49 protein-coding genes and 1 tRNA gene (2 of these 50 only partly in view) are annotated in these 56792 nt (G+C 70.1%); 24 read left to right on the forward strand and 26 right to left on the reverse strand.

Annotated elements, in window-relative coordinates; genetic code table 11:
* On the forward strand, nucleotides 1-456 hold the 3' portion of the coding sequence (locus AAFX79_10315) for an SDR family NAD(P)-dependent oxidoreductase (GenBank protein ID MEO1008953.1). 354 nt of this gene lie to the left of the window's left edge; 456 of the gene's 810 nt are visible here — the last part of the coding sequence; its start codon lies off the left edge, out of view; its stop codon occupies nucleotides 454-456.
* 6 nt (nucleotides 457-462) lie between these two features.
* On the opposite strand, the gene AAFX79_10320 is transcribed toward AAFX79_10315, so the two are convergent.
* Nucleotides 463-879 (reverse strand): lecithin retinol acyltransferase family protein, encoded by a 417-nt coding sequence (locus AAFX79_10320; GenBank protein MEO1008954.1) that lies wholly within the window; start codon nucleotides 877-879, stop codon nucleotides 463-465.
* Nucleotides 880-974: 95 nt separating this feature from the next.
* On the opposite strand from AAFX79_10320, the gene AAFX79_10325 reads away from it, so the two are divergent.
* The gene (locus AAFX79_10325) at nucleotides 975-1289 is read left to right on the forward strand and encodes a hypothetical protein (GenBank protein MEO1008955.1); all 315 of its coding nucleotides are present in this window, start codon (nucleotides 975-977) and stop codon (nucleotides 1287-1289) included.
* A 12-nt stretch (nucleotides 1290-1301) separates the two neighbouring features.
* On the opposite strand, the gene AAFX79_10330 is transcribed toward AAFX79_10325, so the two are convergent.
* Nucleotides 1302-2681 (reverse strand): Glu/Leu/Phe/Val dehydrogenase, encoded by a 1380-nt coding sequence (locus AAFX79_10330; protein ID MEO1008956.1) that lies wholly within the window; start codon nucleotides 2679-2681, stop codon nucleotides 1302-1304.
* Between the two features lie 617 nt (nucleotides 2682-3298).
* Here AAFX79_10330 and AAFX79_10335 point away from each other — a divergent pair.
* The 3 genes from AAFX79_10335 (at nucleotide 3299) to AAFX79_10345 (ending at nucleotide 7189) form a co-directional block, all read left to right on the forward strand.
* Complete coding sequence (locus tag AAFX79_10335) at nucleotides 3299-5047, forward strand: 30S ribosomal protein S1 (GenBank protein MEO1008957.1); 1749 nt, start codon at nucleotides 3299-3301, stop codon at nucleotides 5045-5047.
* Nucleotides 5048-5588: 541 nt separating this feature from the next.
* A complete protein-coding gene (locus AAFX79_10340; GenBank protein ID MEO1008958.1) occupies nucleotides 5589-6041 on the forward strand; it encodes a MarR family winged helix-turn-helix transcriptional regulator in 453 nt (150 codons plus the stop codon).
* Between the two features lie 119 nt (nucleotides 6042-6160).
* Nucleotides 6161-7189 (forward strand): alpha/beta hydrolase, encoded by a 1029-nt coding sequence (locus AAFX79_10345; GenBank protein ID MEO1008959.1) that lies wholly within the window; start codon nucleotides 6161-6163, stop codon nucleotides 7187-7189.
* 60 nt (nucleotides 7190-7249) lie between these two features.
* On the opposite strand, the gene AAFX79_10350 is transcribed toward AAFX79_10345, so the two are convergent.
* Nucleotides 7250-9319, reverse strand: a complete 2070-nt coding sequence (locus tag AAFX79_10350; protein ID MEO1008960.1) for a GC-type dockerin domain-anchored protein — start codon at nucleotides 9317-9319, stop codon at nucleotides 7250-7252.
* Nucleotides 9320-9598: 279 nt separating this feature from the next.
* On the opposite strand from AAFX79_10350, the gene AAFX79_10355 reads away from it, so the two are divergent.
* A complete protein-coding gene (locus AAFX79_10355; GenBank protein ID MEO1008961.1) occupies nucleotides 9599-11332 on the forward strand; it encodes a methylmalonyl-CoA mutase family protein in 1734 nt (577 codons plus the stop codon).
* A 1-nt stretch (nucleotide 11333) separates the two neighbouring features.
* Here AAFX79_10355 and AAFX79_10360 read toward each other — a convergent pair whose 3' ends face one another.
* Together AAFX79_10360 and AAFX79_10365 are read right to left on the reverse strand one after the other, a co-directional pair.
* On the reverse strand, nucleotides 11334-12182 hold the full coding sequence (locus AAFX79_10360; protein MEO1008962.1) for a hypothetical protein: 849 nt from the start codon (nucleotides 12180-12182) through the stop codon (nucleotides 11334-11336).
* 144 nt (nucleotides 12183-12326) lie between these two features.
* Nucleotides 12327-13940 (reverse strand): dicarboxylate/amino acid:cation symporter, encoded by a 1614-nt coding sequence (locus AAFX79_10365; GenBank protein MEO1008963.1) that lies wholly within the window; start codon nucleotides 13938-13940, stop codon nucleotides 12327-12329.
* Nucleotides 13941-14039: 99 nt separating this feature from the next.
* Here AAFX79_10365 and AAFX79_10370 point away from each other — a divergent pair, with 99 nt between their 5' ends.
* The gene (locus AAFX79_10370; GenBank protein MEO1008964.1) at nucleotides 14040-16055 is read left to right on the forward strand and encodes an ABC transporter ATP-binding protein; all 2016 of its coding nucleotides are present in this window, start codon (nucleotides 14040-14042) and stop codon (nucleotides 16053-16055) included.
* A 1-nt stretch (nucleotide 16056) separates the two neighbouring features.
* Here the strand turns inward: AAFX79_10370 and AAFX79_10375 are convergent, their stop codons facing one another.
* Entirely contained in the window at nucleotides 16057-17553 is a 1497-nt protein-coding gene (locus AAFX79_10375; protein MEO1008965.1) for an AAA family ATPase, read from the reverse strand.
* Between the two features lie 268 nt (nucleotides 17554-17821).
* Between AAFX79_10375 and AAFX79_10380 the strand changes: the two genes are divergently transcribed.
* The 4 genes from AAFX79_10380 to AAFX79_10395 all read left to right on the forward strand — a co-directional run bounded on the left by AAFX79_10380 (nucleotide 17822) and on the right by AAFX79_10395 (nucleotide 21855).
* Nucleotides 17822-19633: a M12 family metallo-peptidase gene (locus AAFX79_10380; protein MEO1008966.1), complete on the forward strand. Its 1812-nt coding sequence runs from the start codon at nucleotides 17822-17824 to the stop codon at nucleotides 19631-19633.
* Between the two features lie 146 nt (nucleotides 19634-19779).
* Nucleotides 19780-20724, forward strand: coding sequence for a 4-hydroxybenzoate octaprenyltransferase (locus tag AAFX79_10385; GenBank protein MEO1008967.1), 945 nt, complete (start codon nucleotides 19780-19782; stop codon nucleotides 20722-20724).
* A gap of 100 nt (nucleotides 20725-20824) precedes the next feature.
* Nucleotides 20825-21364: an ArsR family transcriptional regulator gene (locus AAFX79_10390; protein ID MEO1008968.1), complete on the forward strand. Its 540-nt coding sequence runs from the start codon at nucleotides 20825-20827 to the stop codon at nucleotides 21362-21364.
* The gene (locus AAFX79_10395) at nucleotides 21364-21855 is read left to right on the forward strand and encodes a hypothetical protein (GenBank protein MEO1008969.1); all 492 of its coding nucleotides are present in this window, start codon (nucleotides 21364-21366) and stop codon (nucleotides 21853-21855) included. The genes AAFX79_10390 and AAFX79_10395 overlap by 1 nt, the downstream gene beginning before the upstream one ends.
* Nucleotides 21856-21879: 24 nt before the next feature.
* Here the strand turns inward: AAFX79_10395 and AAFX79_10400 are convergent, their stop codons facing one another.
* Both AAFX79_10400 and atpA read right to left on the reverse strand, forming a co-directional pair.
* Complete coding sequence (locus AAFX79_10400) at nucleotides 21880-23073, reverse strand: GC-type dockerin domain-anchored protein (protein ID MEO1008970.1); 1194 nt, start codon at nucleotides 23071-23073, stop codon at nucleotides 21880-21882.
* Between the two features lie 147 nt (nucleotides 23074-23220).
* Complete coding sequence (gene atpA, locus AAFX79_10405; protein ID MEO1008971.1) at nucleotides 23221-24816, reverse strand: F0F1 ATP synthase subunit alpha; 1596 nt, start codon at nucleotides 24814-24816, stop codon at nucleotides 23221-23223.
* A gap of 317 nt (nucleotides 24817-25133) precedes the next feature.
* Between atpA and AAFX79_10410 the strand changes: the two genes are divergently transcribed.
* Nucleotides 25134-25973: a hypothetical protein gene (locus tag AAFX79_10410; protein MEO1008972.1), complete on the forward strand. Its 840-nt coding sequence runs from the start codon at nucleotides 25134-25136 to the stop codon at nucleotides 25971-25973.
* A gap of 28 nt (nucleotides 25974-26001) precedes the next feature.
* On the opposite strand, the gene AAFX79_10415 is transcribed toward AAFX79_10410, so the two are convergent.
* The gene (locus AAFX79_10415; GenBank protein ID MEO1008973.1) at nucleotides 26002-27057 is read right to left on the reverse strand and encodes a hypothetical protein; all 1056 of its coding nucleotides are present in this window, start codon (nucleotides 27055-27057) and stop codon (nucleotides 26002-26004) included.
* Nucleotides 27038-27931, reverse strand: a complete 894-nt coding sequence (locus AAFX79_10420; GenBank protein MEO1008974.1) for a diadenylate cyclase — start codon at nucleotides 27929-27931, stop codon at nucleotides 27038-27040. The genes AAFX79_10415 and AAFX79_10420 overlap by 20 nt, the downstream gene beginning before the upstream one ends.
* Nucleotides 27932-28054: 123 nt before the next feature.
* Between AAFX79_10420 and AAFX79_10425 the strand changes: the two genes are divergently transcribed.
* A complete protein-coding gene (locus AAFX79_10425; protein ID MEO1008975.1) occupies nucleotides 28055-28363 on the forward strand; it encodes a NifU N-terminal domain-containing protein in 309 nt (102 codons plus the stop codon).
* Nucleotides 28364-28427: 64 nt separating this feature from the next.
* A complete protein-coding gene (locus AAFX79_10430; protein MEO1008976.1) occupies nucleotides 28428-29492 on the forward strand; it encodes an NUDIX domain-containing protein in 1065 nt (354 codons plus the stop codon).
* A 125-nt stretch (nucleotides 29493-29617) separates the two neighbouring features.
* Here AAFX79_10430 and AAFX79_10435 read toward each other — a convergent pair.
* Nucleotides 29618-29688 (reverse strand) — tRNA-Gln (locus tag AAFX79_10435).
* Nucleotides 29689-29901: 213 nt separating this feature from the next.
* Between AAFX79_10435 and AAFX79_10440 the strand changes: the two genes are divergently transcribed.
* The gene (locus AAFX79_10440) at nucleotides 29902-30951 is read left to right on the forward strand and encodes a PEP-CTERM sorting domain-containing protein (protein ID MEO1008977.1); all 1050 of its coding nucleotides are present in this window, start codon (nucleotides 29902-29904) and stop codon (nucleotides 30949-30951) included.
* A gap of 97 nt (nucleotides 30952-31048) precedes the next feature.
* Nucleotides 31049-31261, forward strand: a complete 213-nt coding sequence (locus AAFX79_10445) for an NINE protein (GenBank protein MEO1008978.1) — start codon at nucleotides 31049-31051, stop codon at nucleotides 31259-31261.
* A gap of 2 nt (nucleotides 31262-31263) precedes the next feature.
* On the opposite strand, the gene AAFX79_10450 is transcribed toward AAFX79_10445, so the two are convergent.
* From AAFX79_10450 to bamA, 3 genes are all read right to left on the reverse strand, one after another.
* Nucleotides 31264-32355 (reverse strand): aldo/keto reductase, encoded by a 1092-nt coding sequence (locus AAFX79_10450; protein ID MEO1008979.1) that lies wholly within the window; start codon nucleotides 32353-32355, stop codon nucleotides 31264-31266.
* A gap of 76 nt (nucleotides 32356-32431) precedes the next feature.
* Complete coding sequence (locus AAFX79_10455) at nucleotides 32432-33316, reverse strand: hypothetical protein (GenBank protein ID MEO1008980.1); 885 nt, start codon at nucleotides 33314-33316, stop codon at nucleotides 32432-32434.
* 196 nt (nucleotides 33317-33512) lie between these two features.
* A complete protein-coding gene (bamA, locus tag AAFX79_10460; protein ID MEO1008981.1) occupies nucleotides 33513-36011 on the reverse strand; it encodes an outer membrane protein assembly factor BamA in 2499 nt (832 codons plus the stop codon).
* Nucleotides 36012-36207: 196 nt separating this feature from the next.
* On the opposite strand from bamA, the gene AAFX79_10465 reads away from it, so the two are divergent.
* A complete protein-coding gene (locus tag AAFX79_10465) occupies nucleotides 36208-36438 on the forward strand; it encodes a hypothetical protein (GenBank protein ID MEO1008982.1) in 231 nt (76 codons plus the stop codon).
* 53 nt (nucleotides 36439-36491) lie between these two features.
* Here the strand turns inward: AAFX79_10465 and AAFX79_10470 are convergent, their stop codons facing one another.
* Both AAFX79_10470 and AAFX79_10475 read right to left on the reverse strand, forming a co-directional pair.
* Nucleotides 36492-37040, reverse strand: a complete 549-nt coding sequence (locus tag AAFX79_10470; GenBank protein MEO1008983.1) for a carboxymuconolactone decarboxylase family protein — start codon at nucleotides 37038-37040, stop codon at nucleotides 36492-36494.
* A gap of 173 nt (nucleotides 37041-37213) precedes the next feature.
* Nucleotides 37214-38152, reverse strand: a complete 939-nt coding sequence (locus AAFX79_10475) for a hypothetical protein (GenBank protein MEO1008984.1) — start codon at nucleotides 38150-38152, stop codon at nucleotides 37214-37216.
* A gap of 233 nt (nucleotides 38153-38385) precedes the next feature.
* On the opposite strand from AAFX79_10475, the gene AAFX79_10480 reads away from it, so the two are divergent.
* Together AAFX79_10480 and AAFX79_10485 are read left to right on the forward strand one after the other, a co-directional pair.
* On the forward strand, nucleotides 38386-39795 hold the full coding sequence (locus AAFX79_10480) for a 3-deoxy-7-phosphoheptulonate synthase class II (GenBank protein MEO1008985.1): 1410 nt from the start codon (nucleotides 38386-38388) through the stop codon (nucleotides 39793-39795).
* A 24-nt stretch (nucleotides 39796-39819) separates the two neighbouring features.
* Nucleotides 39820-40119, forward strand: coding sequence for an FmdB family transcriptional regulator (locus AAFX79_10485; protein MEO1008986.1), 300 nt, complete (start codon nucleotides 39820-39822; stop codon nucleotides 40117-40119).
* Here the strand turns inward: AAFX79_10485 and AAFX79_10490 are convergent.
* A complete protein-coding gene (locus AAFX79_10490; GenBank protein ID MEO1008987.1) occupies nucleotides 40116-40856 on the reverse strand; it encodes a PIG-L family deacetylase in 741 nt (246 codons plus the stop codon). The genes AAFX79_10485 and AAFX79_10490 overlap by 4 nt on opposite strands.
* Before the next feature lie 86 nt (nucleotides 40857-40942).
* On the opposite strand from AAFX79_10490, the gene AAFX79_10495 reads away from it, so the two are divergent.
* Nucleotides 40943-41374, forward strand: coding sequence for a DM13 domain-containing protein (locus AAFX79_10495; protein ID MEO1008988.1), 432 nt, complete (start codon nucleotides 40943-40945; stop codon nucleotides 41372-41374).
* A 13-nt stretch (nucleotides 41375-41387) separates the two neighbouring features.
* Here AAFX79_10495 and AAFX79_10500 read toward each other — a convergent pair whose 3' ends face one another.
* Nucleotides 41388-41816, reverse strand: a complete 429-nt coding sequence (locus tag AAFX79_10500) for a hypothetical protein (GenBank protein ID MEO1008989.1) — start codon at nucleotides 41814-41816, stop codon at nucleotides 41388-41390.
* A 60-nt stretch (nucleotides 41817-41876) separates the two neighbouring features.
* Between AAFX79_10500 and AAFX79_10505 the strand changes: the two genes are divergently transcribed.
* Both AAFX79_10505 and AAFX79_10510 read left to right on the forward strand, forming a co-directional pair.
* Nucleotides 41877-43175 carry a tRNA-dihydrouridine synthase family protein gene (locus AAFX79_10505; GenBank protein ID MEO1008990.1) on the forward strand — a complete coding sequence of 433 codons (1299 nt, stop codon included), beginning with the start codon at nucleotides 41877-41879 and terminating at the stop codon, nucleotides 43173-43175.
* Nucleotides 43172-43756, forward strand: coding sequence for a DUF1572 family protein (locus tag AAFX79_10510; GenBank protein ID MEO1008991.1), 585 nt, complete (start codon nucleotides 43172-43174; stop codon nucleotides 43754-43756). Before AAFX79_10505 ends, AAFX79_10510 begins: the two co-directional genes overlap by 4 nt.
* On the opposite strand, the gene AAFX79_10515 is transcribed toward AAFX79_10510, so the two are convergent.
* The 3 genes from AAFX79_10515 to AAFX79_10525 all read right to left on the reverse strand — a co-directional run bounded on the left by AAFX79_10515 (nucleotide 43728) and on the right by AAFX79_10525 (nucleotide 48184).
* Complete coding sequence (locus AAFX79_10515) at nucleotides 43728-44582, reverse strand: DUF3800 domain-containing protein (GenBank protein ID MEO1008992.1); 855 nt, start codon at nucleotides 44580-44582, stop codon at nucleotides 43728-43730. The genes AAFX79_10510 and AAFX79_10515 overlap by 29 nt on opposite strands.
* A 192-nt stretch (nucleotides 44583-44774) precedes the next feature.
* The gene (locus AAFX79_10520; GenBank protein ID MEO1008993.1) at nucleotides 44775-47144 is read right to left on the reverse strand and encodes an HDIG domain-containing metalloprotein; all 2370 of its coding nucleotides are present in this window, start codon (nucleotides 47142-47144) and stop codon (nucleotides 44775-44777) included.
* Nucleotides 47141-48184 (reverse strand): PhoH family protein, encoded by a 1044-nt coding sequence (locus AAFX79_10525; GenBank protein MEO1008994.1) that lies wholly within the window; start codon nucleotides 48182-48184, stop codon nucleotides 47141-47143. The genes AAFX79_10520 and AAFX79_10525 overlap by 4 nt, the downstream gene beginning before the upstream one ends.
* Nucleotides 48185-48335: 151 nt before the next feature.
* On the opposite strand from AAFX79_10525, the gene AAFX79_10530 reads away from it, so the two are divergent.
* Entirely contained in the window at nucleotides 48336-48692 is a 357-nt protein-coding gene (locus AAFX79_10530; protein MEO1008995.1) for a hypothetical protein, read from the forward strand.
* Here AAFX79_10530 and AAFX79_10535 read toward each other — a convergent pair.
* Nucleotides 48665-50140 (reverse strand): ATP-binding protein, encoded by a 1476-nt coding sequence (locus tag AAFX79_10535; GenBank protein MEO1008996.1) that lies wholly within the window; start codon nucleotides 50138-50140, stop codon nucleotides 48665-48667. The genes AAFX79_10530 and AAFX79_10535 overlap by 28 nt on opposite strands.
* Before the next feature lie 57 nt (nucleotides 50141-50197).
* Nucleotides 50198-50920 (reverse strand): response regulator transcription factor, encoded by a 723-nt coding sequence (locus AAFX79_10540; protein ID MEO1008997.1) that lies wholly within the window; start codon nucleotides 50918-50920, stop codon nucleotides 50198-50200.
* A 632-nt stretch (nucleotides 50921-51552) separates the two neighbouring features.
* Between AAFX79_10540 and AAFX79_10545 the strand changes: the two genes are divergently transcribed.
* The gene (locus tag AAFX79_10545) at nucleotides 51553-52800 is read left to right on the forward strand and encodes a porin (GenBank protein MEO1008998.1); all 1248 of its coding nucleotides are present in this window, start codon (nucleotides 51553-51555) and stop codon (nucleotides 52798-52800) included.
* Nucleotides 52801-52905: 105 nt separating this feature from the next.
* Here the strand turns inward: AAFX79_10545 and argS are convergent, their stop codons facing one another.
* The 3 genes in view from argS to AAFX79_10560 are tightly spaced (at most 35 nt apart) and all read right to left on the reverse strand, a layout consistent with a single transcriptional unit that may run on beyond the window.
* Nucleotides 52906-54798: an arginine--tRNA ligase gene (argS, locus tag AAFX79_10550; protein ID MEO1008999.1), complete on the reverse strand. Its 1893-nt coding sequence runs from the start codon at nucleotides 54796-54798 to the stop codon at nucleotides 52906-52908.
* Nucleotides 54799-54833: 35 nt separating this feature from the next.
* Entirely contained in the window at nucleotides 54834-55757 is a 924-nt protein-coding gene (locus AAFX79_10555) for a hypothetical protein (protein MEO1009000.1), read from the reverse strand.
* A protein-coding gene (locus AAFX79_10560) for a hypothetical protein (protein ID MEO1009001.1) crosses the window boundary here: on the reverse strand, nucleotides 55757-56792 show its 3' portion. It continues 347 nt past the right edge of the window; 1036 of the gene's 1383 nt are visible here — the last part of the coding sequence; its start codon lies beyond the right edge, outside the window — the gene reads right to left on this strand; its stop codon occupies nucleotides 55757-55759. The genes AAFX79_10555 and AAFX79_10560 overlap by 1 nt, the downstream gene beginning before the upstream one ends.

Raw genomic sequence — 56792 nt, forward strand, 5'->3', positions numbered from 1 at the left:
TGGGACGAGGTCCTGGACATCAACACCACCGCTGCCGCGAGGCTGATGCGGGCCGCCGTCCGCCGCATGCTGGCCGACGTGGGCGAGCACAAGGGCCCGCCGGTGCGGCCGCGGGACGTCGTGCTGCTGGGCTCGAGCGTGGGGCGGAACCTGTCGCCGTTCAGCAGCTTCTACGGCGCCGCCAAGGCCGCCGCCCACATGATCGCCGAGGCCATCCGCCGCGAGGCCGGCCCCCGCGGCATCCGCGTCACGACCATCGAGCCCGGCGTGGTCGCCACCGAGTTCCAGGACGCCGCGGGCTACGACCGCGCCACCTTCGGCGAGTTCATGGACGAGATCGGCCCGGTGCTCACGCCCGAGGACGTGGCCCGCACCATCCTGTTCGTGTGCGCGCACCCCGCGGGCGTGCACGTCAACGAGGTCATGGTCCGTCCGACGCGGCAGTCGTATCCGTGACGCGGTCTAGCGAGCCGGTCGTCGATCCGCGAGGGCCGCGAGCCCTACGCATGCCGTGACCAGCGCGAGCGATGCGATGCCGCGTACCTGGTCGCTTCGGCCACGGCCCGTCGCGCATTCCGTGGCGAACGTCTCGCAATTCCAGAACAGCAGGTCGTACCCTCGCCGACCGATGGCCGCCAACGCACGCCGGGCGACACAATGTCCGGGCATCGCGTCGGGCGGAGTGACGACCGCAAACGAGCGGCCGCCGAGGAACTGCGTCCAGGCCACGCGCCGCACTCGGCCCCCTTCGCGGGGCTTGGCCAGCTCGACGACCCCCGGTGCAACGCCACCGAGCATCCCCACGAAGATGGCGTAGTGCCAGTACCAGCCCGTCCACACGCGGACCACGTCGCCTGTTTCGGGAAGCTGCCGTCCCATGCGCTCTCCTGCACGTCTGCCAGAAGCAGCCCGCGCCACCTGGCCGATGTCACAATTGTGACATCGGCAGAATGGCCAGTCAAGTCGAGGCAACGTTGAAGTTCAACGTCTCGGGGTCGCAGATCCGGGCTGTTCGTGGGGCACTCGGCCTGGATGGGGCGCAGTTCGCCGCGGTGCTAGCGGTGCACCCCGGCACGATCCGGCGATGGGAGGCCCATCACGACCAGCTGGTGGCGGTGGATGGGGTGGCCGCCGAGATCCTGGAACGCCTCATCGAGGAAGTGGAGTCAGCGAGCGAGCAGCGGGCACGCCGCGTGGGCGAAGAAATCGCCAGGGCTCTGCTGGTCGGGACCGCGGCGGCCGGGTTGTTCGTGCTGCTGAAGTGGTTGCTCGACGCGCCGGAGGATTGAGCCAGCACCCTTTTACGGGAAGATGCCCCGCGTCTTGTAGACCTTGCCCAGGTGCTCCAGGGCCGCCAGGTAGCTTGCGGTCCGCATGTCGCACTCGTACCGCTGGCGGGCCAGCAGCGTGCGGCGGGCGGCCATGCACATGACCTTGTTCAGCTCGCGGTCCACCGTCTCGATGTCCCAGATCTGGCAGGCCTTGTTCTGCACCCACTCGAAGTAGCTCACCGTTACGCCGCCCGAGTTGCACAGGATGGCCGGCAGCACCTCGATGCCCCGGCGGTTCAGCACGCGGTCGGCCGCGGGCGTACACGGGGCGTTGGCGCCCTCGGCCACCACGCGGCACTGGAGCATCTCGGCCTCCCGCGGGCCGATCATCTGCTCGAGGGCGGCGGGGATGAACGCGTCGACCGGGGTGCTGTAGAAGTCCTCCTTGGAGACCGCCTCGGCGCCCTTGCCGCCGCCGCTGCCGGTCGATTCGCCGAAGCCCGAGATGCCGCCGTGCTGGTAGCTGTACTCGGCCAGGGCGTGGGCGTCGATGCCCGCGTCGTTGCGCAGCGCCCCGGTATGGTCCATCGTCGCGACGAGCGTGCCGCCCATGTCCTGCAGGATGCGGGCGCACCACGAGCCCACGTTGCCGAAGCCCAGGATGCTGAACCGCAGCCCCTGGATGGGGATCTTGATCTGCGGCAGGATCTCGGCCATCACGTCGGCGATGCCCTGGCCGGTTGCCTTCTCGCGGCCCACCGACCCGCCGACCTCCACGGGCTTGCCCGTGACCACCCGCAGGCCCTCGTAGGCCGTCCGGCTGTTGGACATCTGGTACGTGTCGGCGATCCAGGCCATCGTCTGGGCGTTGGTGCCCACGTCGGGCGCCGGGATGTCGTAGTCCGGCCCGATGTCGTTCATGATCGCGCTGGTGAAGCGGCGGGTGACCCGCTCCATCTCCGCGGGCGTCAGCTTGCGGGGGTCGCACTTCACGCCGCCCTTGGCGCCGCCCAGGGGCAGCCGCGCCAGCGAGCACTTCATCGTCATGAGCAGCGCGAGCGCCTTGACGTCATCCAGGTGGACATCGGGGTGGAATCGCAGGCCGCCCTTGTAGGGGCCCAGCGCGTTGTTGTGCTGCACCCGATAGCCCTTGAAGAGGTGGTGGTGCCCATCCTCGAGGCGGACGGGGAAGTGCACCATCAGCTCGTTCTTGGGCTGGGCCAGGATGATCTTGACGCGGTGCTGCTGGTCGAGCATGTCGGCCGCGTGCAGCATGGTGCCCACGGTCTGGGTGTAGAGGTTGTTGGGGTCCTTGGGAAAGCCCAGTTCCTCGAACACCGGGTTGCGTGGCTCGTCCTCGCGGGCCGGATCGGCCGCGGTCCCCTCCGTCTGCGTCGCGATCGTCGTCATGGCCTGCGTTGCCTCGCTGTCGCTGGGCGGGCGTTGCCCGCCATGCTGCGTCCGTTGTCTGCGTCCGCTCGTGGACGGAGCCGGCCGGCGACGCTCGCGCGCCCGGCTGGCCCAGGTACGAGCCGGCGGCCCGTCCGTTCGCCGCCGCCTCCACGGCATGTCGGCGGAACGGCCGCCGATCTTGCGAACCGCTCGATCCGCGGCGGGTGCCGCGCGCCCGCACGCGCCGTGGTCGTCGGCGACCGCTTCGCCCTCCGGGCCGCCCTCCACGGCACCCAGAGCGGGAAGACAGCAAGGCTAGCCGGAGCATCCGCGATTAGCGAGGCCGCCGGGCGTCCGTATATCCCGGGCCGGGGGGGCGAAGCCGCACGTCCGGCCGCGATCCGACGCGGGGCGCCCGATTGGCTTGGTAAGCCGGGCAAGGCCTAGTATCTTCTTCGTATCCGCCGGGCCGGTCTGGGCGTGTGGTGGCGCCCCCGGACACCGAACATGAACCGCTGCCGCCGAGAGGCGGGCCGATCGCGTCAGGCGTTCGGCACGGCGGCGTGTCGCCCGACCGACGGGGAGCCGGCGGCCCCGATCGATCCCGCGAGCACGCCACGACGAGACGCACGCACATGGTGGACGAAACGCTGATCGCTTCCCTCGGTCTCGAAGACACCGACATGGACGCGATGATCCGAGACGCGCTCGGAGACGAGGTCGCCCAGGGCAACATGGACGGCCTGATCGACGACCAGATCGCCGATCTGGAACCCGGCAAGATCATCAAGGGCCGCATCATCGGCATCGCCGGCGACGACGCGGTCGTCGAGGTCGGCCTCAAGAGCGAGGGCCTGGTCCCGCTAGACGAGTTCGAGCAGGAGCCCAAGATCGGCGACTCCGTCGACGTTCTGCTCAAGAGCCTCGAGGGCCAGAACGGCGTCGTCGAGGTGTCCAAGCGGCAGGCCGACCGCCAGATCGCCTGGAACCGCATCGTCGACAGCACCAAGGAGGACGACATCGTCGAGGGCCGGGTGATGAAGCAGATCAAGGGTGGTCTGCTGGTCGACATCGGCGTGCCGGTGTTCCTGCCCGCCAGCCAGGTCGATGTCCGCCGCCCGCACGACGTGCGGGACTTCGTGGGCCGCTCGATCCGAGCGATGGTGCTCAAGATCGATACCGATCGCCGCAACATCGTCATCAGCCGCCGCAAGCTGATCGAGAAGGAGCGCGACGCCGCCAAGAAGCGGCTGCTGGAGACCCTCGAGGAGGGCCAGCTCATCAAGGGCGTGGTCAAGAACATTGCCGACTTCGGCGCCTTCATCGATCTGGGCGGCATCGACGGCCTGCTGCACATCACCGACATGTCCTGGAGCCGCGTCAACCACCCCAGCGAGATGGTCAAGGTCGACGACGAGGTCGAGGTCAAGGTGCTGTCGATCGATCTCCAGAAGGAGAAGATCGCGCTGGGCCTCAAGCAGAAGGACGCCAGCCCCTGGGAGGCCATCGAGGCCAAGTACCCCGTCAACTCCCGCGTCCGCGGCGAGGTCGTCAACATCATGTCCTACGGCGCCTTCGTCCGCCTCGAGGACGGCATCGAGGGCCTGGTGCACATCTCCGAGATGAGCTGGACCCGCCGCGTCAACCACCCCTCGGAGGTGGTCAACCCCGGCGACGAGGTCGACGTGGTCATCCTCGAGATCGACAAGAACAAGCAGGAGATCAGCCTCGGCATGAAGCAGACCGAGGTGAACCCCTGGGAGCTGGTGGCCGAGAAGTACCCCCCCGGCACCGTCATCGAGGGCACCGTCCGCAACCTGGCCAACTACGGCGCCTTCGTCGAGATCGAGCCGGGCATCGACGGCCTGCTGCACGTCAGCGACATGAGCTGGACCAAGAAGGTGACCCACCCCAACGAGGTGGTCGCCAAGGGCGACAACGTGCAATGCGTCGTGCTCGACGTCGACCAGGAGAAGCAGCGGATCAGCCTGGGCGTCAAGCAGCTCACCGAGGATCCCTGGCTCAGCGCCATCCCGGGCGCCTACCAGCCGGGCATGGTCGTCCGCGGCAAGGTCACCAAGATCACCAACTTCGGTGTCTTCGTCGAGCTCGAGGACGAGCTCGAGGGACTGCTGCACATCTCCGAACTGGCCGACCACAAGGTCGAGGACCCGCAGGAGGTCGTCAAGGCCGGCGACGAGGTGGACGTCAAGATCCTCCGCGTCGACATCAACGATCGCAAGATCGGCCTGAGCCTCAAGCGGGCCCAGTGGGGCGACGCCGGCGACGGGAGCTACTCCGCCGACGTCGACATGCCCACCCGCGGCGGCATGGACGACCACGACGCCATGGGGACCAACAAGATCAACCTCGGCGGCAGCTGACTCGGCGACGGCTGAGCGTCCTGCCCGCCCCGTCCGGCCGGACGAAGTCCATGCGAACCAACAGCAGCCCGGGCGCGTGCTCGGGCTGCTGTGCTATTGTGCGACGGCTTCTTTGGTCGCGGGCGAGCCGGATCGACTACGCCGCCGTGCGGTTCCGCATCGCGAGCGGGGTCGGGGCCTACATCAGGGCGATGAAGCTCAGCACGGTGAGGAAGGCGATCCGCTTGCCGTTCTCGGACACTCGGAGCATGTTCTTCACGGGGGACTCCTCTCTGTGGATGTGTTGCCGACGAGCGGCACCTCAACAGGTTCAACCCCGATGCCAAACCGGCCCGCCACGCCCCTGGGATGCCTCCGGCGGGCTGCCGAATCCGGCCCGGGGGTTATCGACCCCGTGAACGTTGGCTCCGGGCGACGCCCCCACGCAACACGTTGCGGTCGGGCAACGCATGGGCGAACGAATGCGCCGCGCCGGCGAATATGCATGCACATGCATGTGTTTGCCCCTCCGGACGAACCCGACTCAGCCATGGAGAGCAGGATGACCACGCAACCCACCACCGACGACCTGGCCCTCGCCGCCGAGTTCGATGGCTGCCTCGCCACGGCGGTGCGGCTGGTGGACCGGGTGATCGCCTCCACGTTCGACGAGGGCCTCCGCGATCTCGGCCTGCGGTCGACGCAGGTGACGCTCCTGGTGTACCTCGCGGCGCTCGGCTGGCCGACCCAATCCGAGCTCGCCGAGGCAACGATGACGGACCAGACCACGCTGTCCCGCAACCTGGAGCGGCTCGCCGATCGCGGGCTGGTCCGCCGCGAGGCCGACGCCGACGACCAGCGGGTCGTTCGCTACGCCCTGAGCGCCGGCGGCCGCACCGTGCTGGGCGATGCGCTCCCGCACTGGAGGCGGGCCCAGCGGACGATCGCCGCCCGCCTGGGCGAGGACCTGTCCGCGGCGCTGCGGTCCGCGGCCGGAGCACTGAACACGACCTGACCGCCCCCGGAGCAGCCCGTCTCGGCCGACACGCCGCCGCGGGCATTTAGATGTAGATACATGTTATTGAGCCCAACCGAGTGAGTGCTCCACGCACCACGCACGCAGGAGACCGAACGATGATCCGCAACGCACGCACACTGGCCCGCGCTCTTGCGCTTGCCGCCGCCCTCACGCTGGTTGCCGGCACGGCCCGGGCGGGCGATGCCGCTGCCTCGACGGGCACCGGCACCTCTGCCGATACGGCATCCGCCGCGACCACCGCCGCCGAGCCGCGCGTCTATCACCGCACGATGCAGATCAACGGGCTGGACATCTTCTACCGCGAGGCGGGCCCGGCCGACGCGCCCGTCGTGCTGCTGCTGCACGGCTTCCCGACGTCGAGCCACATGTACCGCGACCTGATCCCCAGGCTCGCGGGCGAATTCCGCGTGATCGCGCCCGACTACCCGGGCTACGGCGAGAGCGCCACGCCCGGCCGCGACGAGTACGACTACACGTTCGCGAACGCCGCGGCCATCGTCGAGAAGCTCCTCGAGCAACTCGGCGTCGAGCGATTCAGCGTATACCTCATGGACTACGGCGCGCCCGTGGGATACAGGCTCTTCGAGCGCAACCCCGAGGCCGTGCAGTCGTTCATCATCCAGAATGGCAACGCCTACGACGAGGGCCTCCGCGACTTCTGGGAGCCGATCAAGGCGTACTGGGCCGATCCGACCCAGGAGAACCGAGACGCCCTCCGCGGCCTGCTCACGCTCGAGGCCACCAAATGGCAGTTCTACACCGGCGCGCGCACGCCCGAGGTGATCAGCCCCGACAACTGGAACCACATCCAGCCCAAGCTCGATCGTCCGGGCAACGACGAGATCCAGCTCGACTACTTCTACGACTACCGCACCAACGTCGAGCGCTACCCCGAGTGGCAGCGTCTGTTCCGCGAGCACCAGCCGCCCGCGCTGATTACCTGGGGCGAGGGCGATTTCATCTTCCCCGCCGAGGGCGCGTACCCCTACCAGCGCGACCTCGAGGACGTCGAGCTGCACATCCTCGACACGGGCCACTTCGCCCTCGAGGAGGACGGCGACCTCATCGCCACGCTCATGATCGACTTCCTCCGAAGGAAGATCGTCGATGCCGACGACGAATGATCGCTCGCTCGGACGCAAGCACCGCCGCCGCCCCGCCGCTTGCGGCGGCACCTGCGTGCGCTAGCAGCCCGCGTCGAAGGCGTTCTGGAATGCGAGGAAGTCGAAGAAGGTCAGCAGGCCGTCGCCGTCGAAGTCGGCGATCGGGTCACCGGCATCGAACGCATTCTGGAAGGCCAGCAAATCGAACAGCGTGAGCTCGCCGTCGCCATCCAGATCGGCCGGGCAGCAGTCCGCCAGATTAAACGTCACGAGCTGGCCGTCCTGCGTCGTGATAACGCCGGAGTCGCCCAGGAAGCCCACGCTGCTCGTGCTCTGGATCGCGACGCGACCGACTGGCTTGGGCGCAAACGGATCGTGGATGTCGTACACGCTGGCGCCGTTGCCCGACGCGAGCAGCACCCCGACCTGGCGACTCAGGTCCAGGAAGCTGCCCGCGGGCTGGTCGATGGTGCCGGCGACGGCCAGCGATTCCACGTCGGTGGCGTCGATGATCGAGAAGTCGTCCCCCACCGTCGCGAGCACGCCCGGCCCGATGATCTCGAGGTCGTTCACGAAGCCGTTGACGGTCACCTCGCTCAGCACCGCTGGCGACGCCGGGTCGGACACGTCGACCGCCACGATGCGCGCGTCGTCGAACGAGCTGCCGACCTTCACGTATGCAACGCCGCTTCCGAGGGCGACGCGATTGGCCGGCCCAACGTCGAGCGTGGCGATCTCAACCAGGGCTCCGGGGTCGGTGGCGTCGTAGACGACCAGTCCCTCGCTGGTGCTCGGTGCGAACACGAGCCCATCGCGGGCCGCGACCTCCAGGACGGGATCGGCGAGCGGCGTCGTGCCGACCACCCGCGGGTCGGTCGGGTCTGCGACGGAGATCGCAACGATCGACGGTGCATCCGCACCAGAAGTGGCAAAGAGCATGGCGCCATCGAGGGCGACTCCGCCGAAGAGATCAGCCAGCGGAAGCGTCGCGATGGAGGCGGGCCGGGCCGGATCGGACAGATCGACGACGCGGATGCCGGTATCCTGGACGCCCCCGGTCCGGAACACCGTGTAGCCCGTGTCGCCATCGATGGCGATGTCGAACAGCGTGTCGTCGCCGAACCCGGCCGTGCCGAGCACCGGAGTGCCGGCCGGATCACGTGCATCAAGGAGCCGCAGGTCGTTCGCCGAGTCGGCGATCGTTACGATGCCATCGTCGACGTCGATGGCTCCGATGCCCGACGGCGTGCCGTACCGGCCGACGGTCCGCGGCGCCGCGGGGTCGGCTATGTCGACCACGTCCACCCGACCCGGTTGCGCGGCGACGTAGAGCGTGCTGCCCTCTATGCGCACATCGATCGCGGTTGCATCCGGGGCGTACGACGCCACGAGTCCCGGCGCCGACGGATCGCGGACATCGAAGATCTGGACGCCCCCGCCACTCTCGAAGGGCTCGCGGCCATCCGCCACGAATGCGAAGTCCCCGCTCATGGCGATCCCTCGGGCGAGCCCAGGCGTGTCCACGGTGGCAAGGAGCTCGGGGCTTGCTGGCTCGCGGACGTCGACCACGCTCAGGCCGGCCGCGCCATCCGCGATGAACGCGAAGCCATCGCGCACGATCACGTCGCGAGCCTCGCCCGGCGTGTTCGCAAGGCCGACGCGGAATGGCCGCGGCAGGTCGAGCTCGACGATCTGCAGCCCCGCATTGCCGGCAGCGATGTACGCGAGATCGTCGACCACGTCGACCGCGAAGCCGAAGCCGGCATCGGAGAACGAGCCGATCTCGACGACGCTGCGCGGATCCTCGATGTCGTAGATCCGCAGCCCGCTTGGTCCGGCTGCGGCGTATAGCGTGGTCCCGCGGATCGCGAATCGCTGCGCCTCGCCCGGCACCGAGAACGACGAGATCTCCTCGGGCGCGAGGGGATCGACGACGTCGAAGACCACGATCTGGCTCCTGAAGGGCGAAGAACTCACGAATGCGAAGCCGCCATCGCGCTCGACGTGACGCGCGATGAACGAGGAGTCCGCGGACCCCAAGAAGTCGCGATCCGCGCACCGCACGCTCGTCGTCTGGGCCAGCGAGTGGGTGCACAGGGCCACCGCGATCCCGCAGGCCGTCAGCCGAGTCTTCGTTCGAAGGGCCGTCATCGGTTCCTCCCCGTTCTTCTTGAGCCGGAGCCCGGAGCGTCCCGCCTTCGGCAGGCGGTCGGCCCGTGTTTCCCGCGATTCGATCACCCGCCACCCGTCCGTGCACCGGCTTTGGCGGCTCAGTCTCATCTAGTCTTGAACGTGATAGTCCCCGATCGACTCGGGGTTGCGGGGGATCGCCCGCATGGGCCGGCCGCCGGGGGCCCGCACGCGGCTCGTATAATGGGAATGCCGGCACGGTGGCTGCGCGCCGGCAGATCTGCCCAGCAGGAGCCGAACATGACCCCGACCAGCACCAGCGGTACATCCACGTTCACCGGTCCCGGCCTCACCAGCGATGGCCAGGTGGATCCCGGGGCCGTCACCATCTCGGGCATCGCCCTGGACGCGACCTACGGGCCCGACAACCCGCCGGCGTCGATCCACAACTTCGACCGCGACATCGCCGCCCCGGGCCAGTTCCCCTACACGCGGGGCCTCTACCCGCAGGGCTACCGCAGCCGGCTGTGGACCATGCGGCAGTTCGCGGGCTTCGGGTCGGCCGACGACACCAACGCCCGCTTCAAGTACCTGCTGCGGGCCGGCAAGACCACCAAGACCAAGGCCAACACCGGGCTGTCCACCGCCTTCGACCTGCCCACGCTCATGGGCCGCGACAGCGACGACGCGCTCAGCGTCGGCGAGGTCGGCAAGTGCGGCGTGGCCATCGACACCATCGAGGACATGCACCGCCTCTACGCCGACATCCCCATCGACGAGGTCACCGTCAGCCAGACCATCAACGGGCCGGCCTGCGTCATCTGGGCCATGTACCTCGCGATGGCCAAGCAGCGCGGCTTCGCGATCGCCGACCTCGGCGGCACCCTCCAGAACGACATCCTCAAGGAGTTCCACGCCCAGAACGAGTTCATCTATCCCCCCGAGCCAAGCGTGAAGCTGGTCGTCGACACCATCGAGTTCCAGAGCAAGCACATGCCCAAGTGGAACTCGGTGAGCATCAGCGGCTACCACATCCGCGAGGCCGGCAGCACCGGGCCGCAGGAGCTCGCCTTCACCCTCCGCGACGGCATGGAGTACGTCGAGGCCTGCCTGCTCCGCGGGCTGGACATCGATCAGTTCGCGCCGCGGCTGTCGTTCTTCTTCAACAGCCACAACGAGTTCTTCGAGGAGGTCTGCAAGCTCCGCGCCGCCCGCCGCATCTGGGCCCGCATGATGCGCGACCGCTACGGCGCCAAGAACGAGCGCAGCTGGTTCATGAAGACCCACGTGCAGACCGCCGGCTGCAGCCTCACCGAGCAGCAGCCCCTCAACAACATCGTCCGCGTCGCCTACCAGGCCATGGCCGGCGTGCTGGGCGGCTGCCAGAGCCTGCACACCGACAGCATGGACGAGACCCTCGGCCTGCCCACCGAGCAGGCCGTCACCGTCGCGCTCCGCACCCAGCAGATCCTCGCCCACGAGACCGGCGTCACCCGCACCGTCGATCCGCTGGGTGGCAGCTACTTCGTCGAGGCCCTCACCGACGAGGTCGAGAAGGAGGCCCTGGGCTACATCCAGGAGATCGACGACATGGCCGGCGGCGCCTGGAAGGGCATGGCCGATGGCCAACCCACCGGTGGCTACGGCGGCGTCGTCGAGGGCATCCACCAGGGCTACTTCCGACGCAAGATCGCCGAGGCCTCCTACCGCTTCAGCGAGGAGTGCGAGGCCCACGACCGCATCATCGTCGGCGTCAACGAGTACGTGGACGAGGAAGAAGACCGCCCGATCGACATCCTCCAGATCGGCCCGGAGGTCGAAGAGACCCAGCTCGAGCGGCTGGCCGCCTTCAAGAAGAACCGCGACCAGGCCGCCACCGACCGCGCCCTGGACGCCATCCGCACCGCCTGCCAGCAGGGCGAGAACGTGATGCCCCACCTCATCGACGGCGCCCTCGCCAACGCCACGCTCGGCGAGATGGTGCAGGCGATGGCGGATATCTACGGGCGGTATGCGGGTGGGCCGGAGTGGTAGGCTAGCTAGCCAACTGCTTTTCCGAGTTGGCTATGCGAACGAGCCCGGTACTTAGCCGCTCGAAGAGGGCGAGTTCGGACTTGGGAATCACCACCCCACGTCCGTTGTACCTGTTCGGCCAGTCTCGTAGGAGTTGGCAGGCCTCATGGAACGTCGGCTCTGACGTCGCATTCCGTCGACAAGGCAGCGAGATGCAACCCGCCGCCACGTCGACGGCTTGAATGAGCCGTGATGACTCGACGACCTGGAAGCTGATGCTGCTAGCGAAATTGTTGTCCCGCAACGAACCGGCAAAGCAGATCGCTCCGCTAGGTCCAGTGCCATTGGTCCACATCGGCGTCATGACGCGCTTGAACGATCTGCGAGCTGCGCCTTCTTTATGTGGCCAGTCAGAAATCAACTCAACACGGTCTGGTGCCTCGTCGCGAGCATACTGAGCGATGCGCTGCAGCAGATTCTCGAACGCCAACTCCCACGATCCGTCGAAGTGCTCCTCCTTTGCCTTGGACACTACCGACTTGACGCTCACGACAAGCTTTGCTTCCGCAGCCCGCATTGCTTGGAGACAACGGAGGTGCGTTACGCGAAGAGCCTCACGCTCACGTGTGCGGGCCTTGAAATCTTCCCAATCCAAGCCCAAGGACTGGGCAGCCTCGTAGACCTTTGGATCCGCCATGTTGAACTTGATTGGGAGCCCATGCCCCGTTTGCTCAATGGCTATGCGTTCGAGGTCATCTTCCAGCTCGGATAAACGCGCGCGTTCGACAACGAGCGCCGCGAGAACAAGGCCCTTCGCTCCGCCCGGCTTGAACGTGAACTCGCTGTGATCGAGCCCAACCACCCACTCCATGAGTTGCCTCCGCCTGCGTTCCCTGCAGGCTTGTTCCACCACGGGTTCCACCGCGCGACTGTAGCATCAAAACTGCCGTGCGCGCGACTGTCGGATCCGTCGCTTGGAATCGACAAGCTCAATTTGTACGTGGTTAGTTAGGAATTAGTCCCTTCCCGGCCACTCATCCAACCCCCGCCGCTCCTCCTCCGCCTGCCGTTTCTCTACCTCGTCGGCACTCGCCAGCTCGCCCTCGGTGCCGCCGACGACGGCCGCCACCATCGCATCGCCCGTGACGTTGCAGCTCGTGCGGCACATGTCCAGCAGGCGGTCGACGCCCAGGATGGCGGCGATGCCCTCCAGCGGCACGCCCACGCTCTGCAGCACGATCACCAGCATGATGGTGCCCGCCCCGGGGACGGCCGCCGTCCCGATGGAGGCCAGCGTCGTGGTGCCCACGATGGTGAGCTGCTGGCCCAGGTCCAGGTTCATGTTGAACAGCTGGGCGATGAACAGCGCCGCCACGCCCTGGTAGAGGGCGGTGCCGTCCATGTTGATCGTGGCGCCCAGCGGCACCACGAAGCTGGTGACCTCCTCGCTCACGCCCAGCCGCTTCTCGACGCACTCCATCGTCACCGGCAGCGTGGCGCCCGAGCTGGCGCTGCTGAACGCCAGCAGCTGCGCGGGCGCGATGGCCCGGTAGAACCGCCCGGGGTTCACGCCCGTGAAGATCTTGAGCACCAGCGGGTACACGCCCAGCGCCATCACCAGCAGCCCGCCGACGACGCAGATGCTGTAGACGATGAGGGCGCCCAGCACGTCGAGCCCCAGGTCGGCCACGACCTTCACGATGAGCGCGAAGACGGCGTAGGGCGCGGTCTTCATCAGCAGCTCGACCAGCTTGATGATGGTGTCGGTCATGCCCTCGCTGAAGCGGATGACCGGGCCGGCCCGCGCCTCGGGGATCATGCTCAGCGCGATGCCGATGAGCAGCGCGAGCACCACGACCTGGAGCATCCTGCCCTCCGATAGCGCGGCGAACGGATTGGTCGGGATCAGGTTGAGGAGCTGGCCCCAGGCGGTGATGCCCTCCCGCCGCTCCTGGGCCGTCGCCACCCGGCCCTCGGCGTTGGCCTCGTAGTCCGCGACGAGGCGATCACGCGTGTCCTGATTCACGAACGTGCCGGGCCGAACGACGTTGGCGACCACGAGGCCCACGGTGATGGCCAGCGCCGTCGTCGCCAGGTAGATGCCGATGGTCTTGCCGCCGATGCGGCTGAGCTTGGCGATGTCGTTCAGGCTGCTGGCGCCGACGATGAGGCTGAAGAGCACGATGGGCACCGCGATGAACCGCAGGCACCGCATGAACAGGTCGCCGATGAAGCCGTTGAAGTTGCGCACGAAGCGCGCGAGGTTGGCGCCGAAGCCCGCGTCGTGGTTGACGAAGCGCAGGTCGATCGACTCGGCCTCGCTCTTGGTGAGATCCGACGCCGGCCGGCCCTGGAGGCTCTCGCGCAGCTCGCCCTCGGGGAGCGCCGCCACGATGCCCTCGATCGTCTGCCCGTCGGGCAGGACGAGCGACTTCTCCTTCGCCAGGAACGCCCCGGGGTCCTCCACGCCCAGGCCGTTCCACGCGCCGGGCCCCCACGCCAAGTTGACGATCACGCCGACGACGATGCCCAGGCCCAGGCCGATGAGGATCTGCCAGTGCAGCGCCAGGCCCCGCGTCTTCCGCGGCGTGGGCGTGGGACCGGGCGAGGTGGGCGGGGCGTCGGCCATGGCGACCTCCTGGGCCGCATTGCGGCGGCCGGATGGTGATTCCGCCAACAGTACGCGGCCTGTTCGGTCGGTTTGCGAGCCGGCCCGTTACCATTGCGGGTGGCGAGGCAGCGCGACGTCAGCAGCCGGCGATACCAGCGATACCTCGCGCGCGAGAAGGAACGCCGCCGCGAGAAGCTGCCGAGCAGGGACGATCCGCACGCCGACCCGCTGGCCAAGAAGACCGCACGCAGCCGGGGCTTCGGCGAGCTGGCGGGTTCGTTCTGGCGATTGCTCCGCGGCAAGCGGGCGATCGTCGCCGCCTCGCTGGTCACGCTGACCATCGCGACGGGGCTGGGCCTGCTGCTGCCCATCAGCACCAAGATCGCGCTGGACAACATCCTGAGCACCGACCCCGGGCTCGCGGGCCTGGCGCCGGCCAGCCTGCGGGATGCCGCGCAGTCGGCGATCGATCGACTGGCTCCGGAGGACCTGGCCGCCCTCCGCTGGCGGGCGCTGCTCGCGCTGTCGCTGGGCATGATGGCCATCAGCGTGCTCGCCGTCGCCTTCGGCCTGTGGGGCCGCTGGCAGATGACCAAGCTGACCAAGCAGCTCCAGGCCAACCTGCGGCGGCGGGTGTTCGAGCACGCCGCCCGCCTGCCGCTGCACCGCGTGCAGGCGATGCGCAGCGGCGGCGTGTCCAGCATCCTCCGCGAGGACGCCGGCGCCGCGGCCGAGCTGCTGTTTGGCATGATCTACAACCCCTGGCGGGCGATCATCTCGCTGTTCGGCGCGCTGCTCGCGATGGCGATCGTCGACTGGCGGATGCTCGCCGGCTCGCTGGCGATCCTGCCCGTCGTCTGGGTGACGCACCGCGCCTGGATCAGCCGCATCCGCCCCATCTACCGCGACGTCCGCAAGACCCGCAGCGACATCGATGCCCACGCCACCGAGAGCTTCGGCGGCGTCCGCGTGGTCCGCGGCTTCCACCGCGAGCAGCAGGAGGCCGGCCGCTTTACCGCCAGCGTGCACCTCATGGCCCGCCAGGAGCTGCGGGCCTGGTGGTGGTCGCGGGTGCTTGAGGTCGTGTGGGCCGTGATGATCCCCGCGGCCTCCGCCGGCGTGTTGCTCTACGGCGGCTCCCGCGTCCTCGCGAGCGACATGACCATCGGCGACGTCATGATGTTCTCGGTGTACGTGCTCTACCTGCTCGGGCCCATCGAGGCCCTCGCCGCCAGCGCGACGCAGATCCAGAACGCGCTCTCCGGACTGGACCGCACGCTCGACCTGCTCGACGAGGACCGCGAGTTCGACGACTCCCGCGCAACCGGTGTCATGCCGCCCGAGCCCGTCCAGGGCCGTGTGTCCATCGAGGACCTGTGGTTCGCCTACCCCTCGAGGAGGTCCGAGGCGACCGAGGAGACCGACTGGGTGCTGCGGGGCGTCACGCTCGACGTGCCCGCGGGCTCGACCGTGGCGCTCGTCGGCCGCAGCGGCGCGGGCAAGACCACGCTGTGCAACCTCGTCGCCCGCTTCTACGACCCCACGCGGGGCCGCATCACGCTCGACGGCATGGACCTGCGGGACCTCGACGTCGACCGCTACCGCGCGCTGCTGGGCGTCGTCGAGCAGGAGGTGTTCCTCTTCGATGGGCCGGTGCGGGACAACATCGCCTACGCCCGCCGGTGGGCGAGCGAGGACGACATCCGCCGCGCCGCCCGCATCGCCTACGCCGACGAGTTCATCGAGACCCTGCCCAAGGGCTACGACACAATCGTCGGCGAGCGGGGCGTGCGGCTCAGCGGCGGGCAGAAGCAGCGGATCGCGATCGCCCGCGCCGTGCTCGCCGACCCGACCGTGCTCATCCTCGACGAGGCCACGAGCAACCTCGACACCGAGAGCGAGCGGTTCATCCAGCGGGCCCTGCGGGAGCTGACCCACGAGCGAACGACCTTCGTCATCGCACACCGGCTGAGCACCATCCGCCACGCCGACACCATCGTGGTGCTGCAGGGCGGCGGCATCCTAGAGATGGGTAGCCACGACGAACTGATCGCCCGAGAGGGCCGATACGCCGAGTTGCTCCGCGCCCAGGTCGAGGATCCGGACGAGCAGCCGTCCGCGGCAACCAGCTAGCTCACCCCGCCGGCATACATCGTCCCTGCGCCCACCGGCGCAGCTCGGCAATGCGTTCGGCCATCGTCACGCTCAGCGGCGGGCTCGCCTCCAGGATGGTCGCCAGCGAATCCGTGGTCACCTCGCGCTGGTGCGCAAAGGCCTCATGCCGAGCGCTGATGATGCCCTGCTCGATCTCGGCACCGCTGTAGCCCTCGGTGATCTCGATCAATCGATCGAGGTCGAAGTCCGCCGGGTCGAGCCGGCGCTTTCGCAGGTGGATCCGCAGGATCGCCTCCCGGGCGTCGACACCCGGCAGATCAACGAAGAAGATCTCGTCGAAGCGGCCCTTGCGCATCAGCTCGGGCGGCAGGCTCTCGATGTCGTTGGCCGTCGCGACGATGAACACCGGCTCGCTGTGCTCCTGCATCCACGTCAGCAGGCTGCCGAACATCCGGCGGCTCAGGCCTCCGTCCGAGCCCGTCGATCCCGCCGACGCGAAGCCCTTCTCGATCTCGTCGATCCACAGGATGATCGGCGCCATCAGTTCGGCCTGGTGCAGCGCCTTGCGGAGCCGGTGCTCGCTCTCGCCGATGAAGCGGTCGTAGAGCACCGTCGGGTCCAGCCGCAGCAGCGGCCGCTTCCACGCGGCACTGATGGCCTTGGCGCACAGGCTCTTGCCCGCGCCCTGCACCCCCAGCATGAGCACGCCGCGGGGTGCCTCCAGCCCGTGCGCCTCTGCCTCGGCCTCGCTGGTGAGCACCCGGCTCGCCAGCCACGTCTTCAGGTTGGCCAGCCCGCCGATGTCGTCGAGGGTCGTGGGTGCCTCGACGAACTCGAGCAGCCCGTCGGCCCGCACATACTCCCGCTTGCTGGCGATGACGTGCGGCAGGTCGTCGGCATCGAAGCGGCGGTCGGCGCGGATGATCTCGGCCGCGATGTTGCGGATCTGCCGCCGCGTCAGCCCGCGGAGGTTGCGGACCATCGCCTCCCACTCGCTCCGCTTCACGTCGATCTCGATGGGCGTATTCAGATGGTGCGCCCGAAGCTCGCCGCGCACCAGCCGCTCGATCTCGTCGAGGTCCGGCGGGTGCAGCTCGAAGGGAGCCGCGTAGGGGCGCACCGCGGCCGACGCGATGGGCTGGTGATCGATCAGCACGAGCTTCTGCACGCGCTGGGCTGCGCGGAAGAGCGCCTCCCGCATGGCCCGAGCGGTCTTGGCGTCCTCCAGGTGCGGGCCCAGATCCAGGAACACGTGCACCCCGCCCAGGTGCTCGCTGGCGACCTTCCGAAGGGCGTGCTCGGCCCGCTCGGTGTCCACCGCCACGGGGAGGTCCTCGACGTCCGCGTCCTGCAGGCCAGTCGTGGCCGACCAGCGATGGCAGGGCATGCCCAGGTCGGCGGCGGCGTCGCGGACTAGCTCGAGCGCGTGGGCCTCCTCGTCGGTCACGATCGTGATCGCGGGCTGCGCGGTGACCCTTAGGAGTTCCCTAAGCCTGTCCTGGTTGGTCTGCGTCATGCACGCCAGCGTATCGCTTATAGGACGCCTCTCGTGGCGTGCATCCCCTTCTCGTGCCCCGACGAAGGACATGGGGTTGTGCCGCGGTCGCGGCGCGGTACATTGGGCCCGCGGGACGAGCCGTAACGGCCCGGATCCCGCCGACCTAGCCATCCCGGACAGAGTCTCGGTGCCGCTGCCTCGGCACGGATTCGTACGGGTCACGCTAGGGCCGGCGAATCACACCATCCGGGCGGCCCGCCGCCCAAGACCTGGGGAGGTCGACGCCATGCTTTCACGTTCCCTCGTACGCGGCCTGGCCGCGGGGCTCGCCGTTGCCGCCGCCGCGGCGTTCGCGCAGCCCCTGCTGGCACAGGACGGCCCGCAATCGCCCATCGTGTTCGACGACCTGGTGTCCCACACCATCGAGCGGCTGGACGTGGTCCGCGGCCAGGACGGCTCGCTGCGCACCACCGTCATGCTCGGCGCCGAGCCGGCCACGCTCATCCTCACCCCGCACTCGGTCCGCACGCCGGACTTCGAGGTGCTCATCCCCCAGCCCGACGGCTCGCTCAAGCGGGTCGTCGCGCCCGCGCCCACGACCTACCGCGGCCGCGTGGTCGGCATGGAGTCCAGCACCGTCGTCGCCGGCTTCTTCCGCGACGGGCTGACCGCCGAGATCTACACGGGCGAGGGCGAGGACAACGACTGGATCGTCCAGCCGCTCCGCGAGCGCGTCGATGGCGCCGCCGACGACCTGCACGTCGTGCACCGCCGCGTGGACGACATCTCGCTCGATCTCATCGGCGGCGTGTGCGGCACGCCCGATGATCCCTTCGCGGCGCTGCAGCACATGGGCCAGCCCGATGCGCCGGGCGTCGACGAGACCCTCGTGCTCGACCTCGCCGTCGACACCGACTTCGAGTTCTACCAGCTGCTCGGCTCGTCCGAGCCGGCGGTCATCGCCGCCATCGAGAACCAGGTCAATGCCGTCTCGAGGATCTACGAGCGGGACGTCGACACCGTCATCCAGCTGGGCACGGTGATCGTCCGCGATAGCTCGTCCGACCCCTACACCACCAGCGATGGCGGCGGCCTGCTGGGCCAGATGCGCAACCACTGGCGGTCGACCAAGGGCAGCATCGTCCGCGATACCGCCTCGCTGATGAGCGGCCGGGACTTCGCCGGCGGCGTGCTGGGCGTGGCCTATCTCAGCGGCCTGTGCAGCACCACCAACGGCTACAACGTCAACCAGTACCGCAACCTGAGCGTCGCGGCCCGCGTCGCGGTGCACGCCCACGAGATCGGCCACAACTGCAGCGCCCCGCACTGCTCGGGCGGCGACTGCAGAATCATGTGCGCCGGCATCGGCGGCTGCTCGGGCGACATCTTCCGCTTCGGCAACGCCTCGAAGGCCACCATTCGCAGCTTCCTCGAGCGGGTGCCCTGCATCGATCCGCTCGTCGTGATCCCAGATCCGCTCGCGCTGCCCTTCGAGGACGGCTTCGACGCCTCGGACGACCTCGACCCCATGCTCTGGACCGACGCCTCCGAGGTCTTCGTCTCCTCGGCCGTCGTGAACCCGATCTCCTCGCCCAATGCGCTGGGCTTCCGGCCCGACGGCACGCTGTCGACCGTGGACCTGGACGTGCCCGCGCCCGGCGTCGCGCCCACCTACGTCAAGTTCTGGACGCAGGCCCGCTTCGTCGAGGCCGGCAAGTCGCTCCGCGTCGAGTACTTCTCCACCTTCTCGGGCACCTGGGAGGAGTTCGGCTCGATCGTCTCGGACGGCACGACCCAGGACCAGTACGTGCAGCACGAGTTCGAGGTGCCGCTCACCGGCGTGGGCAACCAGTTCCGCCTGCGGCTGACCGCCGTCGGCACCGACATCGCCGACGTGTGGTTCGTCGATAGCGTCGTCATCGACGAGTTCTGCCGCGCCGATCTCAACAGCGACGGCGCGCTGAACATCTTCGACTTCCTGGGCTTCCAGACCTTCTTCGACCTGGGCGACCCCCGGGCCGACTTCAACAGCGACACTCGCTTCGACGTCTTCGACTTCCTGGCCTACCAGAACGCATTTACGGCCGGCTGCTACTAGCGGCCAGACGCCGCCCCCGAGACGGCGGCACAATGCCTGACACATGCACGCACGCGAGCCCCGCCCGGGGCTCGCGTGCTTTCCTGCGCGCCTCCGGCAACCCCCCGAGAGCCGGCGTCAGCCATCGGCCGTGCTATCAATTGGGCATGGAGGCCGCACCGCTCCAACCCGCCGGTGGCATGCAGGCCGCGCGGCTGCTCGCCGGCGACATCAAGATCGCCCACTCGGTGTTCGCGCTGCCCTTCGCGCTGCTCGCGGCCGTCCTGGCGGCCGGCGCGTCCGCGGGCGGCATCCGCTGGCAGACGTTCGCCGGCCAGCTCGCGCTGATCCTCGCGTGCATGGTGGCCGCCCGCACCTGGGCCATGCTCGCCAACCGACTCGCAGACCGCACGCTGGACGCCGCCAACCCCAGGACCCGGGGCCGCCCGCTCGCCTCGGGGCGGGTGTCGCTCCGCGCCGGCGGCGTTGCCCTGTTCGCGTCGGCGGGCGTGTTCCTGGCGGCCTGCGGCCTCTTCGGCGTGCTCTTCGCGAACTGGTGGCCCCTCGCGCTCGGCGTGCCGGTACTGCTGTGGATCGCCTTCTACGCGTATACCAAACGCTTCACCTGGCTGTGCCACGCGTTCCTCGGCGGGGCGCTTGCCGCCAGCCCGCTTGCCGCCGCCATCGCCATCGGCGGCATCGGGTCCCTCGCCATGCCCGCGCTCTGGGCCATCGCGAGCATGGTCGTGCTGTGGGTCGGCGGCTTCGACGTCATCTACGCCCTGCAGGACCTCGAGCACGACCGACGCGCGGGCCTCAACAGCATCCCTGCCCGGTTCGGCTGGCGAGGGGCGGCCTGGATCAGCCGCGGCATGCACGCCGCCGCCGTCGCGTGCCTGGTGATCGCCCTAGCGATCGAGCCCCGCTTCGGCGTGCTCTTCCTGCTCGGCGTGCTCGCGACCGTCGCGTTGCTCGCCTGGGAGCACGCCGTCCTCGTCCGGCGGGGGCAAGCCGGCATCCCCATGGCCTTCTTCACGCTCAACGGCGTCATCAGCGTGCTGCTGGGCGGCCTGGGGATATCGGATGTCCTGCTGACGCCCCTCGCGGCCTAGGGGCCCGCCCGACCGCACCGGCGGTGTTCGGAATCAGAATTTTCAAACAATACTGAAAGTATTGCTTGAATCCGGGCCGCCGGCTCGCGATACTCACGGCATGAAGGTGGACACCCGCGACCACGCCCCGACCGGGGGCGCCCAGGACGAATTCATCGCCGCCTGGGGGCAGATGAGCAGCGCCTGGGGCATCAGCCGCACCATGGCCGAGGTGCATGCCCTGCTCTACATCACCGGCGAGGCGCTGTGCACCGACGACGTGATGGATCGGCTCCAGATCTCGCGGGGCAACGCCAGCATGTCGCTGCGGGCGTTGCTCGAGTGGGGCATCGTCAGCAAGGCCCACAAGCGCGGCGATCGCAAGGAGTACTTCCTGGCGGAGCAGGACATCTGGGCCATGTTCCGCGCCATCGTGCGCGAACGGCTCAAGCGCGAGGTCGAGCCCCTCATCGCGCAGCTCAACGACATCCGCGATCGCAACGACGAGACCGGCGACGCGCAGACCACCGCCGACTACCAGGGCCGCATCGACGCGCTGGTCGACTTCTTCGGCACGGTCGACCGCCTGGGCCAGCGGTTCGCGAGCCCATCGGGCCAGGGCCTCCGCGCGGCCGCCACCCTCCTGGCGAAGGTGTCCTGATGTCGACCGCCAGCGTGCCCATCCCCGGAGTCGCGTCCGCCGAGACCTGGAGGGCGGCCGATGCCCGCGCCGTGCTGGTGCGGTGGAGCGTGGCGTCCGATGCGCTGCCGTCCGCCCTGCGGTCGCTGCTCGCCGAGTCCGTCGCGGGCCTGGACCCGGTGGTCGAGATGTGCTTCGAGGTCCACCGCGGCGCAACGGCCCGCCTGACGATTGCGGGCATCGAGGTGCCCTACGAGAATCCCTCGGGCGAACAACCGGACGCCGACTTCGTGGCGGAGCGTTGCACCCGCGGTCCGGCCCGGGGCGTCATCGCGTGCGATGGGCCATCGCTGTCGGTCGTCGTGCGCCCCGCGACCGCGAACGACCCCGCCGGCTCGTACGAGCCCGGTTCGCGAACACGCAACAGGCTGCTGTACGCGCGGTGCGACGTTCCGCGACGCCTCGGGCTCGCCGGTGGTCGATACCAGCTCGTCGGCTGCGAACTCGCCTAGGTATTGCGGTGCGGCGTGCTGCCGCTACGGGCAGCCCGCGTCGAACAGGTTCTGGAACGCCAGGAAATCGAACAGCGTGAGCGAGCCGTCGCCGTCGAGGTCGGCCGCCGCCGCCCCCGCGTCGAAGAGATTCTGGAACGCCAGGAAGTCGAAGATCGTCAACTCGCCGTCGCCGTCGAGATCCGCCGGACAGCCCTCGGCGATCGGGATGAGCAGGAAGCCGCGGCTGCCCCCGGCCGGGCTGCGGCCATTGCCGCAGATCCAGCCCCGTTCGTTGATGGACAGCGCGTTGGTCAGCTCCCACCCATCGCCCGAGGTATCGACGAGATCCAGCAGCGGCACCGCGCCATTCACGCCATCCCAGCGGATCGCGCCAACGGCGCTCCGGCCGACGGCTACGCCCGATTCGTTCGCGTCGAGCAGCGCCGACGACACGCCGTCGCCCAGTCCCGCGCCGGCGTCCAGGACCGTTCCGGCGCCATCCCAGATGGCCGCCCTCGTGATGGAACCAACCGAGGCGAGCCCCACGTAGAGCCCCGCGTCTGTCCTTGCGTGCACCGTGTCGGCGCCCGGTGCCGCGTCATCGAGCCGCGGAAACACCCGCGTCGTGCCGTCGGCCCGCCACTCGACGGCGCGGATCACGATGCCGCCCAGCGGGTGCCGCCCCGCGCCGCCAACCACCCCGCCGTCGGGCAGCACACGCGAGGTGGATACGGCCCCGCCCCAGGTCTCCAGCGGCCGTGGCGCACCGGCGCCGCCCGGCTCGGGCCAGACGAACGCTTCGCGCGACGGACCAACCTTGACGAGCGTCTGGCCGGCCGCGTTGATGCTCTCGGCGCGGCTGAACGTGCAGCCCTCCGGGCCCACGGCGACCATGCCGCCCGACGCCGTCCACACGAAGCCGCTGGTCTCGCCGCACGCCGCCGTGCTCTGGCCCGCGACCATGCCGTCCACGATCGCAAAGCCGCTGCTCGAGACCCCGCCCGGCAGCGTGCCGAGCACCATCGGCACGCCGCTCTCGTCCCAGATGGCCGCACGCAGGCCATCGGCGCCCGAGACCTGGCCCGCGACGATGCCGCCGTCGTCGACCTGCAGCGCGAGGGATTGGTTCGCACCGCCGGGCAGATCGGCGAGCTCGACCAGTGCGTATTCGGCCTGTCCGGCCGCGGGGGCGGCGAACGAACAACACGCCAGCAGGACGGCACGCACGCGCAGCATGATCCGAGCATACCCCGCTTCCGGGGATCCGGCAGTGCGCGTCCGCGCCAGTCTATGGTCCGATAATAGTTCCAAACGCCGAGCAATAAGCCCCCGCCTGGATCGGGCGGGGGCTGGTCCTGTGCGTGCCGATCCCAGGAATCGCCGCTAGACGCCGACGGCCTGCGACTCGGCGGGCTGGCCGCTCTTCTTGCGGCGGACCCAGTCCTTGGCGAAGTCGCCCAGGGCCTTGGTCAGATCGTCGTTGATCTCGTCGGTGAGGGCGCGGCTGTCGTCGATCTTGTCCCAGATGTGCTTGTAGCTGGTCTGGAAGGCCTCGAGCAGGTCCCGCTCGAATTGCGGCACGTCGGCGATGTCGATCTCGTCGAGGTGGCCCTTGGTGCCCGCGAAGATCGAGATGATCTGGTCGACCACGTGGTAGGGCGTGTACTGCGGCTGCTTGAGCAGCTCGACCATCCGGGCGCCGCGATCGAGCTGCTTCTGCGTGGCGGCATCGAGCTCGGTGCCCAGCTGCGCGAAGGCCTCCAGCTCGCGGAACGCGGCGAGGTCGAGGCGGAGCGAGCCGGCGATCTTCTTCATCGCCTTCACCTGGGCGCTGCCGCCCACGCGGCTCACCGAGATGCCCACGTTGATGGCCGGCCGCACGCCCGAGAAGAACAGCTCGGGCTCGAGGTAGATCTGGCCATCGGTGATCGAGATCACGTTGGTGGGGATGTAGGCCGACACGTCGCCTTCCTGCGTCTCGATGATCGGCAGGGCGGTCAGCGAGCCGCCGCCGTTCTCATCGCTGAGCTTGGTGGCCCGCTCCAGCAGGCGGCTGTGGAGGTAGAAGACGTCGCCGGGGTAGGCCTCGCGACCCGGAGGACGCTTGAGCAGCAGCGAGAGCTGGCGGTAGGCGACGGCCTGCTTGCTCAGGTCGTCGTAGACGAGCAGCGCGTGCTTGGGCGTCTTGCCCTGCTTGCCCTGCCACATGAAGTACTCGCCCATGGCGCAGCCGGCGTAGGGCGCCACGTACTGCATCGGGGCGGGGTCCGACGACGCCGCGTTGACCACGATGGTGTAGTCCATCGCGCCGTTCTGCTTGAGCGTCTCGACCACGCCGGCGACGGTCGACTCCTTCTGGCCGACCGCGACATAGATGCACACCACCGCCTCGGGCGTGCCCCAGTACTGCTTCTGGTTGATGATCGCATCGATGGCAACCGCGGTCTTGCCCGTCTTGCGGTCGCCGATGATCAGCTCGCGCTGGCCCCGGCCCACCGGGATCATCGCGTCGACGGCCTTGATGCCGAACTGCAGCGGCTCATGCACCGGCTGGCGGTCGGCGATGCCCGGCGCGATGATGTCGACCTTGCGGTACTCCGCCGCCTCGATCGCGGGGCCGTCATCCAGAGCGCGACCCAGCGGATCGACCACGCGGCCCAGCAGTCCCTCGCCCACCGGCACCTCGAGCAGGCGGCCCGTGCTCTTGACCAGGTCGCCCTCCTTCACCGCGAGGTAGTCGCCGTAGATGACCGCGCCGACGGTGTCCATCTCCAGGTTCATGACCTGGCCCATGACGCTGCCCTCGGCGGTCTGGAACTCCAGCAGCTCGCCGGCCATCGCGTTGGCCAGGCCGTACACGCGGGCGATGCCGTCGCCGACCTCGACCACCCGGCCGACCTCGGAGACCTCCAGCTCGTTGGCGTACTGCTCGAGCTCGGTGCGGATGACGCTGGCGATCTCGTCGGTTCGGATCTTCAACGGAGTGTCCTTCCAGGCCGGGCCCGGAGCCGGGCCGACGCGTCCAAGAGTCGTGATCGGTGCCGAGGCCGCCACCCGCTGCCATCGGCTGCCGCCCGTGCTCGCCGAAGAGAGCTGCGGCGGGTGCCAAGGGTAGGAGGAAGGCCCGCGGATATCCGCCGCCAGGGCCCGCGATTCCTCCTCCGCCAGCCCGCCGGATCACGCCGGGCGTGGCTCCAGATAGGGATTGCGGCAGCGGGCATCGCCGGTATACTCGGCCCGTTCGCACCCCCTCGGCCCCGCGTACCGGGGCCGGGCCCGCGCGACGGGAGGCCGCGATGCACGCCCCGGGACAGGCCGCCCTCCAAGCCCTCGCCACGCGTCTGTCCCTCGCCGCGCCGGGCGTCGCGGTCCTGCTCGCCCTCGCCGCCCTGGCCGGCTGCGCCAGCAACGACAAGGCGGCCTGGTACATCGCCGACCCGATCACCACCACCGAGCGGGCCGACCGCGTGCGGGGCGGCAAGATCAACCCCGAGACCTACGCGGTGAAGCTGCACGGCGCGGACGATCCCGTCGTGCTGTTCGCCTTCGCCGCCGACTTCACGATGGACGACAGCCAGGACGACGCCCGCAAGGAGGCCCGCAACCTGCTGCAGTCCAAGCTCATGGCGCTCTCGGAGGAATCCGTCGAGCGGCACTTCAACGACGTCTTCCAGACCCAGGACACCGTGAATTCGGCCCTGGGCCTCACGGCCATCGGCTTCACGACGGCCGGCGCCATCGTGACCAACGCGACCAGCCAGATCTTCAGCGCCATCGCCACCGGCGTGCTCGGCGCCAAGTCACTGGTGGCCGAGGAGATCTACGCCGACAACCTGCCCGAGGTCATGATCAGCCGCGTGCGGGCCGAACGCGAAGTGCAGGCGGCGCTCATCGCCAAGAAGCAGCGCCTCGCCATCGACCAGTACTCGGCGGCGCAGGCCGTCGACGACGCGCTGAAGTACCACAGCCTCGGCTCGTTCCAGACCGCGCTGGCGCTCGTCGTCCAGGATGCCCAGGACGTGGCGAAGGACAAGGCCGACGAAGCCAGAGAGAACGAAGAAGACCAAGTCGATGAGATGCTGGACGAGGACGGCGAGTCCGCACGGGACCAGCAGCCTCTAGCCCAGCCGGACTGACTCGCCATCGGAGAGAATCCGCGTTGCGCTACGCCCCGGGCTCGGGATCGGGTGCCGTCCGGGGCGCCGGCTCGACCACCACCGGCACCGTCCAGTCGTCGGTGAGGAACTCCAGGTCGGAGCCCCGGCCGCGGGTCCAGTCGTCGAAGCGGGCCGTGAACTCCGCCGGCCCCTCCACCAGTTCGACCTGTTCGAGCGGCAGGTAGGCCGCCACCGGCAGCTGGCCCTCGCGGACCGCCGCCACCAGTTCGCTGGGGCCGCGGATGGTCACGTTCCGCAGGTACGCGTCGGCGGGCTCGATCCGCACCGCCCACTGCTCGAGCTGCGAGGACGACAGCCGCACCAGCACCGGCACGCTGGGGATCTCGTAGGACTCGATGGTGTCCCGCAGCGTCAGCGTGGCATCGATGGCCGTCGGCTCGATCGAGATCAGCTCGCTCTGCCACTGCGAGGGGATCTGCAACGGCAGCTCGGCCAGCTCGACCCGCCCGCCGCCGCGGATCGAGCCGACGCGGCCGCCCTCGACCTGCGTCGTAATCGTCGCCACGCCCGGGCCGGCCAGCCGGGATCGCGGCCCGCGGACCCGCACAACCGATGGCGTCGCCGCCGGCGGCACCGCCAGCTCGACGTCGCTCACCAGCACCTCCACGGGCAGCGTCCGCTCCTCGATCTCGTCGACCTCGACCTCCAGGGACGGCGGCGTCACCTCGAGCACGCCCACCGCCGACCGAGCAAACACGGCGTGGTCGCGGAGCACGTCGCGGAGCACCAGCGGGTTGCGGCCCACGTCGGCCACCAGATCGTCGCCGACGACCAGCTCGATGGGCTCGCCCAGCCGCTGCGCCATGCGACCCAGCGCCGCGCGGGAGCCCTCCATCCGCAGCGTCACCGTGGCCGTCCGCGAGTCGTTCTCGGGCACCCACGCGTCCAGCGCCGAGCCGGGCGGGGCGGCGAGCCGCAGCGTGACCGTGCGCGACACCGTCGTCAGGCTCCGCGCCTCGGCGAAGGTCCACAGCACCACCGAGAGACCCACCACGATGATCGCCCGGATGATCGATGCGCGGCTAGGCCGTGCCCTGGACATCGTCGGCCTCCACTGGCTGCGCGGCCAGCGGCCGCTCGCTGCGTTCCTCTTCGGCCGACTTGGGCCGCTCGGGCGGCTCGCGGGTCAGGCCGCGGAACAGCGCCTCCCGCAGCTCGTCGGGCGTCATCGGTTCGGTCAGCCGGCCCCGCTCGGCGATGCGGATGCCGCCGCTCTCCTCGCTGACGATGACCACCAGCGCGTCGCAGTCTCGGCTGATGCCCACCGCCGCGCGGTGCCGCGCACCAAAGCCGGGGTCGGGCATCTCGGCCGCGCTGGCCAGGGGTAGCTGCACGCCCGCCGCGTGCACGATGGGCCCCTTGATGATGACCGCCAGATCGTGCAGCGCCGTGCCCGGAAAGAAGATCGTCTGCAGCAGCCGCGCCGATGCCGCCGCCCCCAGCCGCGTGCCGCCCTCCGCCAGGCCGCCCAGGGGCGTCCGCCGCTCGACGACGATGAGCGCCCCGAACTTGGCCTTCTGGAAGTAGGTGCACGCATCGACGATGGCCGAGATCACCTGCGCAATCTCGCCCGGCGTCGACCGGAAGATGGGCGCCTCGCCCAGCCGCGTCAGCGCCCGCCGCAGCTCGGGCTGGAACACGACCACCAGCGCGATGGCGACGACCACGCCCGCGCGGTCCAGCAGGTAGCCCAGCCGCTCGAAGGTCTCCTCGCGGCCCACCAGCGTGAGGAACAGCCGCGCCGCCATGCCCAGGAGCACCAGCGCGAGCAGGCCCTTGAGCACGCCCGCCGCGCGGGTGCCCTCCACGAAGCGGAGCACCACCCACACCACCATCGCGATGATCGCGATCTCGGCGAAGACCTCCCACCACTCGTAGCCGCCCATGCGGTCCAGAGCGTCCTGGATGGCCTGCATCAATTCCACGCGGCGGGACCCCGTTGCGGGCCGAGGGTGCTCGATCCATGGGCCGCAAGAACACCCGACCCCTGCGACACCGACGCCACTCTACGCGAGCGGTCCACCTAGCCTCGCAGCGGCATGGTCCGCGTCATCGGCTTCGAGTCCACCCCGAATCCAAACGCCATCAAGATCGTGCTCGAGGGCGCGATCCCCGCCGCGCCCAGGTCCTACCGCCACCCGCCGACCGGCGCCGGCCTCGCGAGCGCCGACCCCCTCGCCGCCGCCCTGTTCGCCATCGATGGCGTGCGGGTGGTGCTGATCCACGAGGAATTCGTGAGCCTGTGCAAGGCGCCCGCCGCGGCCTGGAAGGCGATCAAGCCCCGGGCCCGGGCGGCCATCGAGGCCCACGCGGGAGCGGCCGGCGAGCCCGCCGATCGCGATGCCTAGCGCTCCTCCCGCCCGCGGGCCCCACACCGGCATGCCCCCCACGAGCACACCCAGCGATCGCGCCGTGGCAGACGCGGTGGAGCGCTGGTTCGCGTCGTCGGCCCGCGCGCTGCCCTGGCGGACCACGCCCCGCGATCCCTGGCTCTCGCTCATGAGCGAACTGCTGCTCCAGCAGACCCAGGTCGCCCGCGTGGCGCCCCGCTTCGCCCAATTCGTCGCGGCCTTCCCCACGCCCGCGGCCATGGCAGCCGCGCCGGTGGATCGCGTGCTGGAGCTCTGGGCGGGCCTGGGCTACTACCGCCGCGCGAGGCTGCTGCATGCCTGCGCGACATCCATCGTCGAGCGGCACGCCGGCCGCGTGCCCGACACGCTCGACGAGTTGCTCGCGCTGCCCGGCGTCGGCCGCTACACCGGCGGCGCCGTCGCGTCGATCGTGTTTGGCCAGCGCGAGCCCATCGTCGACGGCAACATCACGCGGGTGCTCCTCCGGCTGCACGGCGTCCGCACGCACGCCGCCGACGCCGAGGGCATCGCGTGGGCGTGGGATCGCGCGGCGGCGCTCGCCAACGCGGCCCGAGACGCCGGTCGATTCAACGAGGGGCTGATGGAGGCCGGCGCGACGCGTTGCACGCCCAAGTCGCCCGGCTGCGACGGCTGCCCGCTCCGCCGCTGGTGCGTCGCCCATCGCGATGGTCTCGCCGATGCCATCCCGCTGCCCAAGCCCAGGCCCGCCCGCCGAGACGTGGCCATGACCGCGCTGCTCGTCCGCGACCGCCGGGGCCGGGTGCTGCTCGAGCCCAGGCCCGACCGCGGCCTGTGGGCCGGGCTCTGGCAGCCGCCCGCGGTGGAGCGCTCCGGCCGTCGCCCGCCGGCGGTCGCCGCGACGCTGCGAGCGCTGGGCCTCGAGGGCCTCGTCGACGTGTCGACGCGGTCGAGGGCGGTGGACATCGAGACGAGCCACCGAGCGGTGCGGGCGGCCGTGTGGGAGGCCCGACCCGTGCACGCCGGCCGCGTCCGAGCGGCCCGCCGCCGCCACGGCGTGACCGCGCAGTGGGCCGACGAGCGCACGCTCGCCACGCTACCGATGGGCAACGCCCAGCGCCGGCTGCTCGATAGGGATATCCTGTAGATTGCCGGAGCGTTCGCGGGCCGAGCGCCATGCACAACCGCTGATATGGGCGTGAACGCCGACGCGAAGTCTGGCTGGATCAATCGCTTACGAGGCCAGATCGATCAGCGGGCGTTGTGGACAAACTGGGGATCCGGGATTCGAACCTGGACTAGATGAACCAGAATCACCTGTGCTGCCATTACACTAATCCCCAAGCACAGCAAATTGTACGCGGGCACCATCCGCCTTCCAGCGCTCGTAGCCGTGCCGCGGAGCCCGCGCGGAACCGGCCGGTGTGAATCCGGGTAAATTTACTCGGTCGCCAACGCCGGCCGCTGTAGAATTTGCGAGAGGACCCAACCCGTGCGCGGGGCAAGCCGCAGCGCGGACCCGCCCGACGCACCTCGGGGAAGAGGAGATACATCAGATGAAGACCCACGCCCTCACCGCGACGATCGTCGCCGCCGCAGCCGCGACGACCACGGCCCAGCTGTCCGACATCGTGTACACCAACGAGCGGGACGCCACCATCGATTCGTTCATCGGCGGTAGCGGCGGCACCCTGGCCGCCTCGGCCAACCCCGGCGCTCGGCTGGCCGGCATCGTGCTCGTCGGCGGCGACTTCTTCTTCGCCGACGGAGCAGCGAACGCCGACCCCACGCTCACCAGCGGCTTCTTCCGCCTGAGCGATCCCTTCGGCGCCGCGACGATCGCGCCCGTCTCGACGGGCCTGCCCATCGAGAACCCCATCGGCGTGCAGTGGGACGCCGGCCGCGGCAACTTCATCACCATCAACAACCCGGTATCCCCCGGCGCCACGAGCGTCGACGGCATCCTGGGCATCACCCCGGGCGGCACCGTCAGCACCATCTTCGAAGAGGACCTGTCGATCCCCAGGCCCCGCTACCAGGGCGCCGCGCGGCTCGCGCCCGATCCCGCCGGCACCGGCTACCTCGTGCCCAGCCCCAACGGCAGCGGCGCGGTCGTCGGCCCGGGTGAGCTCGGCACCGCGTCGGCCCTCTTCCGCATCGACATCGACGGCTCGCTGTCCGGCAGCCAGTCGCTGATCGTCGATCTCGGCGATACCGCTGTCACCGGCCTGGCCGACCCGCTGCTCGACACCGCGGGCGTGACGGTCAATCCCAGCACCGGCCTCGTGTACCTCACCGATCGCGACGCGGGCGCCATCTACGAGCTCACCCTCGACGGCGCCGGCGCGTTCGATTCCATCCGCGTGCTGGTCGACGGCCTCGACGAGCCCGAGGAGATCCAGTACGACCCATTCAACGATCGCCTCGTCTTCGACGAGAACCGCGGCAGCGACCTCGGCCGCATCAGCCAGGTTGAGCTCGACGGCACGGGCCTGACGCTGCTGGTCGACGACGTCGACACCCGCGGCATCGCCATCGTGCCCGCGCCCGCCACGCTGGCGCTGCTGGGTCTCGGCGGCCTCGCCGCCGCCCGCCGGCGTCGCTGAGCGACAACTCGATCGCACAAAACCCAATGACTCATGTGAGCGCCCCGCCAGCCGCGGGGCGTTCTCATGCCATGTACGAGAGTTCCACGATGGGGGAATGCACGTGACCAACATCAACCTGGCCTACCTGCTGTGGGCCGCCAGCTTCTTCGGGTTCGCGGGACTCCATCGCATGTACATGGGCAGGTGGATCACGGGCATCATCTGGTTCCTGACGGCGGGCCTCTTCCTCATCGGCACCATCGTCGATGCGTTCCTGATCCCCGGCATGGTCCGCGAGGCCAACGCGCGACCGGCGAGGATCGCGTAGCCCTACCACCGCTCCTCATCGTCCTTGGGCGCGAGCGGCCACGGCTCGCTCTGGACGCCGTTGACCGTCGTGCCGTTCTGGATCGCCGGCGCCAGGTTGTCCAGGAAGAAGTGCGGGAAGACCGGCGAGGGCGCGCTCAGCTCGTCGAGCCGCGCAGTCTGGTCGTCGGTCAGCTCGACGTCGAGGGCCTTGAGGTTGTCCTCGAGCTGCTCCATCTTGCGGGCGCCGATGATGGTCGAGGCCACCCCCGCGCGGTCCTGCGCCCACTTGAGCGCCACCTGTGCGGGCGACGCGTGATGGGCCGCCGCGATCTCCCGGAGCGCATCGACGATCGCAAACGTCCGCTCGTTGAGGTGCTTGCTCTTCTCGTCGTAGCGGCCCTCGCCCTGCTCGGGGATGTCCTCGCGCGTGTACTTGCCCGTCAGGATGCCGCCCTTCAGCGGGCTCCACGGCGTGACGCCAAGGCCCATCTCGCGGGCCATCGGCATCAAGTCGTGCTCGACCGTCCGCTCGAGCAGCGAGTACTCGATCTGCAGCGCGATGGCCGGGCTCCAGCCGCGGAAGATCGCCTCGAACTGGCCCTGCACGGCCTTCCACGCCGGCGTATCCGAGAAGCCGACGTACCGAACCTTGCCGGCCCGCACCAGGTCGTCGAGCGCCCGCATCGTCTCGTCGATGGGCGTGTGCTTGTCCCAGAAGTGCATCCAGTACAGGTCGATGTAGTCGGTCTGCAGCCGCCGCAAGCTCTGCTCGCAGCTCTCGTAGATCGTCTTCCGGCTGGCGCCACCGCCATTGGGGTCGCCCGGATAGGCGTTGCCCAGGAACTTCGTCGCGAGGACGGCGCGGTCCCGCCGGCCCTTGCCGGGTCCGGTTGCGAAGTAGTCGCCGATGATGACCTCGCTGTGGCCCTTGGTGTACATGTTGGCGGTATCGAGGAAGTTGCCGCCCCGCTCGATGTAGCGATCGATGATCTTCACCGACGTCTCGACGTCGCAGCCCCAGCCCCATTCCTCGCCGAAGGTCATCGTGCCCAGGCAGAGCGGGCTGACCCTCAGGCCGCTGCGGCCGAGCGTGACGTAGCGATCGAGTCCCATGCGTGATCCTCCTTCGTGCGGCATCGGCGCTGCGGATGCGTGAGGCCCCGGCTTCACGGGACGCGTCGTCCGCAGGCTAGAGCCACTGCCGCTCGAACGCCGCCGCGGCGCGCTTCATGAGGGAGTACGCCACGATGGGGCCCTCGAGCACGCCCGGCGGGCTGTGCGGCGTCGGATTGACGTCGATGGCGTAGATCCGGCCGCTGGTGCGATCGCGAAGCACGTCGATCTCGCCCAGATCGAGCCCCATCGCCCCCGCGAAGGCGAGGACCTGCGACTGCTCCGCGTCGTCGAGCAGCTCGCCGACCTCATGCCAGCTCGCGTGCTCGTTGGTGTTGAGGAAGCGCTCCGACTCCAGCCGGTACTTGCGGAAGCCCACCGGCAGCTCGTCGCCCACCACCATCACCCGCATATCGACCACCATCGGCTCGCGGACGGGCCGGCCGTCGATGGCGTCCGCCCGGTTGTCGATCTCGACCTGGTAGACGCTGCCGGGCTTCGGATCCTGGATCGGGCCTTGCAGCACGCGACCGTCGTGGGCGGCGTTCTCGTCGCCCTTCTCGACCATCGCGCCCTCGTGCGTCCGCGGATCCACCGCCATGCCGTAGCCGAACGCTTCGGAGTGCGCCGCCTCCACGCGGACCTTGCTGACGTCGAGGCACCGCTCGTTGAGCACGCGGACCCCCGCGGGCAGATCCGGCTGCGGCGGGAGCTCGAACTGCGTGTGGCTGCAGAAGGCCTGGGCGATCCGCGTCGCCGACGATGGCCGGTTGGTGAGCCGCAATCCGCACAGCCGCGCCAGCTTCCAGCCCAGGTGCGGCCGCTCGGGAACCATCGGGTAGCAGCAGTACTCGCCGCGGGACGCCGCGAGCTTCGAGTGCGCGTAGAACCGCCCGTAGAACAGCGTCTTCCGCGGCTCGGTGATCGTCTTCAACCAGACCGGGCGATCGGCGGCGGGCATGGGGCCAAGCATAGCAAACGCCCACGCCAACGCCCGGTCATGGACGTGCGCCGGCCACGCCCGGACCGGCGTACTAGAGCAGACTCGATCCAGGTATCGCGTGTGCGTGCGTTGAGGCCCGTCGGATTCACTCCGGAGAGGCCGTACGAGAGCGAGTGCGCGGCCGGGGGGCCGCGACGGAGCGCTCAAACATCCCCTAGAACGGCACCTCGACCGTGAACGTGAACAGCCGCTCGTCGTCCTCGGGTTCGTCCCGGATGGGGAAGCCGAAGTCGAAGGCCAGCGGCACGGGCGTCAGCTGCGGGATGATCACCCGGAAGCCGAAGCCCACCGAAACGCGGTAGTCCTGGAGCCCGGGCTCCTCCAGGATGGTGCCGCTGTCGACGAAGGCGACCAGCCGCAGGTTCTCGTTGATGAACGGTTGCTGGATCTCGACTCCGAAGAACAGCTCCCAGTTGCCGCCCACCTGGTCGCCGCCGAGCTCGCCCGTGTCGTTCTGGATGCCCACCGGCCCGATGCCCCGCACGTCGAAGCCGCGGAAGGCCGCCCCGCCCGTGTTGAACCGCTCGAAGACCGGCACCGCGCTGGTGCTCTGGGGGATGTAGCCCAGCCGGCTCGAGAAGTTGGCCACCGTCGCTCGCCCCAGGAAGTCCTCGCGGATGGGCACGTAGACCACGCCCCGCGCCGTCAGCCGCGTGAACTCCCAGTCGCCGCCCAGAGCGCCCGCCTGGTCGGCTCCCAGCGAGATCCGCGTGCCCCGCGTCGGCAGGAATGGATCGTTCAGCGTCGATCGGCTCACCGACACGCCGATCGAATCCAGCACCGACGTGCCGCCCGCCTCGAAGATGTCCACCGGCCGATCGGGCGGGATGTCGTTGATCGTGACCTGCTCGCCGCTGAGCGACAACGTCCCCTGCCACCGCTGGCCGAATCGCCGGCCCACGCCTACGCCCGCGCCGATCCGCTGGCGGTCGAAGTCGTCGAAGTCCCGCGTGCGGATGAACGTCTCGGCCGAGAAGCTCGTGTTGGTCTCCAGCAGGAAGGGCTCCGTGAACCGCAGCGAATACTCCTGCCGCTCGTTGCCGGGCTCGACCCGCAGCGCGAGCGTCTGCCCCCCGCCGCGGAAGGCCCGCCGCGCCAGCAACTCGTCCACCGACTCGGGCACGTCGGTGATGTCGAAGTTGGTCTCCACCAGGCTGATCTGGCCGAACACGCCCGTATCCGAGCTCACCGCGGCGCCAAAATTGAACTGGCCCGTCCGCGTCTCCTGCACCGAGATCAGCACGTCGCGGTACGGATCGCCCGGCACCCGCTCGGGCTGGAGCACGACGCGGACGTCGGGCCGGCCCAGCGGGCCAAAGAAACGCGAGCGCTCCAGCTGCTGCTGGGTTCGGTCGCCGTCGGAGTCCTCGATCCGCCGCCGCTCGTGGATGTCGGCGGGCGTGTCGGGCTCCAGCTCCACGAAGCGAAGCACCACGCGGGTCTTGGTGATGTCGTTGCCGATCACCGTGACCAGCCCCACCCGCGAGGGCGTGCCCTGCCGGATCGCCACCCGCAGGTCCACGACGCTCCGCTGCGCGTCGCTCAGGTCCTCGACGGCGACCTCGGTCAGCGTGTAGCCCAGCTTCGCCAGCGCCGCGTACAGGTCCTCCACGCTCTCGGTGATGAGCGAGGCGTTGTACACGTCGCCCGTCTTGATCGACATCAGCCCACGCACCTGGTCGGGGCTCAGCCGCGGCGCAAACTCCGGGTCGGCCGCGTCGGCGTAGTCCACGAGGATGTCGCGGACGGTGTACCGCTCGCCCTCGGCGATCTGGAAGACGACGATCACCTCGCGGTTATTGGGCGCGTCGATCCGCTGCCAGTCGGCCCGCACGTCCACGTAGCCGCGATCCCGGTAGAACGCCAGCAACGCCTGCACGTCGGCCTCGACGCGGGCCTCGTCGAAGCGGCCGCGGTCCAGGATCGGCGAGTACACGCTCGTCTCGATCTGTGAGCGCAGCTTGCGATCGCTGAACACGGCGTTGCCGTTGAAGCGCACGCCCGTGACCCGCAGCCGATCGCCCTCGCGGATGCGGAAGTAGAGGATGCCGGTCTCCTCGACCTCGCCGAAGTCGGGCGTGACCTGGGCCTGGAAGTAGCCTAGCAGCTCGTAGGCCTTCTCGATGTCGCGGGCGACGTTCTGGATCTGCACGGGGTCAATCGGGTTGAGCAGCAGCTTGGACGCCAGCCGCCCGATGTCCTGCTCGCTCAGCTGCCGGTTGCCGATGGGCTGCACCGCCTGCACCAGCGGCTGGGGATCCAGCGTGAAGATGACCACGATCGAGCCGTCGCCCTGGGGCAGCGCCTCGACCACGATCCGCTCGAATCGCCCGAGCCGGTCCAGCGTCCGCCGATCTCGCAGCAGCGTCGCGGGATCCAGCGCCGTGCCCGTCCGCGTGCGGATCTGGTTGAGCACCGTCCGCTCGAGCACCGGATCCAGCGCGGTGAAGCCGTCGCCCTCGGGCCGCCGCAGCACGACGCCGCTCACCGGCCGATCCGCGAACGCGACGATCGGCCCGGTCACGTCCTCGTCCTGCGTGGGATCCAACTGCCCCAGCGCCGCGGCCGGCGCGGCTAGCACGCATGCGAGGGCGCACACCACCGAGCCGGCCAGGGCCGATCGGCCGATGCACGACACGCAATGGGCGGCCACTCGACGCAAGGCCGGTGACAGTACCTTGCCTAGCAGCCGCAAACAAATCCGCCCCCCGGGCCCGCCCAGGAGGCCCGCAGGGCCGTTCGCGTGGGGGACATCCTCGACACCCCGAGCCCGGGGTTCTACGTTGATCGCCCCGCGTGCGCGACCCGACGGATCGGGCCGCCCGCCGCCGAGATGCGAGGGAGCGAGCGTGCCCCAAGCCGGTAGGCCCCGGCCTCGATGGAACAGCCCAACGGTCCGCACGGCCCGCCTAGGCGGGCTGTGCGTCGTGTCGGCCATCGGGTTGATTGGTGCGGGCGCAATCGCGGCGGCCAGCCCGACCAGGCCCGCGCTGCTGCTGGCCGCCGGCCTGCTCGCACTGCCCGCCCTGGGCTTGGCCGCCCTCGCGGCCGACCGTTGGCTGCGGACCCGCCTGGGCTAAGGGCCCCGGTGAGCCGGTCCGCAAGCCGGGTGCCCCGCGGCCGAAAGTGGACGTCAGGCGCCCGCGGTCGCCTCGACGGGCTGGGCGGCCGGGAAGTCCACGTCGGTCTGGTTCACGTGGTTGAAGTAGTTGGTGTAGAAGTTCAGGGCGACGGCGCCGATGACCTCGACAACCGCGCCGTCGTCGTAGCCCGCGCCGCGGAAGGCGGCCAGGTCCGAGTCGTCGACGAAGCCCTTCTTCTCGACGATCGCGTGCGCGAAGGTGGCCAGGGCGCTGAGCTTGGCGTCGTCCAGGTCGCCCCGGCGGGCGCCCAGCGTCTGCTCCTCGCTCAGCCCCGCGCCCTTGCCCAGGGCGGTGTGGGCCGCCAGGCAATAGTCGCAGCTGTTCCGCTGGCCCACGACGAGGGCAACGATCTCTCGCTCGCCGGCCGACAGCGAGCCCTCGCCCAGAGCCCCCGACATGTTCATGTAGGCTTTCAGGCCCGCGGCCGAGTTGGCCATGCCCTTGATGATGTTGATGTGCATGCTCTTGAGCGGCCCATCGAGCAGGTCCTTGACCTCTCCGGTGGCGCTCGCGGGATCGACGACGTTCAGGCGTGGCATGGTGCGCTCCTTTCTCGTGCCGCACGCGGTTCGTATCGGAATTCGTGCGGCGGGAGTTAGCGGAACCGCCGCCCCGCCGCATCTATTCGCCCGGCCGCCGACAAACGAAAAAACCGGCCTTCCGTGGCCGGTCCTCGATCGAAGCGATCGTGCGAAGCTCGGGGGAATCGGGGCTAGGCGGCCCGGCGGGTCGAGCGGCGGACGCTGGTCCGGGCCGTGCTGCGGCCAGTGGTGCCGCGACCGGTCGAGCGGCTGCGGGTGCCCGCCAGCCGCAGGCCACGCGAGGTGGTGCGACGGGCCGTCGAACGCTTCGCCGTGCTCCGCGCGGTCGTAGCCCGGCGGGCCGGCGACTTGCGGGCGGTGCTGCGGGCCGTGGTCGTCCGGCGAGTCGCCGGCTTGCGGGCGGTCGTGCTCCGGCGAGTCGCCGGCTTGCGGCTGGTGCTCCGGCCGGTGCTCCGGCTGCGAGCCGTGGTGGCCTTGCGGGCCGTGCTCCGCGCGGTCGTGCGGCGGGCGGTCGACTTGCGGGCGGTCGTCCGGCTGCGAGTCGTCGTCGCCTTGCGCGCCGTCGTGCTGCGGCGGGTCGCGGGCTTACGCGTCGTCGTCCGGCTGCGAGCCGTCGTCGCCTTGCGGGCGGTCGTGCTGCGGCGAGTCGCCGGCTTGCGGGCCGTGCTCCGCGCCGTGGTTGTCCGCCGGGTGGCCGGCTTGCGGTTGGTGGTCCGGCTCGTGGTCCGGCTGCGGGCCGTGGTCGCCTTGCGGGTCGTCGCCCGGCCGGTGGTCTTGCGGGCCGTGGTCGCCCGCCGGGTGGCGGGCTTGCGGCTCGTGCTGCGGCTGCGGGTCGTGCTCGCCGTGCTCCGGCCGGTGGTCTTGCGGCCGGTGGTCTTCCGCGCCGTCGTCCGGCTAGTCGTCTTGCGGGCGGTGCTGCGACCGGTGGTCTTGCGAGCCGTCGGCCTGCCGGTGGTCTTGCGGGCGGTCGTCTTGCGGCCGCTGGTGGTCCGGCTGGTGGTCTTGCGGCTGCGGCTCGGGCTGCTCTTCACGCGGCGGCTCGAGGTCGTGCGGGCCGCGTGCGTGCGGCCGCCCGACGCGCGTCGGCGGGTGGTCGTGGTCCTGGCCATCACAACATCTCCATCAAGGGCCGCGGCCAGTTGGCTCCCCCGGGCACCCGGCCCATCCGTGGGCGGAGGCGTGCGCGCGACCGTGCATTCCGTGCGTTCGGCCACCCACGACGGGTGGACCTCCCGTATCGGCCCAACCATCGACCGAGCGGCGCAGCTGCATAAGCAGAAGCCACGAGCCGATCGAAGAAATACCATCAGTCCGGCAGTTTTTGCTTCACTCAGGAGACGCCGTGCACGCACGCCACGCGATCGACAAACCCGCCGCGCAGCATCCGCCCCCTGCCGGCTGGACGCACGATTCCTGGCGAGACAGGCCGCACGCGCACGGCGTCGCCTACGCCGACGCGACGCACCTCGCCCGCGTCACCGAACGCCTGTCCCAGCTGCCCCCACTGGTGACCTCCTGGGAGATCGAGCGGCTCAAGGACCAACTCGCCCAGGTGCAGCGCGGCGAGCGGCTGGTCATCCAGGGCGGCGATTGCGCCGAGACCCTGGCCGATTGCCGCCCGCGCGTCATCACCAGCACCCTCAAGATCCTGCTGCAGATGAGCCTGGTCGTCATCCACGGCTCGCGTCGGCCGGTCGTCCGCGTCGGCCGCTTCGCCGGCCAATACGCCAAGCCCCGCAGCGCCCCCACCGAGACCCGCGAGATCGACGGCACGCCCTGCACGCTGCCCAGCTACTTCGGCGACCTCGTCAACCACGTGGACTTCGACGAGCGCGCACGCGAGCCCGACCCAGAGATGCTGCTGGCCGGCTACCACCACGCCGCGATGACACTCAACTTCATCCGCTCGCTCGCCGGCGGCGGCTTCGCCGACCTGCACCACGCCGATACCTGGAACCTCAAGTTTCTCACCAACGCCGGCCTGCCCGAGCACCTCCGAGGCCAGTACCAGCAGACCGTCAAGGAGGTCCAGGATGCCATCCGCTTCGCCGAGTCCATCGGCGAGGGCCACCTCGGCGAGCTCGGCCGCGTCGAGTTCTTCGCCAGCCACGAGGGCCTCAACCTCGAGTACGAGAGCGCCCAGACCCGCACCGTGCCCCGCCGCGAGGGCCACTACTGCCTCACCACGCACCTGCCCTGGATCGGCGAGCGCACGCGGGACATCGCCGGCGCGCACGTCGAGTTCTTCCGCGGCATCCGCAACCCCGTGGGCGTGAAGCTCGGCCCCAAGACCGCCCCCGAGGACGCCACCGAGCTGATTCGAACACTGAATCCGTCGCGCGAGCCCGGCAAGATCGTGCTCATCACCCGCATGGGCGCGACCAACCTCGACGCCCTGCCCGCGCTCCTCGCCGCCGTCGAGCGCTCGGGCCAGCCCGTCGCCTGGCTGTGCGACCCCATGCACGGCAACGGCGAGCGCTCGCCCGACGGCATCAAGACCCGCCGCTTCGACGCCATCGTGCGCGAGCTGGAGGCCACCATCGACGCCCACCGCCGCGCGGGCACCCACCTCGGCGGCGTCCACGTCGAGCTCACCGGCGACGACGTGACCGAGGTCGTCGGCGGCGCCTCGGGCGTGACCCACGAGACCCTGTCCGAGAACTACGCCACCGCCTGCGACCCCCGCCTCAACTACGCCCAGGCCCTCGAGCTGGCGTTCATCCTGGCGCGGGCGCTGGGCCAGAACGGCTAGCCGCCCCGCAACGTAGGATTCACCATGCCCACGTACGACTACGAGCTGCTGGACACCGACGGCGAGCCCACCGGCGAGACCTTCGAATGGGTCCAGCCCATGAAGGACGACGCCCTCACCAAGCACCCCGAGACCGGCCAGCCCTGCCGCCGGGCGATCTCGGCCCCCGCCATCGCCGGCAAGTGGAGCGACCTCAACAAGACCCAGATGAGCAACAAGCGGCTGGGCGAGCTGGGCTTCACCAAGTTCGAGAAGAAGGGCGACGGCTACTACGAACGTACCGCCGGCAACCAGGGGCCCAAGTCGATCGTCCGCGAGGACTAGGCCACGAGTCCGTCGAGGCCGCTCAGCCCCACAGGCTCCTTCGTAAAGAACGGCTCCCCCGCCGCCGTGCCGATGCGGCTGCCGAAGTACAGCGCCGCCGCCTCCACCCAGTCCAGGATCTTGCGGTTCTTCTCGGGCAGCACGAACTGCGTGTGGTACGCCCGGGCCGACGCGACCTTCCGCTCGACGTAGCCGCTCACGTCGATCACGAAGTTCGGGTCGGCCACCCACCGCAGGTGCGTCGCGTAGTAGTAGAACAGCCACCGGGGGTAGATCGGCGGGCCGATCTGGTCGTACCCCGGCGGCACGGGCATGTCGATCTTGGTCAGCTTGGCGTCGAAGCGCGCATCCTCCACGATCCGCGTGACGGCGCGATGATCCGGGTGCGCGTCCTGGAAGTAGGGCGTGAACACGATCTGCGCCTGGTGGGCCCGGATCACCCCCGCCATCGCGTGCCGCGTTGCGAGGGTGTGCTCGACCATGCGGTTGGGCAGCCCTAGCAGGCACCGCCGCACGGGCTTCGCATCCGGGAACGCGGCCGGATCGGGCGAGAGGATGGCCGCCGCGTCCGCCGCCTCCTTCGCCCGCGTCTCGGGGTCGCCGTAGGGCGTGGGCTCGCCGTTGGTGACGTCCAGCAGCAGCACGTCGTGCCCCTGCTCGGCGAGCCTGGCGATCGTGCCGCCCATGCCCAGCTCTTGGTCATCGGGGTGTGGTCCTACGACGAGGATGTTGGCCATGCCGCCAGCGTAGAGCGCTAGCCTCCCATGCACGTGGCACGCCGCCACGATCGTGCGATCTCGCACGCAACGCAAAGGAGCACGCCATGACCCGCCGCACCAGCCTCCGGTCGGCCCTCCCCCTCCTCGCCGCCGTCGCCGCGACCTCGATGCTCGCGGCCTGCGGCTCGTCGAGTTCGACCATGGTCGAGGGGGCCGTTGCCGGCCAGACCGTGGCGACCGGCAGCTTCTCGGGCCGCAACGACCACATCGTCACCGGCAGCGTGTCGATCATCCGCGACGGAAGCGACCACTTCGTCGTCCTGGCCGACGACTTCTCGCTCGACGGCGCGCCGGATCCGAAGATCGGCTTCGGCACCAGCGGCGCCTACGACGACGCCACCACCTTCACCGCACTGCGCAACAAGACCGGGGCCCAGACCTACGCCGTGCCCGCCGGCATCGACCCGACCCAGTACAACGAGGTCTACATCTGGTGCGAGCAGTTCGCGGTGGCGCTCGGGGTGGCGCCCATCTGACGGGCGGCCGACGCTACCGCCGATCGCCCACCGCGATGAAGCCGTACTTCAGCGATCGCCCGCCCCCGGCCTCGGGCGTCACCATCTCCACCAGCGCGATCAGCTCGGGTGCCTCGGCCGCGAAGAAGCCGCCCGCGCGGAACCGCCGCCCCTGCTCGTCGATGAAACGGCCCAGCGGGATCTCGAGCGTCTGGCCGATGTCCAGCCCCTCGATGTCGTAGCCGTAGCGGCCGTTGAGCCACAGCGTGCCGGGGCCGAAGGAGTAGGGCGTCGTGTTGGTCAGCCGCAGCCGGGTGCCCTCGCGGAAGGCGTGGATGTCCAGCGTCTCGACGGGCGGCAGCGCCTCGGGGTAGCGCGGGCCGCTGTCCAGCTCGCCGCCCGTCCGGCAGCCGGCGAGCGCAAGATAGAGTCCGAGAACGAGCGCGGCGGGCCTGGCAGACATGGCCAATCCTCGCCGCCCCGACGCCGCCGATCCACCGCCGGCCTCCACTACCCTTGCCCAGTGAGCTGCGAGACGGCATCCCGCAACGCCACCGCGCCCGAGCCGGGCATCGCCCCCGGCGGCGAATCGCTGGACCCCCGCGCCAGCGCGCGGGCCATCGGCCGCAACGGCGTCGATCCACGGCTGCCGGCGGCCATCCCCGGCTTCGACGCGCCCTTCTTCCAGGCGGGCCTCGCCGGCTACTCCGACGCCGCCATGCGGCTGATCGCACGCCGCCACGGCTGCCCGCTGTGCGTCACCGAGGCCCTGCTCGACCGAACCCTGCTCGCCGGCGGCCGCGGATTCGCCAAGGCCGACCTGGGCGAGCTGCACGACAACGTGCCCGGCGGCGACGAGGACCATCCCCTCGCCGGCCAGATCATGGGCAGCGACCCCGGCGAGATGGCCGCCGCCGCAATCAAGATGGTCGAGCAGGGCAGCCGGACGCCCAGGGCGTACCGCAAGCTGGCCACGGATCGGGCAATGGGCAATGGGCAACGGACAATGGCTTCGCATGCGGGGCCATCTTCGGAATCCGACCCCATTGCCCGTTGCCCATTGCCCATTGCCTTCTTCCAGGCCATCGACATCAACCTCGCCTGCCCCGTCCGCAAGATCGCCAAGAAGGCGCGGGGCGGCCACTGGCTGGCCGAGCCCGAGGGCGCCATCGCCATCCTGCGGGCCGTCCGCGAGGCCGTGCCCGACGCGATCCCCGTCACCGTCAAGATGCGCCGCAGCTTCGACGACACCCCCGAGATGGCCCGCAGCTTCCTGCGGATCTTCGACGCTTCCTACGACCTGGGCTGCGCCTGGGTCACCGTGCACGGCCGAACCGTGCAGCAGAAGTACGTCGGCCCCAGCCGCTGGGACCTGCTCCGTGGCATCGTCCGCAGCAGGCCCGGCCGAGTCGTCTTCGGCTCGGGCGACATCTGGAACGCCGCCGACATCTTCCGCATGATCGAGTACACCGGCGTCGCGGGCGCGAGCGTGGCCCGCGGCTGCATCGGCAATCCCTGGATCTTCCGCCAGGCCCGCGACATGATGGCCGGCGCCGAGCCCCGCCCGCCCACAATCGCCGAGCAGCGGCAAGTGCTGGAGGACCACTTCGACCTGGCCCTCCGCGTCAACGCCGACAAACGCGACCCCGAGCTGCACACCGGCAAGACCATGCGCAAGTTCGCCATCCGCTTCGCGGCCCACCATCCGGATGCCGCCGCCGTCCGCACGCGGTTCATCGCCGTCAAGAGCACCAGCGACTGGCGGAACGTGCTCGACGCCTTCTACCAGCCCGCGGCCGCGCCGGCGGGAGCACCGGCGTGACCAGCGCCCGCTACACCGAAGGCCTCACCGGCGATCTGGTCCAGGGCTGGATCGCCGTGTTCGGCCGCCAGAAGGCCTTCGCCGAGCACGCCTTCGAGCAGCTCGACGACGCCGGCTTCTTCTGGTCGCCGGGCGAGGGCCTCAACAGCGTGGCCGTCATCGCCCGGCACCTGGCCGGCAACCTCCAGAGCCGCTGGAGCGACTTCCTCACCACAGACGGCGAGAAGCCCTGGCGCGACCGCGACGCCGAGTTCGCCCCGCCCGAGCCCACCGCCGAGGGCCGCGCGGCCGTCATGCACGAGTGGGAGGCCGGCTGGCGGACGCTCGTCGACGCCCTCGAGCCGCTCACGCCGGCGGACATCGACAAGACGGTCCCGATCCGCGGCGCGCCCCACGCCGTGCACGCCGCCGTCGCCCGCCAGCTGGACCATTACGGCTTCCACGTCGGCCAGATCAACGCCATCGCCCGCCTGCGCGTCGGCTCGGCCAGCTGGCGCTGGTTCACCATCCCGCCGGGCGGAACGCGGGCGTTCAACGAAGAGATGGCGAGAGCTATGGGGCGGTCGTCGCGAAACGCTTGAAGAGACTTGCTGCGCCTGTCTTGGTAACCGGGTTGCTAACGACTATTCCATGAATGGGCGTGCGATTCGTTGACGGCAATCGCAATTGCAGCGACTGTAGGGTCGCGGTGTATCGCTCGGCCAGGCGGTGGTACTTTCCATGCACATGCGAGTTCGGTACGGTTTCGTACAAGAAGTGATACACGCAGATTGGAAACAGCAGTCCAGAGCACAGAATATCGGATAGCTGCAAGCCAGAGTGATTGATGCTGTGCCCAAACACGGGTGGTTCCATAAGCCTGGGAAATGCATCGCCCTTCGCACGATACTTCATTGTGAACACACTGTGGGAGACTGTGTTGTTCGGGTTTTGCGATCGGCTGTCGGCGATCATGAGGCCGCGTTGGTTCGTGTTGGCCAAGTGTGCCTCGAATGTACTGCACAGCTGTTGAATCGCGCTGGTGTATACGGCATCTGCGCCAAACGGACCTCCTGGCTCTTTGATATACACCTTGGCTAATAGGTGGGCATTGTGTGATTTCAGGAGCGATGATGTCTTGTCAATGAAGCCAATGGTCTGACGGGCTTCGCGAGCCTTCCCTGATCGAATGGTGCGACGAAGATCAGATCCCTTGATTTCCAGACGATGCCAGTCCCACCTCTTGAAATCCGGTCCTAGTCGCCCCGGGAAGAATTTCTGCTTCAGATCAATCCAACCGCGAGTCAGCGACTCAATGACGTCGACATCAACGATGATGCCTCCAAGTACAAATGCGGGCTGGATTTTGCATCGCTGGGCCGGCAGTGCACCAAGACATCCTGATTCGTCGACGTAGAACACTTGCACAGCTAAAGCTAGGTACCAAAAGACAACCGCGGCCCAAGAGGGCCGCGGGACTTGCTGCCTAGCCCGGAAGGCTAGTTCAGCTGGTACATTGTGTATCTGTAGTATCGTTCATGAGTGGTGGTTGTTCCAGACAGAAATCGACAATATCGAGAAAAAGACTTTGTCGAGATTTTATTCTCGATAAAGCCAGCCCTAACCCGCCTTCTCCCCGCCCCCCGGGTACACGATCCGCCCGTGGTAGATGCTCGCCACGCTCTTGGCGATGCTGTCGCCCACGGCGTCCAGCTCCCGCAGCGTCAGGTCGCAGTCGTCGAACTGGCCGTCCGCCAGCCGCGCCTGCGCCAGCTGCCGCACCAGCGCCTCGATCCGCGACGGCGTGGGGTCGGCCATCGTCCGCGTGGCGCTCTCCACCGCATCGGCCAGCATCAGGATCGCGCACTCCTTGGTCCTGGGCTTCGGTCCCGGGTAGCGGTACTCGATCTCCTCGGGCTCACTGACGGCCTCGGCCTCCGTGCCCGCGCTCGCGGCCCGGTCGGCCTCGCTCTGGGCCTCCTCGGCCGCCCTCTTCTTGGCGCGGTGGTAGAAGTACTCCACCAGCGTCGTGCCGTGGTGCGCCTCGATGTAGTGGTGCAGCGAACGCGGCAGGTTGAACCGCCGCGCCATCTCCATGCCGTCCTTCACGTGGCCCACGATCACCAGCAGGCTCATCGCCGGGCTCAGCTTGTCGTGCTTGTTGGGCCCGCCCGACTGGTTCTCCACGAAGTACTCGGGCTTGTTCATCTTGCCCACGTCGTGGTACAGCGCCCCGACGTAGGTCTGCAGCGCGTCCGCGCCGATCGCGTCCGCGGCGGCCTCCGCGATCGACGCCACGTTCATCGCGTGGTTGTACGTGCCCGGCGCCCGCCGCTGCAATTCCCGCAGCAGCGGCTGCTTGGGGTCCCGCAGCTCGATGAGCTTCATGCCCGTGGTGATGTCGAACGCACGCTCGATGGTGGGCAGCATGAACAGCACCAGCCCCGCGGTGACAAGCCCACCGCTGGCCGCGAAGCCCGTGTCCCACGCCAGCTCCAGCAGCCCGCGGGGCGACAGCGGCCGCCCCAGCAGCCCGCCGCACACGCACGCGACGGCCAGCACCGCCCCCGTTACCACGCCCGTGCGGACCAGCGCCCGCCGATCGCGGATGTCGCTGAGCTGCCAGGCGACGGCCATCAGCCCCGCGAGCGGCATCGCCAGGAACCACGCCGGCCGATCGAGCACCATCAGCAGCAGCACCGCCAGCGATGACCCGATCGTCAGCGCCACCCGCGTGTCGTACGCGATCGTCAGCAGCATGCCCAGCAGCAGCACCGGCGCGACGGCCGTGAACGACATCAGCCGCGGCTCGATCACCGCGCCCCACACCGCGATCGAGAAGCACGCCACGTACAGCCCGGCGAGCCCGACCATCCGCTCGGGCCGCTGGGCGATCCGCGGCACGAAGCGCGCCACGTAGATCGACAGCCCCATCGCCAGCAGCGCCGCCACCCCCGCGATGCCCGCCGAGTCGATCAGCAGCGAGCCCGCGCCCCGCTCGGCCCCGCCCGCGGCCCGCTCGGCCCGCACCAGCTTGATGGTCTCCAGGCCCACCGCCTCGCCCCGCTCGACGATCACCTGGCCCTGCTGCACCTCCACGAAGCGGTCGGCCACCATGTCGACCGCCGCCGCCTGCTGCTCCGCCGTCCGCTCTTCGTCCAGGCGGTAGGTCGGGTCGGCCTGCCGCGCCAGCCGACCCTGCACCAGCGACCGCAGCGCGATGTCGGACAGCCCGGCCTGGTTCGCCAGGCTCTCGGCCGCCGCACTCCGCTGCTCGTCGCTGCCCAGGTTGATCAGGCTCCCCGCCGTCGTGCGGACCGGCCTCGGCTCGTCCTCCGCGCTCGCGCCCCCCGGCCGGATGAGCATGACCGTCGCGGCCTCGCCCTCCTCCGAGCCGCCAAGCTGCGCCGAGCGCTGCCGCTCGGTCTGCCAAACCTCCGCCTCGACGAACGGGCGCCTGCGGATCGCCTCGGCCAGCCGGCCGATCGCCTGCGTCCACGCCGGGCTGGTGCCCTCTTCGGTGGTGAGGGCCTGCACCGCCAGCAACTCGTCGGCGCTCAGCCCGAATCGATCGCGGATCTCCTGGGCGACCTGGCCGATGCCCTCCGCGTCCCGCAGCGTCGCGGGCAGCTGCTCCAGCCCGTCCAGCAGGCTCTGCAGCTCATTGGTCGGCACGAAGACCCGCGGCGCACGCTCCGAGGCCAGCTGCCGCGCCTCGGCCGTCCGCGCTGGGTCGGCCACACGGAACGTCGACCGCGCGACAACGGTCTCGCCCGACAGCCGCCCGAGCGCCAGCAGCGGCTGCGTCGACGCCCAGCCGCCCACGATCGTGATGACCAGCACCGCACCCAGGCCAATCAGCGCCGCGTAGCCCGTCCGGGGAGACGACAGCGCCATCCGCACCCGCTCGGCGGCCGACAGGTCCTCACGCCGCACGCTGACCCGCCGCCCGCGCTCGGGGGCGCCCCGTCTGCCCGGCCAGCGGATCACGCGTCCCCCGATCGCGGCGCTTCGCCGCCCTGCTCGCGCTCGCCGCCGTACGCCTCGATGATCCGCTGCACCAGCGGGTGCCGCACGACGTCCTGGCGGCCCAGCGTCACAAAGACGACCCCCGGGATCCGCTGCAGCCGCCGGGCCGCGTCGATGAGCCCGCTGGCGGTCGGGTCGGGCAGGTCGATCTGGGTCGGGTCGCCGGTGACGATCACGCGGGAGTCCTCCCCCATCCGGGTGAGCAGCATCTGCATCTGCCCGATGGTGGCGTTCTGCGCTTCATCGAGCAGGATGGCCGCCTGGTTGAGCGTTCTGCCCCGCATGAAGGCAAGCGGAGCGATCTCGATGACCCCGCTCTCGATGAAACGCTCCATCGTCCCCACGTCCATCATGTCGTACAGGGCGTCCAGCAGCGGCCTTAGGTATGGATGCACCTTCTCCTGCATGTCGCCCGGCAGGAAGCCCAGCCGCTCGCCCGCCTCCACCGCCGGCCGCACCAGCACCAGCTTCCGCACCCGGTCGGTCCGCAGCATGTGCACCGCCGCCGCCACCGCCAGGTACGTCTTGCCCGTGCCCGCCGGCCCCACGCCGAAGGCCAGCTCGTGCGTGCGGATCGCCTCGAGGTAGTCGCCCTGCCCGGGCGTCCGCGGGCGGATCGGCCGCCCCGCGCTATACACCGACAGCGGCCCGCTCCACGCCTCGCCCGCCCGCGTCGGCCGGCCGTTGCCGCGGTCGCCGACGCGTTCCTCGCGGGAGCCTCCGCCGCTCCCGATGGGGCTCGATCCGCGCTCGTCCGACGACGCGTCGGCGAGCATCTGCAGCACCTCGCCCCGCGTCCGCGCCTCGCGGCTCCGCGCCAGCGCGCGGAGCACCCGTTCCGCCGCTCGGACCTGGCCCTCGGGGCCGCCGACGCGGAGCACATCGCCCCGCGGCGTGACGCTGACGCCCAGCCCCTCGCGCAGCAGGCGTACATTGCGGTCGTGGATGCCCAGCACCTTCACCGGGTCGGGCCCCACGACGAACTCGATCGTTCGTTCCAACACCACCTCCGTGCGGCCACCCTCCCCGGCCGCGGAAGACGAATCGTACCAGCCGCCCGACCCAACCCAACGCAGCCCAACGCAGCCCGTGAGCCCAACCCGAACATCACGTGTACTGCCCCGGGGGGCCCTCGCCGGCCTCGTCCCCGCGATGCTCGCCGGCTGCGCGGGCTACGCCCCGTCGCCCATCGAGCCCACCGACGGCCCGAGTTCGGTCGCCACCACCCGTGGCGATTGGGACGACGTGCCCCGCGCGCTGGCGGTCGCCCTCGCGGCCGGCGAGGCCGCCCTGCTCGACGCCGACCGGACGCCCGACCGCTACGCCGCCAGCCTGCTGGTCATCGAAGACCGCCGCGGCACCGCGACCGCCCGGCGCAACGCCGACGGCTCCATCGAATTGCGGGTCTTCGTCGAGCCCGCGGGCGACCGCGTGGCCCAGGCCCGGCTGCTGCGGGCCTGGCGTCGCCGGCTCGACCAGCTCTACGGCGTCGAGTTCGCGCCGCGGTAGCCCCCGTCGCCGTCGGCCGCGTCCTCCGACGGGGCCGCGTCTCCGGACGAGTCCGCGAGCCCCAGTTCCGAGGCGTTGACGGCGGCCTTCAGCTCCACCGTCATCGTCGTGCCCTGCTGCCAGATGCTCTTGACCAGGATGCGGCCATCCAGCGACCGCACGGCATGGTTCACGATCGCCAGCCCGAGCCCGGTGCCCCGCGCGTCCTTGGCCCCGTCCCGCGAGCCGTCGGCCTGGTAGAACCGCTCGAAGATCCGCTGCTGCATCGGCAGCGGGATGCCCTGCCCGTGGTCGATCACTTCGAAGATCGCGTCCAGCGTGCCGTCGGACTGGTCGTCGTACACCGCCGACCCCCGCACCACCACCTCCTGGCCCGACTCGCTGAACTTGATGGCGTTCTCGATCAGGTTCCGCAGGATGATTGTCAGCAGGTTGCGATCCGTGCGGAGCCGCTCGAGCGCCTTATCGAAGGCGAAACGCAGCGACACCCCCGTCCGCTCGCAGTCCGCCTCGAAGGCCGGCCGCAGCACCCGCTCGATCTCGCTGGCGGGCACGAGCGAGATCCGCGTTGCGCCGTCGGCGGCCTCCAGCCGCGAGAGATCCAGCAGGTCCCGGATCAGGTCCTCCAGTCTCGTAACGTTCTCGTCGAGCATGCCCAGGAAGCGATCCCGGGCCGCCGGATCGCCCGCGGCCCCCGCCGCAAGCGTGTCCACCGCACCGCGGACCGCCGCGATGGGCGTCCGAAGCTCGTGCGAGGCATTGGCCGCAAAGTCGGTCCGCACCTGCAGCGCCCGAGCCAGCTCGCTCACGTCCCGCAGCACGAGCAGCACCCCGCTGCGGTCGGCGTCATCCGCGCCGGCCACCGGCACGGGCACCGCCGATACCGCCGCCACGCGATTGCCGTTCTCGCCCGCGATGGTCACCCGTCGCTTGCACAACTCGCCACGGCTGGCGCGAGCGTGCAGCGACAGGATTTCCGCGTTGGTGAACACCTCGTCGATGCCGCGGCCCAGCACCGTGTCGGCCTCCAGCCCCAGCATCTCTTGCGCGGCCGCGTTCAGCAGGATGACCACCTGGTGCTCGTCGCACACGAGCACCGGCTCGTCGATGACCTGCAAGAAGGTGCTCAACTCGCCATACGCCGCTTCGAGCGACGCCATCACCTGCTGCACGCGGCCGGCGCACCCCCGCAGGTGGTCCGCCCAGGCCGCCGCCGCCGAGGAGGCGTCCCGCCCCGTTGCCTTGGGCATCGCGTCGGGCGGCTCGTCTAGCACCACCGCCAACGCCTCGTGCGCCGGTCGCAGAGTTGCGTCGAGCGTCCGCGCGACCGACCGCTTCGACACGTGCAGCCCCGCGATCGCCAGCCCCGCGGCCGACAGCAGCAGCCCCGCCGACGCCGCCCAATGCGAGCCGTTGGCGGCCAGCACCGCGGCCAGCGTCGCGGCCACCGCAGCGCCTCCCAACCAAACCAGCTCCACGCGCATGCGTGCCCCCGCCGGGACCGCCTACTGATCCTTCAGGTCCCGCAGCGCACGGTAGCCCACGCCGCGGACCGTCTTGATGTGCGTGCCCCACGCGCCCATCTTGCGACGGATGCTCGTGATGTGCACGTCGATGGTCCGCTCGGTCACCTGCACGCCCGGGCCCATCGCCTGGGACATCAGCGAGCCGCGGGTCAGCACCCGCCCGTCGGCCTCGATCAGCGCCGACAGCAGCCGGAACTCCGTGAGCGTCAGCGGCAGCGATTCACCGTCGATGGTCGCCTCGTGCGTGCCGGGGTCCAGCACCACACCGCCGATCCGCAGCAGCGGGTCGCTCGTCCCGGGCCGCTGGCTCATCCGCCGGAAGATCGCCTCGATCCGCGCCAGCAGCACCTTCATCGAGAAGGGCTTGGTCACGTAGTCGTCCGCCCCGAGCGTCAATCCCACGACCTGGTCGATCTCGTCGGCCTTGGCGGTCAGCATGATGATCGGCACCCGCGACAGCTCGGCATCGGCCCGCAGCTGCCGGGCCACCTCGGTGCCGGGCAGCTCGGGCAGCATCAGGTCGAGCAGCACCAGGTCGGGCCGGCTGGCCCGCGCCCGCACCAGCGCCTCCTGCCCCGTGCGGGCCGACACGGTGGCGTAGCCCGCCTCCTTGAGGTTGTACTCGAGCAGATCCGCGAGGTCCCGCTCGTCCTCGACGATCAGGATGGTCCGCGTCTCGGTGGTCGCGCTGGCCGTCGCCATGGGCTTGATCCTGGCTTCAGGGTGCGAGCGTCGGGGGACAAGAACCGGGCCTGCAGCCCAGCTGACGGCGGTCCTAGCCGGACCCCGACGGCATGCCGCGCGGGACGTCCGGTTCGCGAGCCGTAAATGTAGTCGCACGCCCCGCCGACCCCCGGTCGCCGGCCACTCGGACTTGAGCAGATCTGGGGGAAATGGCACTTGTTTCTGGCGGGCAAGGTCCGGTCACGCCGAAAAACGCCCGGAGCTGGTGGTTGGCAATGGCTAAGTTGCTGCTACCATTCCGGCTCTCCGCCCTATAACGGCGGCGCCCGCGGGTCGGTCGACCCGGGATCCAGTGGCCCCACGCGGGGGAGACCCCGCCGCAGAGGGTTCTAGCTTTTCGGACCCGTCCCGGTTATACGGTGGCGAGTTCGCCCGCTCGGTGGTGCTCGTTGGACCGCCCGCGGGGAGTGGTTGGGGGCTCGTGGGAGCCCGATCGGTGGATCAGACCGGACGTGCCGGCCGGATCCGCAGGCTTGGCGCCAGGAGCAGGATTGGGCCTGCCGGCGACGCAGTCAGAATGGGCGGCGACCGCGCCGCCGGCACCTCTGTAAGGTATCAATCAAGGTACCCGAGAGTAAGGAGTCTGGTAGATGAGTCACACGAAGGCCACCGTGCTGCTCGCGGGCCTCACCATGGGCCTGAGTGGCGCTGCACTCGCACAGTCCACCATGGATGAGGCCCGGGCGCTGGCGTCCGAGCGCAGGGGCGACGCATATCGCGCCACCCTCGCCCAGGGTGCCCAGACCGGCCCCGAGTTCTACGGCCTGCTGCAGTTCCAGTACAACTGGGTCATCCTCGGTGACGGCGGCATGGGCGGCGAGGACTTCGCCAACGGCTTCCAGAACAACCGCACCCAGCTCGGCGCCCGCGGCACCGTGGCCGACGGCTGGGAGTACAACATCCTGGGCGACTTCTCCAACAGCTCGCCCGAGTCCGGCACCGCCGCCGGCGTCTTCAACCTCCTGGACTACTACGTCACCATCCCCGTGCCGGGCTTCAACGATAAGGCCAAGCTCACCATCGGCCAGTTCAAGCTGCCCTTCCTCTACGAGGAGAACGTCGCGGCCCAGAACCAGCTGCTCGGCGAGCGCTCGCCCGCCAACGAGTTCTTCAACCAGGGCCGCTCCGAGGGCATCCTGCTCACCTACGCCGGCGAGGAGGACGACGCCTACCGCTTCCAGGCCGCCTTCGCCGACGGCTTCCGCACCGGCGCCACGCCCATCGGCTCGCCCATCGAGGCCGACTTCCAGGTCGGCGGCCGCTTCGATTACAAGTTCTACGGCAGCTGGGAGCAGTTCGAGGACTTCACCGCCGACCCGAGCACGCCCGAGACCGCGCTCCGCATCGGTGGTGCCATCTACTACCAGGAGGGCGGCGATACCTCCTCGGGCCTGGGCGCCACAACCTTCGATAACGACATTCTCGGCGTCACCGGCGACATCCAGTGGGAGTACAACCAGTGGAGCGCCTTCGGCGCCTTCCAGCTGCAGGACTCCGACGGCATGATGTCCCTCGGCGGCACCGATGTCGGCTTCGTCGCCCAGGGCGGCTACCGGCACGATGAGAACCACGAGGGCTTCGCCCGCTTCAGCATCATCATCGCCGACAGCATGACTCCCGGCACCACGATGGATGCCGACGACCTGCCCGAGTTCGCCTTCGGCTACAACTACTACGTCTTCGGCGACCAGAGCGCCAAGTTCACCGCCGACATCGTCTTCATCTTCGATACCGTCAGCACCAGCCTGCTGCCGGCCGGCCAGAGCAACATCTCGCTCTTCCCGGACATCGACGACCCGCAGGTCGCCCTCCGCTCGCAGTTCCAGGTCACCTTCTGATCCGCGAACCGCTTCCGATCGACAGCTGAAAGCAACGAACGGCCTCCGGGCCGTTTTTTCGTGCGCCGTCCGAATGGCAATGCGCCGTGCGAGGACTACCCGCCGCTACATCCGCTCCAGCGTCGGGATGCCCAGCATGCCCAGTCCGTCCTCGAGCACCGAGGCCGTCAGGTCGCACAGCCGCAGCCGCGCGTCCCGCGTGGCGGCGTCCTCGGCGCCCAGCACCTTGCACGCCGTGTAGAAGCCGCTGAATCGCGTGGCGATCTCCAGCATGTGCTGGCACAGCCGATGCGGCTCGAGGTGCTGCACCACGTCCCGCACCACCGTGGGATAGCGGAGCAGCGCGAGCGCCAGCTGCTTCTCGGCCTCGTGCCCGATGGCGTACGCCGCCGATCGCCAGCCCCCATCCGCCCCACGCTGCTGCGCCTCGCGGAACATGCTGCGGATCCGCACGATGGCGTAGAGCAGGTAGGGACCCGTGTCGCCCTCGAACGCCAGGATGCGGTCGAAGTCGAACACGTAGTCCCGCATCCGGTCGTTGGCCAGGTCGGCGAAACGCAGCGCCGCGATCGCGATCGTCTCGGCCGTCGCATCCCGCGTGGCCGCATCCAGGTCGCTGCCCCGCTCGGCGAGGGCCGAGGCGGCCCGCTCGCGCGCCTCGTCCAGCAGGTCGCTGAGCTTGACGCTCTCGCCCGATCGCGTCTTGAACGGCCGGCCGTCCTTGCCCAGGATCGTGCCGAAGGCCGCGTGCTCCAGCGACGCCGGCGTGCCGTCGGGCTGCGCCGCGTATCCCGCCCGCCGCGCCGCGGCGAACACCTGCCGGAAGTGCAGCGCCTGCCGCACGTCGACGCAGTAGACCACGCGGCTGGCGCCGAAGTCCTGCACCCTCCGCCGCACCGCCGCCACGTCGGTCGTGGCGTAGAGGTAGCCACCGTCCCGCTTGCGGACCAGCGCGGGCTGCTCGATCTCCTCGAGCCGCACGACGAGCGCGCCGCCGTCCTCGGTCGCCACGCCGCGCTCGATCAGGTCCTCGACCATCGGCGTCAGCTCGTCGCGGTAGCTCGATTCGCCCGCGCTGTGCTCGTCGGTCACGTTCGCGTTGAGCCGCGCGCAGGCCGCCAGGCACGCCGCCATCGTCACCTCGCGGACCCGCTCCCAGATCGCCACGGCCCCGGCATCGCCCGACTGCAACGCCACCAGCGTCGACTTGGCCTCGTCGAGGGCCTCGTCAGCATCGGCGACCTCGGCCTCCAGCTCGGCCAGGATCTTGGGCCCCATAGACCACTTCTGCGCGACCTGCAGCCCCACGCGGCCCGCCGACGTCCGCCGCTGCTCTGCCCGATAGATCCGATCCAGTTCGTCGAGCGTGATCGAGCCCAGGTCGATCTCGCCCGCCTCGGAGGCGCGCGCAAGGTGGTGCACCACCATCGCGATGGGCAGCCCCCAGTCGCCCACGTGGTTCTGGCGGACGACATCGTGCCCCAGCCGCTCGAATACCCGCGCCAGCGCATCGCCGATGACGATCGCCCGCACGTGCCCCACGTGCATCTGCTTGGCGAGGTTCACGCCGCACAGGTCCACCACGATCCGCATCGGCTCGTCGGCGGGCGGCAAGCCCAGGCTCGGCGCATCCATCTCGCCCAGCAGGCCGGCGATCGCCTCGGGCCGCAGCTTCACGTTGATGAACCCCGGGCCCGCGATCGACGACGCGTCCAGCGGCTCGGCCAGCCCCTCCAGATCCACCGCCTCGACGATCGCGGCGGCGATGTCCCGAGGCTTGCTCCCCAGAGCCTTGCCCAGCGGCATCGCCGCGTTGCACTGGAAGTCGCCGAGCTCGGCCCGCTTGCTCGGCGCGATCATCGCCGCCGCGTCCGCCGGCGCATCCGACACGCCCGCGCGGATCGCCGCACGGAACCGGTCGGCCAGCAGCTCCACCGGGTCGAGCGCGGGCGTGCTCCGCTCGGACAGGACGGTCGCGTCTTCGGCGTTCTCGGGCATGAGCAGATCGTAGCTCGCGGCATTCGCTGGCCGGCCTATGGCGGCGGCTCGCCTGCGCCCCACAGCCGCTCGTCGCGCCACCGCTCCAGCTGCGCGCGCAGCTCCCGCGCATACCGCAGCGTCGACGTCGACGCCATGAGCACCTCGGGGTCATCGACGAGCGCTACGCGGCCGTCCTCGATCGCGGTGATCGGCAACCGCGCGAGGATCCCCAGCGCCGCCTCCAGCCGGGTGCCGTCCCCGGCCGCCGCCGACGGATCGCCCCGCTCCCGCGGATCGAGCAGCACGATCGCGTCGGGGTCGATCGCCAGCACGTCCTCGGCGTCGAGCGGCAGGTACGCCCGGCCCTCGGGCAGCGCCGCCACGCCGCCGATCCGCTCGAGCACCTCCTGGTGCACCGAGCCCGGCCCCAGCGCCGCCGGCGGCGTGCCCGCCATGAGCACCAGCACGCGACCCGCGCCGGCCAGCGACGCATCCGGCCGCAACGCCTCGGCGAAGCGGGCCGACGGCGGCTCCCCCGCATCGCGGTCCCGCGACACCAACGCGTGCACGTCGTCGGCGATCGCGATCAGGTCGTCCAGCCCCACTAGCGGGAACGTGCGGATCTCGAAGCCCGCACGATCGGCCAGCCGCGCTGCCGCCTCGGGCGGCCCGCCCGAGCTCTCTATGTACAGGTGCGTCGGCTGCGCCGCCAGCAGCGATTCGAGGTCGACGCCCGCGGCATCGCCGACGACCGCGACATCCGACGGCAACGCGACGTCCCAGCCCGACCGTCCCACCGCCAGGTCGCTCGCGCCGAAGTCCCGCAGCAGCACGCCTACCGCCGGGCTCGTCGTGGCGATCCGCAGGGCGGCGGATTGCGTCGCGGACGGCGTCGAGGCCGCTCGCTCGCACCCTGCGATCGTCAGGCCAAGGAGCACGGCGATGCACCACGCCGCAAGAGCCGTCCACGCCCGCATCACAGCGCACCAACCGCATCGCGGATCCGCTCCGCGAGCGACCGCAGCGTGCCGGGGTCATGCAGCGGGAAGGGCCAGGTCCGATCCAGCTCGACCCGCTCGTCTCGCAGCCGCTCCTTCAGCGCGGCACGCTCGCGCTCCAGCTCGGCCAGCTGCTGGGCGCCGGCGTCCCGCGCGTCCCGCACGACGCCCCGCATGGCGGCGAACAGCCGCGACCGCTCGGCCGACCCGTGCGGCGCATCGTCTATCTGCGACACTAGCTCATCCCGTTGCGCGCCCAGCGAATCCAGCCCCAGCTCCTCGGGGTGGTTCGCGGCGTGGTGCAGCCGCCAGGCGGCACGCTCAGCGCCCGCGGGGTCGGGCCGGGGGCCCTCGCGGAGGGGCAGATAGGCCGTCGCCGTCGCGAGCACCGCGGGCGCCAGCGGCGTCTCGCCCAGCCATCCATCGAGCCAGGTGCGCGTGGCGGCGTCGTACCGCGCGCCGCCCGCGCCGGTGACCCACACGTCGCACAGCAGCCGGCGGACGTGCCCGGTCAGCAGCAACGCCCGCGGCAGCAGACGGCCCTCGGCATCATCGCCGATGCGCACCCGCCGCCGCGGGGCGCCGTCCACGATCGACCACAGCGGCAGCTCATCGTCCTCGAGTGGCCGCAGCCCGGCGTCGGGGTGCGCGCCCACCGCCGCGTTGTACGCGCGCACGCACGCCGCACCATCCTTGCGCACCCGCGCCGCGACCATCTCGAAGGCGTGGCCCCGCGACAGCTCGCTTGCGTGCAGCCGATCCACGCCCCGCACGCCCGTCGATTCCTCCGCGAGCTCGAGCGCCGCAGCGGTGAACTGCGCCGCGGCATTCCCGGCAGATGCGTGCCGCGCGAGCGCGCTCCGCATCGACTCCAGCCCGCATTCGGCCCGCGCGTGGGGCCACTCCGTCCGCGCCCGCCGGGGCGTCGCCGCGGGCTCGATCGCCGGCCGCGCGCACGTCGCCGTGCCCGGCCGCACGAACTGGTCGGGCGCGGCGATCCACTCCCGCCGCCGC

It is taken from the genome of Planctomycetota bacterium, from assembly GCA_039819165.1.
Classification (GTDB): Bacteria; Planctomycetota; Phycisphaerae; order Phycisphaerales; family UBA1924; genus JAHCJI01.

Excerpts from the sequence above, each read along its gene's own strand:
- AAFX79_10540 (MEO1008997.1), bottom strand. The coding sequence starts at position 50,920 with ATGGCGACGGCCAGCGCGACCACCGAGACGCGGACCATCCTGATCGTC.
- AAFX79_10415 (MEO1008973.1), bottom strand. The coding sequence starts at position 27,057 with ATGTCCAGGGCACGGCCTAGCCGCGCATCGATCATCCGGGCGATCATC.
- argS (MEO1008999.1), bottom strand. The coding sequence starts at position 54,798 with ATGCCCGAGAACGCCGAAGACGCGACCGTCCTGTCCGAGCGGAGCACG.
- AAFX79_10555 (MEO1009000.1), bottom strand. The coding sequence starts at position 55,757 with ATGCGGGCGTGGACGGCTCTTGCGGCGTGGTGCATCGCCGTGCTCCTT.
- AAFX79_10360 (MEO1008962.1), bottom strand. The coding sequence starts at position 12,182 with ATGGAGTGGGTGGTTGGGCTCGATCACAGCGAGTTCACGTTCAAGCCG.
- AAFX79_10425 (MEO1008975.1), top strand. The coding sequence starts at position 28,055 with ATGGTCCGCGTCATCGGCTTCGAGTCCACCCCGAATCCAAACGCCATC.
- AAFX79_10475 (MEO1008984.1), bottom strand. The coding sequence starts at position 38,152 with ATGGCCAGGACCACGACCACCCGCCGACGCGCGTCGGGCGGCCGCACG.
- AAFX79_10530 (MEO1008995.1), top strand. The coding sequence starts at position 48,336 with ATGCTCGCCGGCTGCGCGGGCTACGCCCCGTCGCCCATCGAGCCCACC.
- AAFX79_10470 (MEO1008983.1), bottom strand. The coding sequence starts at position 37,040 with ATGCCACGCCTGAACGTCGTCGATCCCGCGAGCGCCACCGGAGAGGTC.
- AAFX79_10445 (MEO1008978.1), top strand. The coding sequence starts at position 31,049 with ATGCACGTGACCAACATCAACCTGGCCTACCTGCTGTGGGCCGCCAGC.
- AAFX79_10455 (MEO1008980.1), bottom strand. The coding sequence starts at position 33,316 with ATGCCCGCCGCCGATCGCCCGGTCTGGTTGAAGACGATCACCGAGCCG.
- AAFX79_10355 (MEO1008961.1), top strand. The coding sequence starts at position 9,599 with ATGACCCCGACCAGCACCAGCGGTACATCCACGTTCACCGGTCCCGGC.
- AAFX79_10375 (MEO1008965.1), bottom strand. The coding sequence starts at position 17,553 with ATGACGCAGACCAACCAGGACAGGCTTAGGGAACTCCTAAGGGTCACC.
- AAFX79_10495 (MEO1008988.1), top strand. The coding sequence starts at position 40,943 with ATGACCCGCCGCACCAGCCTCCGGTCGGCCCTCCCCCTCCTCGCCGCC.
- AAFX79_10345 (MEO1008959.1), top strand. The coding sequence starts at position 6,161 with ATGATCCGCAACGCACGCACACTGGCCCGCGCTCTTGCGCTTGCCGCC.
- AAFX79_10350 (MEO1008960.1), bottom strand. The coding sequence starts at position 9,319 with ATGACGGCCCTTCGAACGAAGACTCGGCTGACGGCCTGCGGGATCGCG.
- AAFX79_10365 (MEO1008963.1), bottom strand. The coding sequence starts at position 13,940 with ATGGCCGACGCCCCGCCCACCTCGCCCGGTCCCACGCCCACGCCGCGG.
- AAFX79_10490 (MEO1008987.1), bottom strand. The coding sequence starts at position 40,856 with ATGGCCAACATCCTCGTCGTAGGACCACACCCCGATGACCAAGAGCTG.
- AAFX79_10340 (MEO1008958.1), top strand. The coding sequence starts at position 5,589 with ATGACCACGCAACCCACCACCGACGACCTGGCCCTCGCCGCCGAGTTC.
- AAFX79_10485 (MEO1008986.1), top strand. The coding sequence starts at position 39,820 with ATGCCCACGTACGACTACGAGCTGCTGGACACCGACGGCGAGCCCACC.
- AAFX79_10395 (MEO1008969.1), top strand. The coding sequence starts at position 21,364 with ATGTCGACCGCCAGCGTGCCCATCCCCGGAGTCGCGTCCGCCGAGACC.
- AAFX79_10545 (MEO1008998.1), top strand. The coding sequence starts at position 51,553 with ATGAGTCACACGAAGGCCACCGTGCTGCTCGCGGGCCTCACCATGGGC.
- AAFX79_10450 (MEO1008979.1), bottom strand. The coding sequence starts at position 32,355 with ATGGGACTCGATCGCTACGTCACGCTCGGCCGCAGCGGCCTGAGGGTC.
- AAFX79_10385 (MEO1008967.1), top strand. The coding sequence starts at position 19,780 with ATGGAGGCCGCACCGCTCCAACCCGCCGGTGGCATGCAGGCCGCGCGG.
- AAFX79_10320 (MEO1008954.1), bottom strand. The coding sequence starts at position 879 with ATGGGACGGCAGCTTCCCGAAACAGGCGACGTGGTCCGCGTGTGGACG.
- AAFX79_10500 (MEO1008989.1), bottom strand. The coding sequence starts at position 41,816 with ATGTCTGCCAGGCCCGCCGCGCTCGTTCTCGGACTCTATCTTGCGCTC.
- AAFX79_10380 (MEO1008966.1), top strand. The coding sequence starts at position 17,822 with ATGCTTTCACGTTCCCTCGTACGCGGCCTGGCCGCGGGGCTCGCCGTT.
- AAFX79_10420 (MEO1008974.1), bottom strand. The coding sequence starts at position 27,931 with ATGCAGGCCATCCAGGACGCTCTGGACCGCATGGGCGGCTACGAGTGG.
- AAFX79_10440 (MEO1008977.1), top strand. The coding sequence starts at position 29,902 with ATGAAGACCCACGCCCTCACCGCGACGATCGTCGCCGCCGCAGCCGCG.
- AAFX79_10330 (MEO1008956.1), bottom strand. The coding sequence starts at position 2,681 with ATGACGACGATCGCGACGCAGACGGAGGGGACCGCGGCCGATCCGGCC.
- AAFX79_10335 (MEO1008957.1), top strand. The coding sequence starts at position 3,299 with ATGGTGGACGAAACGCTGATCGCTTCCCTCGGTCTCGAAGACACCGAC.
- AAFX79_10400 (MEO1008970.1), bottom strand. The coding sequence starts at position 23,073 with ATGCTGCGCGTGCGTGCCGTCCTGCTGGCGTGTTGTTCGTTCGCCGCC.
- AAFX79_10410 (MEO1008972.1), top strand. The coding sequence starts at position 25,134 with ATGCACGCCCCGGGACAGGCCGCCCTCCAAGCCCTCGCCACGCGTCTG.
- AAFX79_10390 (MEO1008968.1), top strand. The coding sequence starts at position 20,825 with ATGAAGGTGGACACCCGCGACCACGCCCCGACCGGGGGCGCCCAGGAC.